Annotated in this window: 49 protein-coding genes and 1 pseudogene; 13 read left to right on the forward strand and 37 right to left on the reverse strand. The window is 74.5% G+C overall.

Annotated elements, in window-relative coordinates; all coding sequences use genetic code 11:
* Positions 1 to 167: 167 nt before the first annotated feature.
* Together EBM89_RS03070 and sigE are read right to left on the reverse strand one after the other, a co-directional pair.
* Positions 168 to 1,292: a zf-HC2 domain-containing protein gene (locus tag EBM89_RS03070; protein ID WP_122147996.1), complete on the reverse strand. Its 1,125-nt coding sequence runs from the start codon at positions 1,290 to 1,292 to the stop codon at positions 168 to 170.
* Positions 1,289 to 1,879 carry an RNA polymerase sigma factor SigE gene (gene sigE / locus EBM89_RS03075; RefSeq protein WP_122147997.1) on the reverse strand — a complete coding sequence of 197 codons (591 nt, stop codon included), beginning with the start codon at positions 1,877 to 1,879 and terminating at the stop codon, positions 1,289 to 1,291. Before sigE ends, EBM89_RS03070 begins: the two co-directional genes overlap by 4 nt.
* Before the next feature lie 255 nt (positions 1,880 to 2,134).
* Between sigE and EBM89_RS03080 the strand changes: the two genes are divergently transcribed.
* Positions 2,135 to 2,767, forward strand: coding sequence for an O-methyltransferase (locus EBM89_RS03080; RefSeq protein WP_122148036.1), 633 nt, complete (start codon positions 2,135 to 2,137; stop codon positions 2,765 to 2,767).
* A gap of 384 nt (positions 2,768 to 3,151) precedes the next feature.
* Here the strand turns inward: EBM89_RS03080 and EBM89_RS03085 are convergent, their stop codons facing one another.
* From EBM89_RS03085 to dapE, 6 genes are all read right to left on the reverse strand, one after another.
* Complete coding sequence (locus EBM89_RS03085; protein WP_122147998.1) at positions 3,152 to 4,789, reverse strand: leucyl aminopeptidase family protein; 1,638 nt, start codon at positions 4,787 to 4,789, stop codon at positions 3,152 to 3,154.
* A gap of 31 nt (positions 4,790 to 4,820) precedes the next feature.
* Positions 4,821 to 4,988 (reverse strand): DUF3117 domain-containing protein, encoded by a 168-nt coding sequence (locus tag EBM89_RS03090; protein ID WP_082812748.1) that lies wholly within the window; start codon positions 4,986 to 4,988, stop codon positions 4,821 to 4,823.
* A gap of 171 nt (positions 4,989 to 5,159) precedes the next feature.
* Positions 5,160 to 6,368 carry a hypothetical protein gene (locus EBM89_RS03095; RefSeq protein WP_122147999.1) on the reverse strand — a complete coding sequence of 403 codons (1,209 nt, stop codon included), beginning with the start codon at positions 6,366 to 6,368 and terminating at the stop codon, positions 5,160 to 5,162.
* A complete protein-coding gene (gene folP, locus EBM89_RS03100) occupies positions 6,365 to 7,318 on the reverse strand; it encodes a dihydropteroate synthase (RefSeq protein ID WP_122148000.1) in 954 nt (317 codons plus the stop codon). Before folP ends, EBM89_RS03095 begins: the two co-directional genes overlap by 4 nt.
* On the reverse strand, positions 7,308 to 8,156 hold the full coding sequence (locus EBM89_RS03105; protein ID WP_122148001.1) for an LOG family protein: 849 nt from the start codon (positions 8,154 to 8,156) through the stop codon (positions 7,308 to 7,310). The genes folP and EBM89_RS03105 overlap by 11 nt, the downstream gene beginning before the upstream one ends.
* A 67-nt stretch (positions 8,157 to 8,223) precedes the next feature.
* Entirely contained in the window at positions 8,224 to 9,327 is a 1,104-nt protein-coding gene (gene dapE, locus EBM89_RS03110) for a succinyl-diaminopimelate desuccinylase (protein ID WP_233571503.1), read from the reverse strand.
* A 58-nt stretch (positions 9,328 to 9,385) separates the two neighbouring features.
* Between dapE and dapD the strand changes: the two genes are divergently transcribed.
* Both dapD and EBM89_RS03120 read left to right on the forward strand, forming a co-directional pair.
* Entirely contained in the window at positions 9,386 to 10,357 is a 972-nt protein-coding gene (dapD, locus tag EBM89_RS03115) for a 2,3,4,5-tetrahydropyridine-2,6-dicarboxylate N-succinyltransferase (protein ID WP_122148002.1), read from the forward strand.
* A 7-nt stretch (positions 10,358 to 10,364) separates the two neighbouring features.
* The gene (locus EBM89_RS03120) at positions 10,365 to 11,255 is read left to right on the forward strand and encodes a hypothetical protein (protein ID WP_233571504.1); all 891 of its coding nucleotides are present in this window, start codon (positions 10,365 to 10,367) and stop codon (positions 11,253 to 11,255) included.
* Between the two features lie 91 nt (positions 11,256 to 11,346).
* Here EBM89_RS03120 and EBM89_RS03125 read toward each other — a convergent pair whose 3' ends face one another.
* The 5 genes from EBM89_RS03125 to fdxA all read right to left on the reverse strand — a co-directional run bounded on the left by EBM89_RS03125 (position 11,347) and on the right by fdxA (position 15,948).
* Positions 11,347 to 12,273 carry a methyl-accepting chemotaxis protein gene (locus tag EBM89_RS03125; protein WP_122148003.1) on the reverse strand — a complete coding sequence of 309 codons (927 nt, stop codon included), beginning with the start codon at positions 12,271 to 12,273 and terminating at the stop codon, positions 11,347 to 11,349.
* Complete coding sequence (locus EBM89_RS03130) at positions 12,270 to 12,908, reverse strand: PAS domain-containing protein (RefSeq protein ID WP_199731956.1); 639 nt, start codon at positions 12,906 to 12,908, stop codon at positions 12,270 to 12,272. Before EBM89_RS03130 ends, EBM89_RS03125 begins: the two co-directional genes overlap by 4 nt.
* Positions 12,909 to 12,986: 78 nt before the next feature.
* Positions 12,987 to 14,285, reverse strand: coding sequence for a citrate synthase (locus EBM89_RS03135; protein WP_122148004.1), 1,299 nt, complete (start codon positions 14,283 to 14,285; stop codon positions 12,987 to 12,989).
* 182 nt (positions 14,286 to 14,467) lie between these two features.
* A complete protein-coding gene (gene dapC / locus EBM89_RS03140; protein ID WP_122148005.1) occupies positions 14,468 to 15,616 on the reverse strand; it encodes a succinyldiaminopimelate transaminase in 1,149 nt (382 codons plus the stop codon).
* A gap of 5 nt (positions 15,617 to 15,621) precedes the next feature.
* Positions 15,622 to 15,948: a ferredoxin gene (fdxA, locus tag EBM89_RS03145; RefSeq protein ID WP_122148006.1), complete on the reverse strand. Its 327-nt coding sequence runs from the start codon at positions 15,946 to 15,948 to the stop codon at positions 15,622 to 15,624.
* Positions 15,949 to 16,091: 143 nt separating this feature from the next.
* On the opposite strand from fdxA, the gene EBM89_RS03150 reads away from it, so the two are divergent.
* Positions 16,092 to 16,370, forward strand: a complete 279-nt coding sequence (locus EBM89_RS03150) for a putative acetyltransferase (protein ID WP_233571505.1) — start codon at positions 16,092 to 16,094, stop codon at positions 16,368 to 16,370.
* A gap of 21 nt (positions 16,371 to 16,391) precedes the next feature.
* Here the strand turns inward: EBM89_RS03150 and EBM89_RS03155 are convergent, their stop codons facing one another.
* The 6 genes from EBM89_RS03155 to EBM89_RS03180 form a co-directional block, all read right to left on the reverse strand.
* A complete protein-coding gene (locus EBM89_RS03155) occupies positions 16,392 to 18,185 on the reverse strand; it encodes a VanW family protein (RefSeq protein WP_122148007.1) in 1,794 nt (597 codons plus the stop codon).
* Between the two features lie 188 nt (positions 18,186 to 18,373).
* On the reverse strand, positions 18,374 to 18,907 hold the full coding sequence (locus EBM89_RS03160; protein ID WP_233571506.1) for a flavin reductase family protein: 534 nt from the start codon (positions 18,905 to 18,907) through the stop codon (positions 18,374 to 18,376).
* Entirely contained in the window at positions 18,904 to 19,317 is a 414-nt protein-coding gene (locus tag EBM89_RS03165; RefSeq protein ID WP_122148008.1) for a hypothetical protein, read from the reverse strand. The genes EBM89_RS03160 and EBM89_RS03165 overlap by 4 nt, the downstream gene beginning before the upstream one ends.
* Positions 19,318 to 19,375: 58 nt before the next feature.
* Positions 19,376 to 20,422 (reverse strand): PIG-L family deacetylase, encoded by a 1,047-nt coding sequence (locus tag EBM89_RS03170; RefSeq protein ID WP_122148009.1) that lies wholly within the window; start codon positions 20,420 to 20,422, stop codon positions 19,376 to 19,378.
* Positions 20,423 to 20,429: 7 nt separating this feature from the next.
* Positions 20,430 to 22,361, reverse strand: coding sequence for a translational GTPase TypA (gene typA, locus EBM89_RS03175; protein WP_122148010.1), 1,932 nt, complete (start codon positions 22,359 to 22,361; stop codon positions 20,430 to 20,432).
* Between the two features lie 132 nt (positions 22,362 to 22,493).
* Entirely contained in the window at positions 22,494 to 24,422 is a 1,929-nt protein-coding gene (locus EBM89_RS03180; RefSeq protein ID WP_233571507.1) for an ABC transporter ATP-binding protein, read from the reverse strand.
* A gap of 16 nt (positions 24,423 to 24,438) precedes the next feature.
* Between EBM89_RS03180 and EBM89_RS03185 the strand changes: the two genes are divergently transcribed.
* Complete coding sequence (locus tag EBM89_RS03185; RefSeq protein WP_233571508.1) at positions 24,439 to 25,131, forward strand: PH domain-containing protein; 693 nt, start codon at positions 24,439 to 24,441, stop codon at positions 25,129 to 25,131.
* A 4-nt stretch (positions 25,132 to 25,135) separates the two neighbouring features.
* Here EBM89_RS03185 and EBM89_RS03190 read toward each other — a convergent pair whose 3' ends face one another.
* From EBM89_RS03190 to EBM89_RS03200, 3 genes are all read right to left on the reverse strand, one after another.
* A complete protein-coding gene (locus EBM89_RS03190) occupies positions 25,136 to 26,194 on the reverse strand; it encodes an ABC transporter permease (protein ID WP_122148013.1) in 1,059 nt (352 codons plus the stop codon).
* Complete coding sequence (locus EBM89_RS03195; RefSeq protein ID WP_122148014.1) at positions 26,191 to 27,807, reverse strand: ABC transporter permease; 1,617 nt, start codon at positions 27,805 to 27,807, stop codon at positions 26,191 to 26,193. The genes EBM89_RS03190 and EBM89_RS03195 overlap by 4 nt, the downstream gene beginning before the upstream one ends.
* A gap of 195 nt (positions 27,808 to 28,002) precedes the next feature.
* Positions 28,003 to 29,817 (reverse strand): ABC transporter family substrate-binding protein, encoded by a 1,815-nt coding sequence (locus EBM89_RS03200; protein WP_233571509.1) that lies wholly within the window; start codon positions 29,815 to 29,817, stop codon positions 28,003 to 28,005.
* Positions 29,818 to 30,333: 516 nt separating this feature from the next.
* Between EBM89_RS03200 and EBM89_RS03205 the strand changes: the two genes are divergently transcribed.
* Positions 30,334 to 30,798 (forward strand): iron chaperone, encoded by a 465-nt coding sequence (locus EBM89_RS03205; protein WP_122148016.1) that lies wholly within the window; start codon positions 30,334 to 30,336, stop codon positions 30,796 to 30,798.
* Here EBM89_RS03205 and EBM89_RS03210 read toward each other — a convergent pair.
* The 7 genes from EBM89_RS03210 to EBM89_RS03240 all read right to left on the reverse strand — a co-directional run bounded on the left by EBM89_RS03210 (position 30,795) and on the right by EBM89_RS03240 (position 36,757).
* A complete protein-coding gene (locus tag EBM89_RS03210) occupies positions 30,795 to 31,247 on the reverse strand; it encodes a DUF2510 domain-containing protein (protein ID WP_122148017.1) in 453 nt (150 codons plus the stop codon). The genes EBM89_RS03205 and EBM89_RS03210 overlap by 4 nt on opposite strands.
* A complete protein-coding gene (locus EBM89_RS03215; protein WP_122148018.1) occupies positions 31,244 to 31,774 on the reverse strand; it encodes a hypothetical protein in 531 nt (176 codons plus the stop codon). The genes EBM89_RS03210 and EBM89_RS03215 overlap by 4 nt, the downstream gene beginning before the upstream one ends.
* Entirely contained in the window at positions 31,774 to 32,109 is a 336-nt protein-coding gene (locus EBM89_RS03220) for a hypothetical protein (protein ID WP_147463432.1), read from the reverse strand. Before EBM89_RS03220 ends, EBM89_RS03215 begins: the two co-directional genes overlap by 1 nt.
* A 62-nt stretch (positions 32,110 to 32,171) precedes the next feature.
* Positions 32,172 to 33,299 (reverse strand): class I SAM-dependent methyltransferase, encoded by a 1,128-nt coding sequence (locus tag EBM89_RS03225; RefSeq protein ID WP_122148020.1) that lies wholly within the window; start codon positions 33,297 to 33,299, stop codon positions 32,172 to 32,174.
* A gap of 12 nt (positions 33,300 to 33,311) precedes the next feature.
* Positions 33,312 to 34,397: a redox-regulated ATPase YchF gene (ychF, locus tag EBM89_RS03230; RefSeq protein ID WP_122148021.1), complete on the reverse strand. Its 1,086-nt coding sequence runs from the start codon at positions 34,395 to 34,397 to the stop codon at positions 33,312 to 33,314.
* A gap of 48 nt (positions 34,398 to 34,445) precedes the next feature.
* A complete protein-coding gene (locus tag EBM89_RS03235; RefSeq protein ID WP_122148022.1) occupies positions 34,446 to 36,005 on the reverse strand; it encodes a hypothetical protein in 1,560 nt (519 codons plus the stop codon).
* The gene (locus tag EBM89_RS03240; protein ID WP_122148023.1) at positions 35,981 to 36,757 is read right to left on the reverse strand and encodes an ABC transporter ATP-binding protein; all 777 of its coding nucleotides are present in this window, start codon (positions 36,755 to 36,757) and stop codon (positions 35,981 to 35,983) included. The genes EBM89_RS03235 and EBM89_RS03240 overlap by 25 nt, the downstream gene beginning before the upstream one ends.
* Positions 36,758 to 36,808: 51 nt before the next feature.
* On the opposite strand from EBM89_RS03240, the gene EBM89_RS03245 reads away from it, so the two are divergent.
* On the forward strand, positions 36,809 to 38,191 hold the full coding sequence (locus EBM89_RS03245; RefSeq protein ID WP_122148024.1) for a DNA recombination protein RmuC: 1,383 nt from the start codon (positions 36,809 to 36,811) through the stop codon (positions 38,189 to 38,191).
* A gap of 48 nt (positions 38,192 to 38,239) precedes the next feature.
* Here the strand turns inward: EBM89_RS03245 and EBM89_RS03250 are convergent, their stop codons facing one another.
* Positions 38,240 to 39,298: a 4-hydroxy-3-methylbut-2-enyl diphosphate reductase gene (locus EBM89_RS03250; protein ID WP_233571510.1), complete on the reverse strand. Its 1,059-nt coding sequence runs from the start codon at positions 39,296 to 39,298 to the stop codon at positions 38,240 to 38,242.
* 9 nt (positions 39,299 to 39,307) lie between these two features.
* Positions 39,308 to 41,011 (reverse strand): MFS transporter, encoded by a 1,704-nt coding sequence (locus tag EBM89_RS03255; RefSeq protein WP_122148025.1) that lies wholly within the window; start codon positions 41,009 to 41,011, stop codon positions 39,308 to 39,310.
* A gap of 106 nt (positions 41,012 to 41,117) precedes the next feature.
* Between EBM89_RS03255 and xseA the strand changes: the two genes are divergently transcribed.
* From xseA to EBM89_RS03270, 3 genes are all read left to right on the forward strand, one after another.
* Positions 41,118 to 42,422, forward strand: coding sequence for an exodeoxyribonuclease VII large subunit (xseA, locus tag EBM89_RS03260; RefSeq protein ID WP_233571511.1), 1,305 nt, complete (start codon positions 41,118 to 41,120; stop codon positions 42,420 to 42,422).
* Positions 42,423 to 42,459: 37 nt separating this feature from the next.
* Positions 42,460 to 42,735, forward strand: a complete 276-nt coding sequence (locus tag EBM89_RS03265) for an exodeoxyribonuclease VII small subunit (protein WP_122148026.1) — start codon at positions 42,460 to 42,462, stop codon at positions 42,733 to 42,735.
* A gap of 114 nt (positions 42,736 to 42,849) precedes the next feature.
* A complete protein-coding gene (locus EBM89_RS03270; protein WP_122148027.1) occupies positions 42,850 to 43,809 on the forward strand; it encodes a carbohydrate kinase family protein in 960 nt (319 codons plus the stop codon).
* Between the two features lie 88 nt (positions 43,810 to 43,897).
* Here EBM89_RS03270 and EBM89_RS03275 read toward each other — a convergent pair whose 3' ends face one another.
* The 4 genes from EBM89_RS03275 to EBM89_RS03290 are packed head-to-tail and all read right to left on the reverse strand — an operon-like array spanning position 43,898 to position 48,321.
* Entirely contained in the window at positions 43,898 to 45,181 is a 1,284-nt protein-coding gene (locus EBM89_RS03275; protein WP_122148028.1) for an ABC transporter ATP-binding protein, read from the reverse strand.
* 34 nt (positions 45,182 to 45,215) lie between these two features.
* A complete protein-coding gene (locus EBM89_RS03280) occupies positions 45,216 to 46,073 on the reverse strand; it encodes a carbohydrate ABC transporter permease (RefSeq protein WP_122148029.1) in 858 nt (285 codons plus the stop codon).
* Complete coding sequence (locus tag EBM89_RS03285; protein WP_122148030.1) at positions 46,073 to 47,032, reverse strand: carbohydrate ABC transporter permease; 960 nt, start codon at positions 47,030 to 47,032, stop codon at positions 46,073 to 46,075. Before EBM89_RS03285 ends, EBM89_RS03280 begins: the two co-directional genes overlap by 1 nt.
* Entirely contained in the window at positions 47,029 to 48,321 is a 1,293-nt protein-coding gene (locus EBM89_RS03290; RefSeq protein ID WP_233571513.1) for a sugar ABC transporter substrate-binding protein, read from the reverse strand. Before EBM89_RS03290 ends, EBM89_RS03285 begins: the two co-directional genes overlap by 4 nt.
* 295 nt (positions 48,322 to 48,616) lie before the next feature.
* On the opposite strand from EBM89_RS03290, the gene EBM89_RS03295 reads away from it, so the two are divergent.
* On the forward strand, positions 48,617 to 49,282 hold the full coding sequence (locus tag EBM89_RS03295) for a carbonic anhydrase (RefSeq protein ID WP_122148032.1): 666 nt from the start codon (positions 48,617 to 48,619) through the stop codon (positions 49,280 to 49,282).
* Positions 49,283 to 49,408: 126 nt separating this feature from the next.
* Positions 49,409 to 50,821 (forward strand): class II fumarate hydratase, encoded by a 1,413-nt coding sequence (locus EBM89_RS03300; protein ID WP_122148033.1) that lies wholly within the window; start codon positions 49,409 to 49,411, stop codon positions 50,819 to 50,821.
* 96 nt (positions 50,822 to 50,917) lie between these two features.
* Here EBM89_RS03300 and EBM89_RS03305 read toward each other — a convergent pair whose 3' ends face one another.
* Entirely contained in the window at positions 50,918 to 53,023 is a 2,106-nt protein-coding gene (locus EBM89_RS03305; RefSeq protein ID WP_122148034.1) for a methyl-accepting chemotaxis protein, read from the reverse strand.
* A 173-nt stretch (positions 53,024 to 53,196) separates the two neighbouring features.
* A complete protein-coding gene (locus EBM89_RS03310; protein ID WP_199731957.1) occupies positions 53,197 to 53,685 on the reverse strand; it encodes a MarR family winged helix-turn-helix transcriptional regulator in 489 nt (162 codons plus the stop codon).
* A gap of 70 nt (positions 53,686 to 53,755) precedes the next feature.
* Between EBM89_RS03310 and EBM89_RS21015 the strand changes: the two are divergent.
* Positions 53,756 to 54,146, forward strand: a pseudogene (locus tag EBM89_RS21015) (hypothetical protein); the annotation flags it as partial.

The raw sequence follows: 54,146 nt of genomic DNA on the forward strand, positions 1-54,146 counted from the left end.
CGCGAACGGGTCCGCGCGGCGCGCCGACGGGTCGGCACCGTGCTCGGGCACGGCGGCGTGCTGCTCGGGCGCGGCCCGGTGCTCCGACGCGGCGTCCGGCGTCGGCTGGTCGCCCCGGGGCTCCTGCGACGCGGGGCCGGGCTCGCGGCCCGGCTGCTCGGGCGTCGTCACGGCAGGTGCATCGCGGTGGTGAAGGTGTCCCAGCCGCGCGTGAGCCGGGCCGGGATCCCGGCGTCGAACCCGCTGTCCGGGAACTGCGCGACGACGCCCGCGGTCTCGCGCGCGCTCGCGCCGGACACGACCTCCACGACCGTGTCCCCCGCCTGCCAGGCGGCGTGCCACGGCTCGGTGGACAGCAGGTACACGGTGCGGCCGTCGAGGTCGAGCCGGTCGGCCGCGGTGAGCGCGGACGCGTCGAGGCGTCCCTGCTGCTCGGTGACGACGACCGCGCCGCCCGTCGGCCCGGTGAGGTCGAGCTCCAGCGTCGCGCCGTCGTCCCGCAGGCGCACCGCGGTGACGGCCCAGCCCTCGGGGACCTCGGCGGGGCAGGTCCAGCCCTCGGCGCGCATCCAGTCCAGGTACTCCTGGGTGGACGCGCCCGCACCGGGTCCGGCGGGCGTCGCCGCGGCCGTCCCGGTGGTCGACGGGTCCGCGGTGACGGGGACCGCGGCGACGGCCGCCCCGCCCAGCACGGACAGCGCGTCGGTGGAGGCGGTGGTCGCCGGGGTCACGGCGGGTCGGTCGCCGAGCACGAACAGGCCGACGGCGACGACGCCCAGCCCGGTGAGCGAGCCGACGGTCGCCCGCAGCCCGCGCCGGCCCAGGACGCCGCCCGAGCCGAGCACGGGGCGGGAGCCGAGCACGCCGCGCGCACCCAGCACGGGGCGCGAGCCGAGGACGTCCGGGCCCTGGCCCAGCAGCGCCCGGCCGCCGTCGAGCAGCCCGTCGAGCGGTCCCGGGGCGGGACGCGGCGCCGCGGGGCGTCCCGCGGGCGGCACGAACGGGTCGAACGACGCGGATTCCGACGTCCGGTGGGCGCGCGTGGCACCGCCGGGCGTGCCGGCCTCCGCCGTCGGGGCGCAGCCGCCGAGGGCGAGCAGCCGCGCCGTGAGATCACCCGCAGGCCGGACGTCGTCCACGTCGCACAGCACCCGGCGGGCGGCGCGGGCCGCCGCGAGGTCCGAGGCGCAGCGCGCGCAGCCGGTGACGTGCGCGAGCGCCCGCTCGGTCGCGGCGGGGCTGAGCTGCCCGTCGACGAGCGCGCTCACGCGGTCGCCGAGGTGGGCGCTCATCGCGCACCCGCCGGGGCCGTCACCCCGAGGTCGCGCTCGGGGGTGGCGCGGACGGTCGCCGGGGCGCGGTGCTCGAGCGAGACCCGGAGCCGGGCGCGGGCCCGGTGGATCCGCGAGCGCACGGTGCCCAGCTTGATGCCGAGCGTGACGGCGATCTCCTCGTACGACAGGCCCTCGATGTCGCACAGCACGACCGCGGCGCGGTACTCCGGCGGCAGCTCGTCGAGCGCGCGCTGGATGTCGACGTCGAGGTTGTCGTGCTCGAAGGCGCGCTCGGGGCCGGCCTGCGTCGCCGGGTACCGGTCGCCGTCCTCGCCCATCGCGTCCATGCGGATGCGCTGGCGGCGGCGGGCCGTGTCCAGGAACAGGTTGGTCGTGATGCGGTGCAGCCAGCCCTCGAACGTGCCGGGCGTGTACGTCGACAGGGACCGGAACACCCGCACGAAGACCTCCTGCGTGAGGTCCTCGGCGTCGTAGCGGTTGCCGGTCAGCCGGTAGGCCAGGCGGTAGACGCGCGCGGAGTGCTCCCGGACGATCGCCTCCCAGGTGGGCGGCTGCCAGTCCGGGTCGGGCAACGAGGTCGCCAATCCACGTCCTTCTGTCGGGGGCCACGGCTGCGGCCGGTCGGACCAGTGTCCCAGGCGGGACGCCCGGAGGCGAACCGGCCTTTCCCGCAGCAACGCCGCCGCCGCCCCGGAAGTTCCCACCGCCCGCACCGGGACCGGATCTCACCCGACCGGGCGCGTCGCGCGCCACCGCCGGGAACCGGGCCCCGCGCGCACTAGGCTGGCGTGCGCCCGCACCCGCACCGCTCACGCCCGATCCCGTCCCGGGAGGACACCATCGCCACCGACAAGGCCGCCAGCTGGGTCTACGCGGAGGGCTTCGCCCCCGAGGACGAGACGCTGCTGCGTGCGCGCGACCGGGCCGGCGAGCTCGGCTGCACCCCGGTGCAGCCCGGCACCGGCGCCGCGCTGTCGGTCCTGGCGGCGACCGCCCGGGCGCGCGCCGTCGTGGAGGTCGGCACCGGCACCGGGGTCAGCGGCCTGTACCTGCTGCGCGGGATGCCGTCGGACGGTGTGCTGACGACCATCGACGTCGAGGTCGAGCACCAGCGGGCCGCGAAGACGGCCTTCGCCGAGGAGGGCGTGCGCCCCGCCCGCACCCGGACGATCTCAGGTCGCGCGCTCGACGTGCTGCCCCGGCTGACGGACGGCGCCTACGACCTCGTGCTGGTCGACGCCGACGTCGAGAACTACCCGGCCTACGTCGAGCAGGCGGTCCGGCTGCTCCGCCCGGGCGGGGTGCTGGCCGTGGACGACGCCCTGTGGCACGACCGGGTCGCCGACCCCGCCCGCCGCGACGAGGCCACGACCCTGGTCCGCGAGACCGGCCGCCGGGTCCGCGACGACGAGCGGCTGCTCCCCGCGATGCTCCCCGTCGGCGACGGCCTCCTGGTCGCCGCCCGCCGCTGACCCCAGCCCCGGGCCGCGAGGTCGTCACACGTCGTCGAGGTCGTCACTCCTGACGGACGACCTCGTCCACGAGTGACGACCTCGGCGCCACGCCTCGGGCACGGCCACCCACGACGTGACGGCCCCGCCAGGCCCGCCCCGCGCCGCGCCGCGGCACCCCACCGCGAGGTCGGGGGATCGCCACGAGGTCGGTACTCCCGATGTCCCGACCTCGTCCGGATGTGCCGACCTCGGCGCCACGCCCGGGCACGCGGGCCCTCCGGCGCGGCACGCGCCCGGGTCCTCACCTCCACCTCGAGGTCGTCACACATCGGGCGGCCCCGGACGCGGCGACGCCCGCGGCCCCAGGAGGGGACGCGGGCGTCGGCGTGGGTGGTGCAGCGGTCAGCGCAGCGCCGCCAGGTAGCGGAGCAGCAGGCGCGCGCCGTAGCCGGTCGCGCCCTCGGTGACCTCGTGCTTGTCGGCGGTCGCGCGGGCGGGTCCGGCGATGTCGAGGTGCGCCCACGTGCGGGTGCCCACGAACTCGCGCAGGAACAGCGCCGCGGTGATCGAGCCGCCGCCGTACTTGCCGTCCTGGGGCACGTGCCGCAGGTCGGCGACGTCGGACCGCACGGCGTCGGTGTAGTCCTCGACCAGCGGCATGGGCCAGACGGCCTCGCCGGACTCGGCGCCCGCGACCTCGAGCGCGCCGGACAGCCGGGCGTCGGTGGCGTAGAGCGCGGCGTGCTGCTTGCCGAGGCCGAGGCTCGCGGCCCCGGTCAGGGTGGCGACGTCGAGCAGCACGTCGGGGTCGAGTGTCGCGTCGGCCCAGGCCAGGGCGTCACCGAGGACGATGCGGCCCTCGGCGTCGGTGTTCGCGATCTCGACGGTGCGCCCGCCCCACATCCGCAGGACGTCGCCCGGGCGGTAGGAGGACGCGCCGAAGTGGTTCTCCGCGAGCGGCAGGACGGCGGTGACCCGGTGCGGGACCCGTGCCGCGGCGGCGCCGAGGACCGTGGCGAGCGCGACGGCGGCACCGGCCATGTCGGTCTTCATGGGCACCATCGCCTCGCGGGGCTTGATGGAGATGCCGCCCGTGTCGTAGGTGATGCCCTTGCCGACGACGACGACGTGCTTCGCGCGGCGGGACGTCGGGGCCGCCGTGGCGTCCTCGTCGTCGGCCGGAGGCAGCGCGGCGGGGTCGTAGGTCACGGTGACGAGCCGGGGCGGGGACGCCGACCCGGCGCCGACGGCGAGGATGCCGCCGAAGCCCTGGGCGGCGAGCTCGCGCGGGCCGAGCACCTCGGTGGTGAGACCGGCGGCGCGGGCGAGCTCGACCGCGCGGTCCGCCATCCACTCCGGGTCCTTGGTGCTGGACGGGGTGTTCGCAAGGTCCCGGACGAGCCAGGTCGCGGTCGCGCCGCGCACCGCCTCGTCGAGGGCGGCCTGGGCGCGGACGCCGTCGCGGCCGACGACGACGAGCTCGGTGGCCGGGGCGTCGGACGCCGGGGCGGGCGCGCCGAGGCGCTGCACCCGGTAGGCCGCGAGCAGGTAGCCCTCCGCGAGCGCCCGCACGCTGCGGGGGCCGTCGGCGCCGGGCTCGGTGCCGACGGTGGTGAGCACCCGGCGCAGCCCCCGGGTGGCGCGGGCCAGGGCGGCACCGGCTCGGCGCAGGTCCTGGGGCGTGCCCTCGCCGACGCCGACGAGCACGAGGCGGCGCGGCAGCCCCGCCCAGGGCAGGGCGGCGCCGGCGCTGCCGACGGGACGCGGCAGCAGCAGCGTCCACGCCTCGCCGGCGGCACCGGTCAGCCGGGCGCGCTCGGCGAGCTCGGCCAGGTCGATGCCGTACCGGGCGGCCGCGTCGGCGGTCCCCCGGCGAGGCTGGAGGTCGGTGTCCTCGGGCTCGTCCGGCGTCGACGGGGCGACCGGGACGGCCACCGCGTCGACGTCGGGCGCGAGCAGGAGGTCGGACGACGCGAGCGTGCCGGCCGCCAGCACGACGGCCGGGACCGCACGGCCGACGCGCACCTCGGAGGGGTTCACGGGACGAGCCACAGGAGCACGGACCCCCGGGTCAGGAGACGACGGAGGTCAGGGCCTCGCCCAGCTCCTGGGCCTCGGTCGCGTTGAGCTCGACGACGAGTCGGCCACCGCCCTCGAGCGGGACCCGCATGACGATGCCGCGGCCCTCCTTGGTCACCTCGAGCGGACCGTCACCAGTCCTCGGCTTCATCGCGGCCATGCGGGGCTCTCCTTCGCGTCGTGGCTGGGTGACCGGGCCTCGTGCGTCCGTGTCCGCGGGGCGCGGCACGGGCGTGGACGGGGCTCCGGCACCCGGATGTCCGTCGGTCAGTCTAGTTCACCGAGGCGACCAGGAGGGCGCTGTGCTGCGGATCCACCCCGTGGAGATCCGTCAGGGCGGCCACCCGGAGGGCGGCACGATCCGCCAGATCTGCCACACCCAGACCACCTGGAGCACGAGCATGAGCACCACGACGGACCCGGTCCACGCCCACCGGGCCCACCGGGGGCGGGTCACCAGCCCGGCGGTCGCGGCGGCGAGCGGGAACGCCAGGACGAGGAACCGCGCGAGGCTGCTGCCGGGCTCGACGGCGGCGGCGAGGTACAGCAGGTACGCCGCGGACCAGGCGTGCAGCTCCCGCCCCAGCCGCCACGCCGACGGCGTGACCAGGCACGCGACCACGACCACGGCGGCGCCGAGGACGACGAACGGGGCGGCGTCGCCGAACCAGAACGCGGGCACGTACGTCCACCCCGCGAACGGCGCCGTGGTGGCGGCCCCGCGCCAGGCCTCCTGGGTCTGCAGGTAGGCGTCGGGGATCCCGGTGGCCCACCCGACGACGGCGATCCACGCGAACCCGGAGACCACGGCGGTGACCGCGAGCGCCCCGATGCCGACGAGGTCGCGCGTGGGCGGGCGCCGGCCGGAGTCGCGCCACTCGCGCAGCCGGACGAGGGCGTGCACGGCGACGACCACGGCCATCGGCAGCGCGACGGCCCGGGTGAACCCGAGCGCGAGCACGGCGACGCACGCCCAGCCGTACCGCCGGGAGACGATCGCCAGCAGCGACACGGCGACGAGCAGCAGCGCCAGGGACTCGGTGTAGCCGACCTGGAGCACCACGGACGTCGGGAAGACGCTGACCAGCAGCACGGTCGCGAGCGGCAGCCCGGGCCGGGCGGCGACGGCCCGCGGGGCGCCCACGACGACGGTCCGGTGCACGAGCAGCACCGCCCCCGCGCCGAGCAGCAGCGACACCGTCGGCGCGGCCAGCGCCCACGACCCGCCGGTGACGGTCATGACGACGCTGACCAGCAGCGGGTACAGCGGGAAGAACGCCCAGGCGTTCTGCTGGACGACCCCGTCGGCGCCGACCGGCAGGGCATCGGGGTAGCCGGTCTCGGCGATCTGCCGGTACCAGGTCGCGTCCCACATCAGGCCCGTGTAGTCGACGTACCCGGGGGACGCGCCGGTCCAGCCGTTGGCGGCCTGGTGCCCGGCGACGACGACGAGCACGACCGCCGAGAACGCCCGGGCCACGCCGTAGACCGCGAGGACCTGCACCCACCACGGCCAGGTGCGCGGGTCCGCCCGCCTCACGCGAGGCCCCGCACGGCCGACGCCGGCGGGAGGTCGCCGCGCAGGGCCGCGACCATGTCGACGGTCCGCCGGGTCGCGCGGACGTCGTGCGCGCGGAACACCCGGGCGCCGTGCCACGCCGCGAGGGTGGTCGCGGCGAGGGTGCCCTCCAGGCGCTCCTCGGGCGGCAGCCCGAGGGTCTCCCCCACGAAGTCCTTGCGGGACAGGGCCACCAGCACCGGGTGGCCGAGGGCGGTGAGCGCGGCGGTGCGGCGCACGAGGTGCAGCGAGTGCCAGGTGCTCTTGCCGAAGTCGTGGGTCGGGTCGACCAGCACGCTCGCGGGGTGCACGCCGAGGTCGACGGCCCGGGCGGCGGCGGTGCGCAGGGTGCGCAGGACGTCGTGCAGCACCCCGTCCCGGGGGTCCACGCCGGGGTCGCAGGGGTCGACGTCGTCGGGCAGCGGGTAGGACACCCGCAGCGGGTCGGTGCGGGGAGCCAGCCCGCCGGTGTGCGAGCACACGACGCCGAGCCCGCGCTCCGCGGCGACCTCGACCAGCGCGGGGTCGTGGCCCGCCCAGGTGTCGTTGAGCAGGTCGGCGCCCGCGTCGGCGGCGGCGCGCGCGACCTCCGCCCGCCAGGTGTCGACGCTCACCAGCAGGTCGGGGTGGCGGCGGCGCACCCGCTCGACCAGCGGGACGACGCGGGCGATCTCCTCCGCCACGTCCACGACGGGCCCCCGGCCGGCGCGCACGCCACCGAGGTCCACGAGGTCCGCGCCCTCCTCCTCGGCGCGCGCGACCGCGGCGTCCGCCCCGGCGTCGTCGTACCGCGCGGCGGCGTAGAACGAGTCCGGGGTGCGGTTGACGACCGCCATGACGACCGGGTGGTCGGGGCCGAACCAGCGCCCGCGCAGCAGCAGGGGCGCCCCGGCGGCGGGGACGCCCGGCGCGGCGGGGTCGCTACTCGCCACCCGCCGCCTCGGCCTCCTCGTCGGCCTCGGCCTCGGCCTCCTCCTGCGCGCGCTCGGCACCGGCCGCGGCGGCGCGCTCGGCGGCCCGCAGCTCCGCGCCGCGGTCCCGGACGATCCGCACGGCCTCGTCGGGGTCGTCCACGAGCTGCAGCAGCGCGAGGTCGGCCTCGCGGATCATGCCGCGCTCCAGCACCGGGCCGCGCAGCCAGTCGAGCATCCCCTGCCAGTAGTCCGTGCCGACCAGGACGATCGGGAACTCGGTGACCTTGTGCGTCTGCACCAGGGTCAGCGCCTCGAACAGCTCGTCGAACGTGCCGAACCCGCCGGGCAGGACGACGAAGCCCTCGGCGTACTTCACGAACATCGTCTTGCGGGCGAAGAAGTACCGGAAGTTGACCCCGAGGTCGACCCACGGGTTCATGCCCTGCTCGAACGGCAGCTCGATGCCGAGGCCGACCGACAGGCCACCCGCCTCGGTCGCGCCCTTGTTGGCCGCGGACATGATGCCGGGGCCACCACCGGTGATGACGGCGTAGCCCGCCTCGGCGAGCCGGCGGCCGACCTGCTCCCCCAGCGCGTAGTCCGGGTGGTCGGGCAGGGTGCGGGCGGAGCCGAAGACGCTGACGGCCGGGCCGAGCTCGGCGAGCGCGCCGAAGCCCTCCACGAACTCGCTCTGGATCCGCATGACGCGCCACGGGTCGCCGTGCAGCCAGTCCGCGCCCTCGTCGCGGGTCAGCAGCCGCTGGTCGCTGGTGGTGGCCGGGATCTGCCCGCGCCGCAGCAGCACGGGACCCTTGCGGTAGCCGGAGCCGGGTGCGGGAACGCCGTCGTCGCTCATGGCGCCGACTCTACGGTCCGCGCCCGGGCACGCAGGTCCGGACGGGGTGACACCCAGGTGAACTCCGTCAGGCGGTGAGCCAGGCCCGCAGCGCGTCCCGGCACAGGTCGAGCTGCGCGACCGGCAGCCGCTCGTCGTCCTTGTGCGCCAGCAGCGGGTCCCCGGGGCCGAAGTTCACGGCGGGCACGCCGAGCGCGGAGAACCGGGCGACGTCGGTCCAGCCGTACTTCGGGGCGGGGGCGCCGCCGGTGACGCCGAGCACCGCGGCGGCGAACTCGGCGGCCGCCGGGTCGTCCAGCCCGGGGCGCGCGCCCGCGGCGGCGTCGGTGACGACGACCTCGTACCCGGCCATCAGGTCGCGGACGTGCGCCGTGGCCTCCTCGACGGAGCGGGACGGGGCGAACCGGTAGTTCACGGTGACGACGCAGGAGTCGGGGACGACGTTGGTCGCGATGCCGCCGGTGATCGTCACCGCGTTCAGGCCCTCCCGGTACACCAGGCCGTCGACCTCGACCGAGGCGGGCTCGTACGCGGCGAGGCGGGCCAGCACGGGCGCGGCGGAGTGGATGGCGTTGGACCCGGTCCAGGCGCGGGCGGAGTGCGCCGCGACGCCCGCGACGCGGACCTCGGCGCGCAGCGTGCCGTTGCAGCCGCCCTCCAGCCCGGCGTCCGTCGGCTCGCACAGCACGGCGAAGTCCGCGGCCAGCCACTCGGGGTGCTCGCGGGCGATCCGGCCGAGGCCGTTCAGCGACGCGTCGACCTCCTCGTGGTCGTAGAACACCCAGGTGACGTCGCGGGTCGGCTCGGTGAGCGCGGCGGCCAGCGCGAGCTGCACGGCGACGCCGCCCTTCATGTCGACGGTCCCGCGCCCCCAGAGCACCGCGTCCGCGCCCTCGCCCTCCAGGCGGGTCGGCAGGTTCACGGGGTCCGTCGTCAGCGGCACCGTGTCGATGTGCCCGGCGATCACGACGCGCGAGTCCCGGCCCAGGTGGGTGCGGGCGACCACCGCGTCCCCGTCGCGCAGCACCTCCAGGTGCGGGTAGGCGCCCAGCGCGGCCTCGACCGCGTCCGCGAGCGCCGCCTCGTCGCCGCTGACCGAGGCGATGTCGCACACCGCGGCGGTGAGCGTGGTGAGGTCGGCCGTCAGGTCCAGGGAGGTGGTCGTCGTCACGCCCGCGACCCTACCCGGGGAGCCCGGCGGCCCCCGCCACCCCCGTAGGCTGGCGGTCATGAGCGACCGCACCGCCTGGGGCTGGGGCCTGGCCACCGTGACGTCCGACGAGTCCGCCGCCGGTTCTGGCGTCGTGCTCGACACCTGGTACCCGCAGCCCGCGCTCGGGGACGCCCCCGCGGGCGCCGAGTGCCCCGAGACCCTGGCGGCGCTGGTCGGCGAGGACGCGGCCCGCGGGGTCCGCACCGAGACCGTGCTGACCGTCGTCGACCTGGACGCCGCCCCGGTGGACACCGCCGACGCGTACCTGCGCCTGCACCTGCTGTCGCACCGCCTGGCCGCCCCGAACACGATCACGCTCGACGGGATCTTCGGCGCGCTGCCGAACGTCGTGTGGACCGACCACGGCCCGTGCGCCGTCGAGGGCTTCGAGACCACCCGCGCCCGGCTGCGCGCCGCGACCGGGCGCGTCGTCACGGTCTTCGGCGTCGACAAGTTCCCGCGGATGGTCGACTACGTGCTCCCCGACGGCGTGCGCGTCGCCGACGCCGACCGGGTGCGCCTCGGCGCGCACCTCGCGTCCGGGACGACGGTCATGCACGAGGGCTTCGTGAACTTCAACGCCGGGACGCTGGGCACCTCCATGGTGGAGGGCCGCATCTCGCAGGGCGTCGTCGTCGGCGAGGGCTCCGACATCGGCGGCGGCGCGTCGATCATGGGCACGCTGTCCGGCGGCGGCAAGGAGCGGGTGTCCATCGGCGCGCGCTCGCTGCTCGGCGCGAACGCGGGCCTCGGCATCTCGCTGGGCGACGACTGCGTGGTCGAGGCCGGCCTCTACGTCACCGCGGGCACCAAGGTCACGCTCGTCGGCCAGGCGGGCGAGGACGGCGCGCCGCGCGTCGTCAAGGCCCGCGACCTGTCCGGCGCCGACGGCCTCCTGCTGCGTCGCAACTCCCTGACCGGCGGGGTCGAGGCCGTCGCGCGCACCGGCACGGGCATCACGCTCAACGCCGCCCTGCACGAGAACTGAGACCCCCGTGGCGAGCCGGCTGTCGCGGCTGGGCTGCGCGGCGCTCGCCGCGGTGGTCCTGCTGGCCGCGGCGGTCGGCGGGGTCGTCTGGTTCCTGGACGACGCCCACCCGCGGGCCGCGTCGCGCACCTGCACGGCGACGCTCGACGGCACCCCGTGGTCGCTGTCGGCCGACCAGGCGGACAACGCCGCGCTGATCGCGGTCACCGCCACGCAGCGCGGGCTGCCCGCGCGCGCCGCGACGATCGGCCTCGCGACCGCGCTGCAGGAGTCGCGGCTCATCAACATCGACTACGGCGACCGGGACTCGATCGGCCTGTTCCAGCAGCGGCCGTCGCAGGGCTGGGGCACGGTCGAGCAGATCATGGACCCGGTGTACTCGACCGGGAAGTTCTACGACGGCCTGGTCCGCGTGCCCGGGTACACCGAGCTGCCGGTGACCGAGGCCGCGCAGGCGGTGCAGCGCTCCGGGTTCCCCGACGCGTACGCGCAGCACGAGGGGCGGTCCCGGGCGTGGGCGTCCGCGCTGACGGGGTACTCCCCCGCCGTGCTGCACTGCGACCTGGGCCCGGCCGCGGGTCCGGGAGACCCGGACGCGGTCGCGGCGCGGGTGCAGCGCGACTTCGGCGGGACGGTGACCCCCGCGGTCGACGCGGCCGCCGGGGACGGCGTGGTGGTCGTGCTGGACGCCGCCGGTCTGGCCGGGGTGTCCGGAGGTGACGCCGCGCGCTCGGCCTGGGCGGTGGCGCAGTGGGCGGTGGCGACGGCCGAGGCCCTGGGGGTCGAGCGGGTGGACGTCGCGGGCGGCCGCTGGGACCGCACCGCCGACGCCTGGACCCCCGACCCGGAGGGCGACCGCCCCGCCGCGGGCACGGTCGCGCTCACCCTCGCCCCGTAGCGCGTCTCGGCGAGATCGAGGGTTCCAGGCGACACGCCGCCCCGACACGCCGGGCCGGCCGGGGAAACCCTCGACCTCGTGGGAGGACCGCTCAGCGGAGCGCGGCGAAGGCCGTGATCTCGCGGCGGAGCTCCGCCGCGAGGTCCGCCAGGCCCTCGCCGGGGGCGTGGCCCGCGGCGGTCGCGACCTGGTCGACCTGCGCCGCCATGCCCGCGATGATCTCGTCGATCCGGCCGATGGCCACGCCCGCGTCGTCCGCCGCGGCCTGCGCCGCCACGACCTGCCGGGCGATGTCCTCCGAGCGCCCCGCCGAGTCGTCCGCGAGCGCGCGCACCTCGGAGGCCACGACCGCGAACCCGCGCCCCGCCTCCCCCGCGCGCGCCGCCTCGATGGTCGCGTTGAGCGCGAGCAGCCGGGTGCGGCTCGCGATGGCCTTGACCAGGCCCGCCGCCTCCTCGATCTGCGCGGACGTGTCCGCCAGGTCCCGCACGGTCGCGCGCGAGTCCCGCGCGGCCGTCGTCGCGGAGTCGGCGGCGCCGGTGAGCGCCGCCGCCGACGACGCGAGGCCCTGGGCCGAGTCCGAGACCCGCGCGGCGACGTCCACCAGCCGCTCGGCCAGCGCCTCCCGCTCCTCCTGGTCCCGGGCCGTGCGGCGGGCCGCCGCCTCCAGACCTCCGCGCGCGGCGTCGATGCGCACCGCGCCCGACCGGAACGCCCCGGGCATCCCCCGGCGCAGGAACCGCCGGTGGAACCGGCCCTCCTCCGCCGCGGCGAGCGACGCCTGCGACTCGCGCACGTAGGCGTCCACCAGGTCCGCGACCCGGTTCAGGGCCGCGCGCGCCCGCTGCACGGACGGGTCGCCGCCGAGCGTCGGCAGGCGGCCCTCGAGGTCACCGGCCGCGAGGCGGTCGCAGAACTCGGCGAGCAGGTCGAGCGACGCCCGGGTCGCCGGGTCGAGCGCGGGCTCGACCACGGCGACGGTGCCGGGGCGGCGCGCCGTGAGCAGACCCCGGCTCACCGCGCACCCCCCACGCCCGCGAGCGGCGCGTCGACCGCGTCGTCCCGCCCGGCCAGCGACCAGACGAGCTCGTCGTAGGTCGTGCCCGCCTCGGCGAGCGCGGCGGTCAGCTCGGCCGTCCCCGCCGCGATGGCGTCCTTCGTGCGCTCCTCGCGCTGCTCCGCCCCCAGCACCCGCGCGTACAGGTCCGCGACGGTGCGCCGCGTCGCCGGCGGGACCCACCGGCGGTTCGAGTGGTACCCGACGACCGACCCGCCGGGACCGCGCGTGGCGGTGACGTGGGCGAGCACCCAGTAGTGCCCGCCGTCCGCCGCCAGGTTCAGCACGTACGCGAAGAGCTCCTGACCGGTGGGGATCACGTCCCACATGAGCTGGAACACCGCGCGCGGCATGTCCGGGTGCCGGATCAGGTTGTGCGGCTGCCCGAGGATCTCCTCCTCGGTGAACCCCGCGACCCGGGTGAACACGTCGTTGGCGTAGGTGATGACCCCGCGGGGATCCGTCTTCGAGACGATGATCTCCTCGGGCCCGAAGGTCCGTTCGACGCCGGTCGGCCGTGCTGCGCGTCGCCCCCGCGCAGGTCCTGACCGCCGGCTGGTGCCACGCATCTGCTGCGCGGCCTCAGTGGGCGACATGCCCCCCTGATCGGTCCGGACTGCGGGGTTCTGACCGGTTCGTCCTGATCAGTTCGGCGGGCGACCGGGTGAAAGACCTCAGCGCTCGGCGACGCCGCGGTAGTCGCGCTCCGCCGGGCCCGAGTAGACCTGCCGGGGACGGCTGATCTTGGTCTGCGGGTCGCGCATCATCTCGCGCCACTGCGCGATCCAGCCGGGCATCCGGCCGAGCGCGAACAGCGGGGTGAACATGCGGTCGTCGAAGCCCATGGCCTTGTAGATGAGGCCGGTGTAGAAGTCGACGTTCGGGTAGAGCTTGCGGGAGATGAAGTAGTCGTCCGAGAGCGCGATCTCCTCGAGCCGGCGGGCGATGTCCAGCAGCTCGTTGTTGCCGCCCAGGGCGGACAGCACGGCGTCGGCGCTCTGCTTCACGATGGCCGCGCGCGGGTCGTAGTTCTTGTAGACCCGGTGCCCGAAGCCCATGAGCCGGACGCCCTGCTCCTTGTTCTTCACCCGGCGCATGAACTCGCTGGCGTCGCCGCCGTTCGCCTGGATCTCCGCGAGCATCTTCAGCACGGCCTCGTTCGCACCGCCGTGCAGCGGGCCGGACAGGGCGTTGATGCCCGCCGCGACCGACGCGTACAGGTTGGCGTGGCTGGAGCCGACGACCCGGACGGTCGACGTCGAGCAGTTCTGCTCGTGGTCGGCGTGCAGGATGAGCAGCTTGTCGAGAGCCTGCACCACGGTCGGGTCGACCTCGTACTGCTGGTACGGCACCGCGAACGTCATGCGCAGGAAGTCCTCGACGTACCCGCGCGAGTAGTCGGGGTACAGCAGCGGCTCGCCGCGCGACGTCCGGTGCAGGTACGACGTGATCGTGCGGGTCTTCGCGAGGATGAGCACCGTCGCGAGCTCGACCGTCTCCGGGTCGAACGGGTCCAGCGACTCGGGGTAGAACGTGGCGAGCGCGTTGATCGCGGACGACATCACGGCCATCGGGTGCGCGCCGGACGGGAACGTCCCCATGAAGGTGCGGAAGTTCTCGTGCACGAAGGTGTGCCGGTTGATCCGCTCGACGAACGCCTCGAGCTGGTCGGCGGTCGGCAGCTCGCCGTTGATCAGCAGGTACGCGACCTCGAGGAACGAGGACTTCTCCGCCAGCTGGTCGATCGGGTACCCGCGGTAGCGCAGGATGCCCGCGTCGCCGTCGATGTAGGTGATCTGCGACTCGCAGGACGCGGTGTTCATGAAGCCGGGGTCGACGGTGACCAGGCCGGTCTCGCGCAGCAGCGAGGAGACGACGACGCCGTCGTTGCCCTCGGTGGCGTGCACGACGGGCAGGTCGTGGGGGGTGCCGTCGACGTCCAGGTGGACGGTCGGCGTGCCGACGTCGGGCATGGCGCTCCTCCTCGGGCGGGTGCGGGGGTCCGGACCTCGGTCCGGTCCGCGAGGTCGTGCTGGCCTGGGCGCCGCGGCGGTGCGGGCGGCACGCCACGGGGGTGACGTCGGCCTGCCCCGACGCTACTTCGGGTCCGGGAGGTGGACCACACCGAACCGGGCCCCCGGCTGTGTGACTCGGGTCACACGCCTCCGAGCCGGGCGACCGCGGCGGCCACCCGCTCGTCCGTCGCGGTCAGCGCGACCCGCACGTGCCGGGGCGAGCCGTAGAACGACCCCGGCGCGACGAGGATGCCGAGGTCCGCGAAGCGCGAGACCGTGGCCCAGCAGTCGTCGTCGCCGGACGCGGGCCGCGCCCACAGGTACAGGCCGGCCTCCGAGCGGTCCACGACCAGCCCCGCGCCCTCGACCGCCGCGAGCAGCGCCGTGCGCCGCGCCCGGTACCGCTCGCGCTGCTCCGCCACGTGCGCGTCGTCCCCGAGCGCGACCGTCATCGCGGCCTGCACCGGGGCGGGGACGATCATCCCCGCGTGCTTGCGGGTGCCGAGCAGGTCCGCGACCAGCGCCGGGTCCCCGGCGGTGAACGCCGCCCGGTAGCCCGCGAGGTTCGACTGCTTGGACAGCGAGTACAGCGCCAGCAGGCCGGTGAGGTCACCGCCGGTGACCCGCGGGTCCAGCAGCGACGGCACGCCGCGCGACGCCCACGGCTCGGCCCACGGCAGCTCGGCGTAGCACTCGTCGGACGCCACGACGACGCGCTGCCCCGTGCGCTCCTGCACGTCGCGGGCCGCCTCGACCACCGCGCGCAGCTCGGCGACACCCAGCACGCTCCCGTCCGGGTTGCCGGGCGAGTTCAGCCACACGAGCCGCACCCGGTCCCCCTCGGGGCCGCGCATCAGCCCGACCGGGTCGTCCGTCGCGACCGGCTCCGCACCGGCGAGCCGGGCACCCACGTCGTAGGTCGGGTACGCCGCCGCGGGGTGCGCGACGAGGTCGCCCGCCCCCAGACCGAGCAGCGCGGGCAGCAGCGCCACCTGTTCCTTGGAGCCGATGGTCGGCAGCACGCCCGCCGGGTCGAGGTCGGGCACGCCCCGGCGCCGGGCGAACCACGCCACGACGGCCTCGCGCAGGTCGGCGGTCCCCCACGTCTGCGGGTACCCGTGCGCGTCGGCCGCGTCGACCAGCGCCTGCCGCAGCACGGCGGGCGTCGGGTCGACGGGCGTGCCGACCGACAGGTCCACGATGCCGTCGGGGTGCGACCGGGCCCGGTCGCCGAACGGCACGAGGGAGTCCCAGGGGAAGTCCGGCAGCGCGCCGGTCGCCAGCCCCACGCGCGCTACTCCCCGTGCACCTGGAGCGGGAGCGTCGCGATGACCGGGTGGTCCTTCGCGATCTGCCCCATCTTGGCCGCGCCGCCGGGCGAGCCCAGGTCGTCGAAGAACTCGACGTTCGCCTTGTAGTACTCGCTCCACTGCTCGGGGACGTCGTCCTCGTAGTAGATCGCCTCGACCGGGCACACCGGCTCGCACGCCCCGCAGTCCACGCACTCGTCGGGGTGGATGTACAGCGACCGCTGGCCCTCGTAGATGCAGTCGACGGGGCACTCCTCGATGCACGCCTTGTCCTTGACGTCCACGCAGGGCTGGGCGATCACGTACGTCACGGTGCGTCCTCCACGCGCCGGGGGCGGCGCGCTGCTGGTCGGTGCGGGGGATGGGGCCCGGGGGCCCCGCTGCTCCTAGTATCGCTCACCTGCGCCACGACGGCCGCAGGGGACGACGGGTCGCGGCCCGGGGAGGAGCACCCGTGGACGAGGTGGACGACACCGTCGACACCGTCGACACCGGGCGGCACTGGCGCGCGTGGCGGGTCGGTGACCGCGTGGTCGTGCGCCGCCGCCTGCCGGAGGGCTCGCCGCAGCCGTACACCGACGTCCTCGGCGACCTGCTCGCCGTCGACGCCGACGGCGTCACCGTCCGGACCCGGCGCGCGGGCGACGTCCGGGTCCCGGGTGCCGAGATCGCGCTGGGCAAGGTCGTCCCGCCCGCGCCGGTGCGCCGCCCCCGGCGTCCCGCCGGGGGCTGACGGACGCGGGGCCGACCGGGATCAGGGCGTGGCCGGGGCCGCCGTCGCCGGGTTCGGGCCGCACACGACGCGGTTCTGCGCGCGGTAGGTCCACGAGAACGGCTCGGTGGCGACGACCTCGCCGTTGAGCTTGACCGTCCGCGTCACCGTGATCCGGAACCCGGGGTTGCCCGCCGACTGCGGGGAGCAGGTCGCGGACTGCGAGTAGACGGTGGTCGGCTGCACGACGTTGGTCTTCGGCCCGGACTCGGAGGTGACCTCCCAGTACGGCGTGCTCCACAGGCGCACGTACGTCTTGCCGTCGGCCACCCACGCCTGCACCAGCACGCCGTAGGGCGTGTTGTTCTTCCAGCGCATGTCGAGCGTGCCGGTGAACAGGGTCGCCTCGCGGCCCGCCGGGTACCGGGAGAACCACTCGGAGTGCGGCTTGTGCTCGACGTCCTCCATGCCCGCCTCGTAGGCGGCGTTGAACGTCGTGGTCGACAGCTGCGACAGGCCGCCGCCCCACGCGTCGGTGTGCTCGCCGTTGACGATCGCACCCGCCTGCACGAAGCCGTGCGCCGCGTCGATCGGGCCGAGCGCGTCGGTGAGGCTGAACGTCTCCCCCGGGCGGACGAGCGTGCCGTTGATCGCCGCCGCGCCCGCCGCGATGTTCTTGGTGCGCCGCGGCTCGCTGGTGAGCGGCGTGTCGAACTCGGCGACGGCGGTCGTGACGCCCAGCGCCTCCAGGGCCTCGGTGGTCTGCGCCGGGTCGGACTCCACCAGCGCCACCTCCGCGGTGCGGCCGGAGTCGACCACCGCGGCGGACACGGCCGTGGCGAGCGCCGCCGGGTCGAGGGTGGTGCCCGGGGTGCCGGGCACGATGACCGGGCCGGCGTCCTGGAACTCGAAGCGGGCGTCCGACGCCGTGGTGAGCAGGTCGGTGCTGCGCGCCAGGACGGCCTCGACCAGCGCGGCCCCGTCCATCTGCAGCGCGAGCTCGCCGTCCGCCGGGACGAACGACGACACCTGCAGCAGCACGTCCGCGGGCACCTCGACGGTCTGGCCCGCGACCTGCACCCGCACCGGGGCGGTGCCGATCTTCGAGGCGACGTCCTGCAGGGCGCGCTCGGTCTCCTCCTGGGTGACGTCGGGCTCGACCACCTCGGTGGTGAGCTCCAGCGGCCGGGCGGCGGTGAGCCACGTGCTGACCAGCGTCTCGCGGGCGGCGTCCTCGTCCAGCGCCCAGCCGTCGGCCGCGTCCACCGCGTGCGGGGCGCCGTCGGCGATGACGATCGACCCGTCCACCGGGGCCAGGGTCAGCGTCTGCGCGAGACCGGCGACGGCCTCGTCCAGCGCGGCCTCGTCCACGTCGGTCACCGGCTCGGCGGCACCGGCTCCCACGAGGTGCTGCCAGAGCCGCTGCGGGCGCAGGTCGACGCCCGTGAGCCGCTCGACCGTCGCGGGGACGTCGAGCGCGAGGCCCGCCGTGGCGGGGTCGACCGAGCCGGTGATGTCCTGCGCCGTCACGGGGACCGGCTCGTCGGACAGCGAGCCCAGGCCGTCGATGAGCGCCTGCTCGGCGCGCGCGGTGGACATGCCGCCGATCTCGATGCCCGCGACGGTCGTCCCGCGCGGCACCCGGTCGGCCAGGGCGTAGGACGTCCCGACGTACGCGCCCCCGAGCACCACGACCGCGCCGACCACGATCAGCGTGGTCCGCAGCCAGCGTCGCCGCGGTCGGTCGCCGTCGAACTCCGCGAGCGGCGACCAGGCCTCGTCCGGACCGTCCCCGTCCACGACGGGCTCGGTGTTCTCGGCACTGCCCTTGGCCATCCAGCTCCCCCTCGCGAGCGGCACGCCCGACGCGTCCGCGTGCGTGATTCTACGGTCGTCACCTGTCCGGGGTACGTGGCGAAAGGCACGATCCGGACGCCCGGGAGGTCACGACTTCGCAACGGTCGCCGACCGACCTTGTGCGGAGGTCGGCTCCGGGTCAGCGGCGCGTCAAACCCGGCCGCGCGTCACCGCAGCGGCCGCAGCCGGCGGCGCAGGTGCACGAGGCTCCCGGCGTCCGGCTCGCCCTCGTGGGCGGCCAGGACCCGTGCCAGGACGACGTCGTGGTCCCCCGCGGGGACGACCTGCGCGGTCCGGCACTCGAACCAGGCCGCCGCGCCCCGGACGCGCACCGCCCCGGACAGCGGGGCGCGCTCGTGCGGCACCCGGTCGAGCTGCCCGATCGCCGGGCGGCCCGGGGACGACAGCCAGTCCGCGACCGGGCCCTGGTCGTCCGCGAGCACGCTGACCGTCCAGGTGTCGACGTCGTCCAGCGCGTCGCGCAGCCGGGCGTCCGCGTGCACGCACACCAGCAGCATCGGCGGATCGAGCGACACCGACGTCACGGCGCTCGCCGTCATCGCCTGGTCCAGCCCGCGCCACCGCACCGCGACCACCACGACCCCGGCGGGCAGGCGGCTCATCGCCGACCGGAACGCGTCGGTCTCCGCCAGGCCGGTGGCGTCGCCGTCACCCAGCAGCGGGTCGACCTCGGACGTCACGGCGTCGGGCCGGGCACGACCACCGGGGCGCGGCGGCGCAGCGGCACCTCCGCGAACCACGCCCGGGGCGCGACCGCGACCGCCAGGGCCACCGCCATCGCGCCGATCGCCCACACCCAGCCGACGGTGCCGTCCGCCGCCGGCAGCAGCACGTCCCCGCCCGGCCCTGCACCGGACAGCACCTGCACGCTCGCGAACAGCCCGACCAGCAGCGCCACCGACGCGACCCACCCCGCGGCGGCGCGCGCGGTCACCGCCGCGGCCAGCACGAGCAGCAGGCACACGACGACGCCCCACGGGCGCACCGACCGGTGCATGACGGTACCGACGGCGCCCACGAGGACGCCGAGCAGCAGGAAGCCGACGGCGCGCAGCACCGCACCGGGGGTCAGCGAGAAGGTTCCGGGCACGGGCGCCAGGCTACGTCCCGCCGCTGTGCGCCGTCACCCGACCCGGTCCGGGTGGGGGTCAGGGCCGCGTCGGGGCGTGGCCTGGCGCCCAGCGGTAGGACTCCGTGCGCAGCAGCGGGGCCAGGACGAGGTTGGACAGCGCGGACGCCCCCGCGAGCAGCGGGTGCTCCAGGGCCGTGACCGCCTGGACCTGGGTGGCGTGCGCGCGCAGCGCCGCGAGCACGCGGTCGCGCACGGGCAGCACGTCGACGACGAGGTCCGGGGTCTCCGCGACGGCGACGGACGGCAGCGGGCCCGCCGGGTCGGGCAGGACGAGCGGCCCCTCGCGGTGCACGCGGCGGTCGGCACCCTCGGCGCCCTCGGCAAGCAGCGCGGCGACCTCGGGGACCTCGGCGAGCGCGGCGTACCCCGCCCGCAGCGCCGCCTCGGGCACGACCGCCCACGCGACCGGCGCCGCCCACGGCTCTCCCGGCAGCGTCACCGCGGGATCGGCGGCCAGGGCGACCGCGCGCATCGTGACCTCGTGCGCGCGCACGTGGTCCGGGTGGCCGTACCCGCCGCCCGGCTCGTACGTGACGACCAGGTCCGGTCGCCGCCGCCGGACCAGCGCCGCGAGCGGCCGCGCGGCCCGGTCGAGCGGCACGCGCACGAACGCCCGCTCCGGGATCGTGGTCGCCGCCCCCGCGGCCCCCGTCCCGAGCCAGGCCATCCCCGAGTCCTCGAACCGCGAGTGCTCGTCCTGCGCCGAGTGCGGAGAAACGGGCCCCGTTCGCGGCTTCTGCGCAGCAGGTTCTCCGCTCTCGACGGACGCGGCGGGCGCGAGCGTGTCCAGGAAGACCTGGTCCGCGCCCAGCGCGCGGGTCGCGGCCTCGAGCTCGCGGGTGCGGTGCGCGGCGAGAGCCGCGCCGTCGCCCTCCAGCGCCCGGTGCGCGGCGCCGATCACCTCGCCCCGCTCGCCGCGGGTGCAGGTGACGACCAGCGCGGGCCGCCCCTGCGCCGCCCACGTCGCGAGCAGCGCGCCCGTCGCGAGCGTCTCGTCGTCCGGGTGCGCGTGCACCGCGAGCACGCCACCCGTGACGGGCGACGTGCTCGCGGCGGGGGTCATGCGGGTGTCAGGCGCGCTTGTTCCGCGCGACGGCGCGCGCGCGCTCCGTCTGGTCCAGGATCACCTTGCGGATCCGCACCACCTCGGGGGTCACCTCGACGCACTCGTCCTCGCGGGCGAACTCCAGCGACTCCTCGAGGGTCAGGTGCCGCGGCGGCACCAGGTTCTCGAAGTTGTCGGCCGTGGAGGAGCGCATGTTGGTGAGCTTCTTCTCCTTGGTGATGTTGACGTCCATGTCCTCGGCGCGGGAGTTCTCGCCGACGATCATGCCCTCGTAGACCTCCTGCGTGGGGTCGACGAAGAAGGAGCCGCGCTCCTGCAGGTTGATCATCGCGAACGGCGTCACGGCACCCGCGCGGTCGGCGACGAGCGAGCCGGCGATGCGGGTCTCGATCGGGCCGGCCCACGGCTCGTAGCCCTCGGCGAGGGACGAGGCGATGCCGGTGCCGCGGGTGTCCGTGAGGAACCGGGTGCGGAAGCCGATGAGGCCGCGCGCCGGGACCAGGAACTCCATGCGGACCCAGCCGGTGCCGTGGTTCGACATGGTCTCCATGCGGCCCTTGCGCTGCGCGAGCAGCTGGGTGACCGCGCCGAGGTACTCCTCGGGGACGTCGATGGTCATGCGCTCGACGGGCTCGTGCACCTTGCCGTCGACCTTCTTGGTGACGACCTGGGGCTTGCCGACGGTGAGCTCGAAGCCCTCGCGGCGCATCTGCTCGACGAGGATCGCCAGCGCGAGCTCCCCACGGCCCTGGACCTCCCACGCGTCGGGGCGGTCGGTCGGGACGACGCGCAGCGACACGTTGCCGATGAGCTCGGAGTCGAGGCGGTCCTTGACCTGGCGGGCGGTGACCTTGTGGCCCTTGCCGCCCTTGCCCGCGAGCGGCGAGGTGTTGATGCCGATGGTCATCGAGATCGCCGGGTCGTCGACCGTGATCAGCGGCAGCGGCCGCGGGTCGTCGGGGTCGGTCAGCGTCTCGCCGATGGTGATGTCGGCGATGCCCGCCACCGCGACGATGTCGCCGGGGCCGGCCTTCTCGGTGGGGACGCGGTCGAGCGCCTTGGTCTCCAGCAGCTCGGTGATGCGGACGTTCTGCATCGTGCCGTCGTGGCGCGCCCACGCGACGGTCTGGCCCTTGGTCAGCTCGCCGTTGAAGATGCGCAGCAGCGCGAGGCGGCCGAGGAACGGCGACGCGTCGAGGTTGGTGACGTGCGCCTGCAGCGGCGCGCCCTCGGTGTAGGTCGGGGCGGGGATCTTGTCGAGGATGGTCGCGAACAGCGGCTCCAGGCTGTCCGAGTCCTCCGGGAGGCTGCCGTCGGCGGGCTGCGTCAGCGACGCGCGCCCGGCCTTCGCGGCGGCGTAGACCACGGGGACGTCGAGGATCGCGTCGAGGTCCAGGTCCTCGACCTCGTCGTGCAGGTCGGACGCCAGGCCGAGCAGCAGGTCGGTGGCCTCGGCGACGACCTCGGTGATCCGGGAGTCGGGGCGGTCGACCTTGTTGACGACGATGATGACGGGGAGCTTCGCGGCCAGGGCCTTGCGGAGCACGAACCGCGTCTGGGGCAGCGGGCCCTCGGACGCGTCGACGAGCAGCACGACGCCGTCGACCATCGACAGGCCGCGCTCGACCTCGCCGCCGAAGTCGGCGTGGCCCGGGGTGTCGATGACGTTGATGGTGATGCCACCGGGCTCGCCCGCCGCGGCCGCCGCGGGACCGGCGTACCGGACCGCGGTGTTCTTCGCGAGGATGGTGATGCCCTTCTCGCGCTCGAGGTCGCCCGAGTCCATCGCCCGCTCGTCGACGTGCGCGTGCGCGCCGAAGGCGCCGGACTGGTGGAGCATCGCGTCCACGAGGGTGGTCTTGCCGTGGTCGACGTGGGCGACGATCGCGACGTTGCGCAGATCGCCGCGCACCCGGGTGCCGGTGGGCACGGACATGTCAGGACTCATTCCGCGAGGAGTGGGGATCAGGGGGCGCGACGACGTCGAGCGCCGATCGATTGTACGCGCACGGACGCCCCGGTTCGAGGCTGGGCTCGGACCGGGGCGTCCGGGGAGGGTGACAGCAGGTCAGACCTGCGACGCACCGCCGCGCGGGCGGGTGTTGCCGTCGAAGTTGCCCTTGTTGGTCACCTCGGCGTCCTCGAAGGCCTGGACGCGTCGACCGTCGGCGACGGCGGACGCCCCCGCGGCGGCGCTCTCGGCGGCCGCGGCGGCCAGCAGGCGGTCGCGCTCCTCGCGGCGCAGCTTCTGCTCCGCGGGGTTCGGGACCGGGACGGCGGCGAGCAGGCGCTTGGTGTAGTCCTGCTGCGGCGCGCGCAGGATCTGCTCACGCGGGCCGACCTCGACCAGGTCGCCCTTGCTCATGACCGCGATCCGGTTCGACAGGATCTCGACCACGGCGAGGTCGTGGCTGATGAACAGGCACGCGAAGCCGTACTCGCGCTGCAGCTCCTGGAACAGCTCCAGCACGCGGGCCTGCACCGACACGTCGAGCGCCGACGTCGGCTCGTCCGCGATCAGCAGCTTGGGCGACAGGGCCAGGGCGCGGGCGATGCCGACGCGCTGGCGCTGGCCGCCGGACAGCTCGTGCGGGTAGCGGTTGCGCATCGCACGGGGCAGGTGCACCCGGTCGAGCAGCGACTCGACCCGGCGGTCCAGGTCCGCGCCCGAGGCGATCTTGTGCAGCTTCAGCGGCTCGCCGATGGACTCGCCGATCGGCAGGCGGGGGTTCAGCGAGGAGCCCGGGTCCTGGAACACGATCGACACGTCCTGGCGGACGGCCCGCAGGTCCTTCGGCTTGATGCCCGCGAGCTCGACGCCGTTGACCGTCATCGAGCCCTCGGCGACGGGCAGCAGGCCCACCGCGGCGCGGCCTACGGTCGTCTTGCCGGAGCCGGACTCGCCGACCAGGCCGACGACCTCGCCCTTGCCGATGGTCAGGTCGATGCCGTTGATCGCCCGGAACGCCGGGACGCGACCGCGACCCGGGTACTCGATGACCAGTCCCTTCGCCTCGAGCGCGAACTCGGTCGGCGCGGCCACGACGGGCTTGCCGAACGGGTCCACGCCGCGGTCCTGGGTGCGGGTCGCGGACGTGCCCGCCGTGCCCTCGGCCTCGGCGACCGGGTGCTCGCCGTGCAGGCCCGCCGCCGCCAGGGTCTCGGAGCCGAGGTGCGGCACCGCGTCCAGCAGCTGGCGGGTGTACTCGTGCTGCGGGCGGTTGAACACCTCGTCCGCGGAGCCGGACTCCACGACGCGGCCGTTCTTCATCACCATGACGCGGTCCGACAGGTCCGCGACCACGCCCATGTCGTGGGTGATGAGGATGATGCCCGCGTCGACCCGGTGCCGCAGGTCGCGCATGAGCTTGAGGATCTCGGCCTGCACCGTGACGTCGAGGGCCGTCGTCGGCTCGTCGGCGATCAGCAGCTTCGGCTCGCACGCCAGCGCCTGGGCGATCATCGCGCGCTGGCGCTGGCCGCCGGACAGCTGGTGCGGGTACTTGTCGACCGACTTCTCCGGGTCGGGCAGGTCGACCATGCGCAGCAGCTCGACCGCGCGCTCGCGCGCCTGCTTCGGCGTCATGTCGAAGTGGACGCGCAGCGTCTCCACGATCTGGAAGCCGACCGTGTAGACCGGGTTCAGCGCCGTCATCGGCTCCTGGAAGATGACCGCGACGTCCTTGCCGCGCACCTTGCTCAGCTGCTTGTGGTTCAGGCCCAGCAGCTCCTTGCCCGAGAGCTTCGCGGAGCCGTGGGAGCGGCCGTTCGGGGGCAGCAGACCGATCAGCGACATCGACGACTGCGTCTTGCCGGAGCCGGACTCGCCGACGATCGCCAGCACCTCGCCGGGGCGGACGTCGTAGCTGACCTCCTGGGCGGCCGGGAACCACTCGCCGTCCACGAAGAACTCGACCGACAGGTCGCGGACCTCGAGGATCGGCGCCTTGGCGTCGGCTCCGGGCGTCCCCGGGACAGGGGCGTAGTCAGTGGTCACGGTGCGGGATCCTTCCGTGGGGCGTGCCCTGGTGTGCGGGCCGCGCGACGTCGAGCAGGACGGTCGTCGTCCGCTGGTCTGGGACGATGTCGCCATGGTCTCGGCGGATGTGGTGGAGTACAGGCCGGCCTTCGGCCGGGTTCTTGCGGTGGTCGTGGCGGTGCTCGGCGTCGCCGGCATCATCAGCGGCCTGGTGGCGGACGCCGGCGCGACGTGGCCGTACGTGGCCCCCGTGGCGCTCGGCGTCACGCTGGTCTGGGCCGCCTACTGGCGCCCCGCCGTGGTGATCAGCCCCGCGGGCGTCGAGCTGCGCAACGTCACCCGGACGATCGAGCTGCCCTGGCCGACGATCGAGCGCGTCGACACCAAGTACGCCCTCACGCTGCACACCGCCTACGGCGACTACGCGGCGTGGGCCGCACCCGCCCCGAGCCGCAGCCGCGTCCAGGCGTCCGGCCGCGACGACGTCGCGCACCTGCCCTCCTCGACGTACGGCCCCGGCGGGTCGGTGCGCCCCGGCGACCTCGCGTCCAGCGGCTCCGGCCAGGCGGCGATGCTGGTGCGCGCCCGCTGGGAGGAGCTGCGCGACGCCGGCGTCCTGGACGACCCGCGCGTCGAGCGCGCGACCCCCCGGGTCCGCTGGCACGTCGGCACGCTGACCGCGACCGTGGTGCTGGTCGCGGCCAGCGTGCTGACCGTCGCGCTCTGACAACTCAGGCGCTCGCGGTCCGGGCCGCGGCGCGCGCCTTGCGGGCGTCCGCCTTGGCCAGCGCGCGGTTGGTCGGGATCCGGCGCTGACGCGGGTCGAACGCGTCGCGCAGGCCGTCACCGATGAAGTTCACGCACAGCGCGATCGTCACGATGAACAGACCCGGCCACCAGAACAGCCACGGCCGCGTGGCGAACGCCGTCTGGTACTCGTTGATCAGCTGCCCGAGGGAGACCTCGGGGCTGTTGATGCCGAAGCCCAGGTAGGACAGCGCGGTCTCGAGCAAGATCGCCGAGGCCATGAGCAGCGTCGCGTTGACGATGATCACGCCGACGGCGTTCGGCAGGATGTGCTTGAACATGATCCGGCCGTTCGAGGCCCCGGCCACGCGGGCCGCGTCCACGAACTCCCGCTCGCGCAGGGTGAGGAACTGCCCGCGCACCAGACGCGCCATGTTGGTCCACGAGACCAGCGACAGCGCCACGGCCAGCGACCACGGGCTCGCGCCGCCGACCAGCACACCGAGGATCGCGCCGATCATGATCACCGGGATGGTGATGATCATGTCGGTGAACCGCATGAGCAGGTCGTCCAGGCGGCCGCGGAAGAACCCGGCCAGCGCGCCGACGACGACGCCGATCGTGGTGGACAGCAGGCCGACTACGAGCATGACGGTCAGCGACTGCTGCGTGCCCCGCATGACGAGCGCGAAGCCGTCGTGCCCGACGTTGTCCTGCCCGAAGGGGTGCGAGCCGAACGTGAAGCCGCCGTCCTGGAACCCCATGGTCGGGGCGCCACCGGCGTTGACGATCGGGTTCAGGTCCTTGTAGCTGTACTGCCACCAGCCGGGGATGAAGCCCCAGCCGATCGAGGTGGTCACGAGGAGCACCACGGCCAGCAGGACGAAGGCCGAGATCATCGCGCCGCGGTGCCGCAGGAACCGCCGCAGGACGATGCGCCCCTGGGAGAGGCCCTCGACCTCCTTCATCTCGATGGCGTTCTCGACGTTCTCCGCCGGGTCGACGATGCCCTCGTTCGGCTCGAGGGGAGGTGTGAGGCTCATGAGTTCACCCGGATCCGGGGGTCGAGCGCCGCGTAGACGAAGTCGACCACGATGTTGGCGAGGACGAGGAGCGTGCCGGTGACGAGGAAGTACCCCATGACCGGGTCGGCGTCCCTGGCCTGCAGCGACCTGAGGAAGAGCTGGCCCATGCCGCTCCACGCGAAGATGCGCTCGGTGATGATCGCGCCGCTGAACAGCGCCGCGATGTCGAGCGGGACGACCGTCGCGAGCGGGATGAGCGCGTTGCGGAAGGCGTGCCGCGTCGTGACGACCCGCTCCGAGAGGCCCTTGGCCCGCGCGGTGCGGATGTAGTCCTGGTTCATCACCTCGAGCAGGCTCGCCCGGGAGTACCGGGTGTAGCTCGCGAACGAGATGAGGATCAGCGCGATGGTCGGCAGGACGAGGTGCGTGAACTTGTCCAGCGACTCGACCCAGTAGTCACCGCTCAGACCCGGCGTCTGGGAGCCGATGGTGGCGATGGGGCGGCCGTTGATCTGGGACGCGTTGCTGTACGCCTGCCAGACCGCCATCACGCGGTCGACGTAGATCAGCAGGCCGACGCCGAGGGCGGTGATCGCCGCGCCGCGCATGGAGATCGCGCGGTCGTAGCCGCCGAACGCCCAGCCGACGACGAGGCCGACCCCGATGGCGACGACGCCCAGGCCCACGATCAGCCAGGTGCTCGCGTTGACGAACGCGTACTGCAGCGGCACGTACAGCGCGACGCCGATGGCGACGGTCGTCAGCGCCGAGTACAGCGCGCGGCGGTTGCCCAGCCCGGCCGTCAGGGCCGTGATGCCGAACGCGATGCCGACGCCGATCGCGGCGATGCCGAGCATGCCGAGGCTCGGGTCGAGCAGCCAACCGGTGCCGGAGATGAAGGTCAGCAGGCCGGCGGTCGCGACGACGCTCGCGGCGAACGAGATCCACCGGGTGCGGGTGCTGCCGCCGATCACGGACGACCAGATCACGCCGGAGGCCAGCGAGATGATCGCGAGCCACATCGGCGGGATGTGCGGGTCCGCGAGGAAGTCGTTGAACCCGATGGCGCCCCAGAGCTTCAGCAGCACCGCCACCCAGAACGCGGGCAGCGAGTAGAGCACGAAGGACAGGAACGTCACGGAGTAGTCGAACCGCGTGTACTGGCGCAGGGCCGACACGATGCCGACCAGCACGCCGAGGCCGATCGCGATCAGCGTCGAGGCGGCGACGAGCTGCACGGTGCTGGGGATCGCGCTGCCGAGCAGGGCGGTGACCTGCTGGCCGCTCACCCAGCTCGAGCCGAGGTCACCCGTGAACAGGGCGCCGAGCCACTTGAAGTAGCGGATCACCGGCGGCGTGTCGAGGTCGAGCAGACGCACACGGGCGTCGATCAGCGCCTCCTTGTTGGGCGCCGTGCTGGTGCGCAGGTCCTCGAGGGGGTCGAGGGCGAACGACAGGAGCATGTAGACGATGAACGTCGCTCCGAGCAGCACGATCGCCGACGAGAGGAGTCGTCGACCGAGGAAGGTCAGGGTCGGCGCCGCGCTCCGGAACCAGGAGCGTCGTGCCGTGACCGGTGCGTCGGGCGCGGAGCGCGCGCCGGAGGCACGGGTCGTCACAGTGGTGGCCATGGGGTCCTTGCCTCACGGGAAGGGGTACTCGCAAAGCGCAAGTGTAGGCACTCCCGGTGGGGAGGAATTGCGCTTCATCCGTGGTATAGGGCAGCGAGTGCCGTGCTGGCGGGGTCGTGCGGGGGCACGGCAACGGGGGTACCGCGGGCGGAGCCGCGGTACCCCCGTGCCGGCGTGCTCGAGACGAGCGTCAGATCACTCCGACTCGGACGCGCTCGGCGCGTCCAGCGAGTCGGAGGCGCTGATCTCCCAGTCCCAGTAGTTCCAGAAGATGGTCGGCGAGAGCGCGATGGTCGAGACGCCCTGCAGGACGTCGCGGTGCGCGACCACACCCGGGAACTGGAAGATGTTGACGCCGAAGGCGTCGGCGTTGAGCTTCTGCTCGATCTGCGTGGCCAGCTCGACCTCGCGGGCGGAGTCGGTGTTGGTGCCGACCTCGGCCCACAGCGCGTCGACCTCGGGGTTCGAGTAGCCGCCGTAGTTGTTCTGGCCGCCGGTGATGTAGTTCGCCTCGGCGTTCAGGATGAACGTGTTGGTGGACTGCCAGCCGAACAGCGCGGCGTCGTACGTGCCGTTGCCCAGGATCGAGCCCCAGGTGTCGTCACCGTTGTCGATGACGTTGAAGCCGGCCTGCGCGGCGGAGGCCGCGATCAGCTGGTACTCGTTGGCACGACGGACGTTGGACTTGCCGTAGAGGAAGCGCACGTCCACCGGGGTGGCGACGCCGGCCTGGGCCAGCAGCGCCTGGGCGCCCGCGATGTCGACCTCGGCCCACGCGTCGGCGCCGCTGCCCGCGGCGACCTCGTCGTAGCCCGGGGAGCCCGGCACGAACAGGAAGGAGTCACGCGTCTTGGCGTCCTCCTGCAGCGGCTGGATGAGCTTCTCGATGATCTCCTGGCGCGGGATCGTCTTGAGGAACGCCTCGCGGACCAGGCGCGCCTTCTCGGCGTCGCCGCCGTACGTGGCCGGGTCGAACGGGCCGCCGTTGTCGAAGGTCAGGTCGACGTGCTCGTAGGTGCCCTCGGGCGCCGTGGTGTAGGAGACGCCGTCGATGCCGTCGAGCGTCGCGAGGACGTCCACGGAGGACTGCGGCGCGATGAGGTCGACCTCACCGTTCTGCAGCGCGGTCACCGAGGCCAGCGGGTCCTCGGTGTAGCGGATGGTGATCGAGTCGACCTTCGGCTCCGGGCCCCAGTTGAAGGACTCGTTGCGGGTCAGCGTCAGGTACTGGTTCTCGACGTAGTCCGAGATGACGTACGGGCCGTACGAGAGGTACAGGTCCGGGTCGTCCGGCAGCGAGGTGAAGTTGAACGCGTTCGTCCAGGTGTCCGCGATCTTCGCGAGCGCCTCGGCGTCGTTGTTCTCGAAGGCGTCCTCGACGGCCGCCTTGGCCTCGGTCGGGTCCTCCACGCCGAGCGCGATCTTGCCGACGACGTGCGCGGCGACCGGGCTGGGCTGGTTCATCGACACCTCCCAGTCGGACCGGGGGCTGTCGTAGACGTAGGTCACGGAGCGGCCGTCGTCGCCGATCTCCGGGAACGTCGTGATCTGGTTCATCGCGGGCGACGAGGAGTCGAAGTAGACCTCGCCGGCCGGGACCTCGGCGTTGCCGTCGGCGTCCGTCGGGACGTCGCCGCCGGCCACGGTGTCGAACATGTCGTTCTGGGCACCCCAGAACAGGATCATGTCGGCCGCGTCGACGGGCGTGCCGTCGGACCAGGTGACGCCCTCGTTGACCGTGTACTTGACGGTGAACGGGTCCTCGGAGACGACCTCGTACGAGCCGAACTCCTCGTTCTTCGCGAGGTTCAGGTCGCCGTCGTAGTAGTTGAAGAACGACGTCGTCAGGTAAACGATGTTGGCGTTCGCCGTGGCGTTGCCGTTGGCCGTCAGGTTGTTCGTGGAGCGGAACGGCTCGTTCCACCCGACGTTGACGGACGTGGTCCCCTCGATCTCGCTCTCCTGAGCGGGACCCGAGCACGCGGTGAGCACGAGGGCTCCCGCGGACACCGCAGCCACTGCGGCGCTGATTCGCCTGATCTTCAATGTTCCTCCTGTGAAGGTGGCGCCCCGGCATCCGTCTGCCGCGCGGGCCGACCTCACGGTCGTCCCGGCACGGCGGACGCACGGTCCCGCCATGGATGTGGACACGCTAGTGGCCTCAGTTGGGACAAATCGGACAGAGCCCCCGGTCAGGGGCCATCGTTACCGGATCGATACTGAGCAGTAGTGTCCAGCATTCAAGACGCTACATGCCTGTAACACGGCGGAAACACGCGGTCGCCAGGCGGTCGCGGGCGCCTCGGGGCACTGCGTAGGGCTTCCCGCCCAGCGCGGGAACGAGCACCTGTGCTAAGGCGCACCCACCCGCGTGACCGGCGTCACCTCGGGCTCCGTGCCGTACCCCGCCCGCAGGACGTCAGGAACGAAGAAGCGCTCCCCCACCGCCCGTCCCTAGCATCGGCCGGGACGGAGCTGCGGCACCCCGCCGCGCCACGCCGTCCACCACCCGGACCGGAGGAACCCATGAGCCCGCGGAAGACCACCACCGACGACGTCGACGGCACCTTCACCGCCGAGGAGCGCGCCGCCATGAAGGAGCGCGCCGCCGAGCTGCGCGCCGCCAAGAAGCGCGGCAAGTCGATCGAGGACGCCGACGCCGAGGTCCTCGCCAAGATCGCCGAGCTGCCCGCCGAGGACCGCGCGGTCGCCGAGCGCGTGCACGCCATCGTCCGCGCCGCCGCCCCCGACCTCACGCCCCGCACCTGGTACGGGATGCCCGCCTACGGACGCGACGGCAAGGCCACCGTCTTCTTCCAGCCCGCCGCGAAGTTCAAGGCCCGGTACTCCACCCTCGGCTTCAACGACGACGCCCTGCTGGACGACGGCGCCATGTGGCCCGCCTCCTACGCGATCACCACCATCGGCGACGCCGAGGAGGCCACGATCACCGCGCTCGTGCGCCGCGCCGTCGGCGACGCCGGCGCCTAGAACAGGAAGAACTTGCTCGACGCCGAGAACAGGAACGCCAGGACCGACAGCGCCAGGCCCCAGCCCGCCTTCGCCCGGCCCACCGCCGCGTAGCCGTGCGCCGCGAGCTGGTTCGCGCGGCGCAGGCCCGCCGACGACAGCACGATGCCGACGATCGACGGGATCGTGAGGACGTTGACCACCATCGCGACGATGCCGAGCACCAGCCCCGCGGTGGCGGGGTGGTTGGTCAGCACCGGCCGGGCGGGGGCGTACGGCTGCTGCGGGTACGGCTGCTGACCGTGCGGCTGCGAGGCGTACGGCGCGGTGGAGGCCGCGCCGTCGGCGGCGGGCTGGCGGCGCTCGGTCCACGCCTGGCCGTCCCACCAGCGCTGCGAGCCGGTGCCCGCGTCGTAGTACCAGCCGGGCGCGACCGCGTCCCGCTCCCCCGTGCCGTCGTACCCGCTCATCGTGACTTCGCGACCTTCACGCCGCCGACCGCGAGCCCGAGGAAGCGCAGATAGCTCGCGTCCTTCGCGCTCCAGAGGGCGTCGGCATCGGTGACGGCGCTACGCGCGGCATCGGCGTACGAGAGTGCTGCCGCCTTCGACACGTCGAAGAAGTCGTCGTAGTCGGCACGGTGCCGGACGACCTGGAGGTCGACGAAGTTCTGCGCCACATCCGCGAGACGGGCATCCACCGGCGCCAGGGTGCCGATCAGCGCCTTGTTGCCCCGGCTGTTCGCCGCGTCGGCCAGCGCGGCGAGATCCGTGTGCGTGATCCAGCGCGCGACGGCCGAGTGCTGCGTGGTCCACCCGGTCTCACCCAGGAGCCGCCAGGCGGTGTGCTGGGTCAGCTTGTGGAACACCGCGTAGTACGCGGTGCTGATCGACCGGCGGAGGTTGATCGTCCGTGGCTTCCCCGGCCCGTCGCCACGCCCTCCCAGACGGTCAGCGAGGTCCAGCAGGTCCTCCGACTCGATGAAGCGCACCGCCATCAGCGGGTCTCCTCGGGATCGTGCTTGGCACCAGGTTCGGCAGGAGCGTCATCTGAGGTCGTCTGATCGGCGGACTCGTAGGCGAGGGTGACGTCCTGCCCGGGCAGCGCCTCCACGGCCGCGGTCCGCGCTTCGCGCCGGATCGCGAGGAAGTCCTCCGCGTCCCACTCAGCCCCCGGGGCCGCGGACGCGAGCCGCACGGTGACCTGCACCGACGGACCGTCCGGAGTGTCGACGTCCTCGGCATCCACGGCGACGACCGCGAGCGACGACCGGGAGAGCTCGAGCAGCCGCTGGCGTACCGATTCGAGCTGCGCGTGCGTGAACGGAGCCATGGACTCAGCCTGCCAGACCGGAGCGTCGGCGCGCTCCACGCACGCCGGGAAGCGATGCGGCCTCAGCGACGGGTCGACGCGGTGACGGTGAACTTCGGCCCGCGCGCCACCTGCCGGGTCGGCCCGACCAGCGCCTGCAGGCACGGCCGGTAGCCGAGCCCGGAGTTCCACACGCACCACAGCTCGCCGCCGGGCCGCAGCACCCGCGCGGCCTCGGCGAACAGCCCCGGCGCGACGGTGTCGAGCACCGCCGCCCCGACGTGGAACGGCGGGTTGAGCACGACCAGGTCGACGCTCGCGTCGTCGAGGCCCGCGGTGCCGCGGGCGCGCCGCACCTCGACCCTGTCGGCCACCCCGTTCGCCGCGACCGTCTCGCGCGCCGACGCGACCGCGGCCGCGGACTCGTCGGTGGCGACGACGGACAACCCGGGGCGCGTGCGGGCGAGGACGGTGGCGAGCACCCCGGTGCCGCACCCCAGGTCGACGGCGCGCCCCGCGTCCGGGACGGCGCCGTCCAGGTGCTCCAGCAGGAACCGGGTGCCGATGTCGACGCGGGTCCCCGCGAAGGCGGCACCGTGGGCGTGCACGGTCAGGCCGAGGTCCTCGTGCTGCGTCGCGGCGGGCCAGATGGAGGTGGCGCCGGGACGCGGGCCCGACGCGTGCAGCACACGCGCCTTCTGGCGTCCCCGGCTGGCGTGCACCTCGGTGAAGTGGCGCCCCAGGACCACGTTCATGGACCGGGACATGTGCTTCTCGCGCCCACCCGCGACGACCACCACGTCCGGCGCCGCGTGCGCCGCCACCAGGCCCGCGACCTCGTCCAGTGCGTCCAGCGCGCGCGGCAGCGCGAGCAGCACGACGCGGGCGCCCGCGACGAGGTCGGGATCCAGCGCGGCGTGCTGGCGGACGGCGTCCGCGAGGCCCAGCCGCCCGGCGTTCGCGGCCAGCGCCTGCTCACCGGTCAGCCGGTCGGTGTGCGCGCGGACGGCGCGCAGGCCGAACCGGTCGGTGGCGCCCAGGGTGAGCGCCCCGTACCGGTCGCCGACGACGACCACCTCGCCCGGACCCGCCGCCGCGAGGGCCGGGGCCGCCTCGTCCAGGACCAGGCGGTCCGCGGCGTCCACCGCGACCAGGTCCGGGGCCGGGGTCTCGGGGTCGCAGCGCAGCGCGGCGAGCAGGTCCTGCGTCATGGGTGCTCCGGCTCAGACGTTGAAGCGGAACTCCACCACGTCGCCGTCGACCATCACGTAGTCCTTGCCCTCGATGCGGGCCTTGCCCGCCGAGCGGGCGGCGGCGACCGAGCCGGCTTCGACGAGGTCGTCGAAGCTGATGACCTCCGCCTTGATGAAGCCCTTCTGGAAGTCCGTGTGGATGACGCCGGCGGCCTGCGGGGCCGTCCAGCCCTGGTGGATCGTCCAGGCGCGCGACTCCTTGGGGCCCGCGGTCAGGTAGGTCTGCAGACCGAGGGTGTGGAACCCGACGCGGGCGAGCTGGTCGAGGCCCGCCTCGTCCTGGCCGTTGTCCGCCAGCATCTCCTTGGCCTCGTCGGGCTCGAGCTCGACCAGGTCGGACTCGAACTTGGCGTCGAGGAAGATCGCGTCCGCCGGGGCGACGAAGGCCCGCAGGTCGTCCTGCATGGCGGTGTCGGCGAGGCCCGCGTCGTCGGTGTTGAAGACGTAGATGAACGGCTTCGCGGTCATGAGCTGCAGCGACGCGAGGTCGGCCAGGTCGAGGCCCGCGGCCTTCGCGCCCTGGAACAGCGTCTGCCCGGACTCCAGCACGGCCTGGGCGGCCTGCGCGGCGGCGAGCTCGGCGGGGTCCGCCTTCTTGATGCGGACCTCCTTCTCCAGGCGCGGGACGATCTTCTCGAGCGTCTGGAGGTCCGCGAGGACGAGCTCGGTGTTGATGGTCTCGATGTCGTCCTTCGGCGAGACGCGGCCGTCGACGTGCACCACGTCGGGGTCGGCGAACGCGCGGGTCACCTGGCAGATCGCCTCGGCCTCGCGGATGTTCGCGAGGAACTTGTTGCCCAGGCCCTCGCCCTCGCTGGCGCCCTTGACGATGCCCGCGATGTCGACGAACGACACCGTCGCGGGGAGGATCTTCTCGCTGCCGAAGATCTCCGCGAGCTTCTCGAGCCGCGGGTCGGGCAGCGGCACGACGCCGACGTTGGGCTCGATCGTCGCGAACGGGTAGTTCGCCGCGAGGACCTGCGCGCGGGTGAGGGCGTTGAAGAGCGTGGACTTGCCGACGTTGGGCAGGCCGACGATGCCGATGGTGAGTGCCACGGGCCACCATCCTAGAGGTCGTCCCGCTCCCGCGGGCACCGGGGTGGGTCAGGCGAACGAGCGGATGGACTGCAGCAGCTCCGGCGCGCGGCGGTCGTAGACCCGGGCGCCGGTCCGGATCCCCACGACCACGGCGGCGACGCCGGTCCCGACGCCCACCGCCAGCGTGAGCACGTCGAGCAGGACCACGTCCGTGAGCAGGGCCGCGATCCCGAGCCCCACGGTCGGGGCGCACACGACGAGCAGCAGCAGCATCCCGAGGCTCTGCGTGAGCATCACCGCGAACGAGTTCCCCTGCGGGGTCGAGAACGGGTTGTCGCCCGGCTTCGGCACCGGGTAGACGACGCGCGCCGAGTACACCGAGGACAGCCCGACCCCGGCCGCGAGCACGCCGAGCGACATGCCGAGCAGCGGCGCCGTCGCGTCCCACCGGCCGCTGACGCCCAGCACCACGAGGTCCGTCGCGAGCACGGCGACGCCACCCACGAGCAGCCCGGCGACGGCGCGCCCGGTGCGGTCCACGCGACCGTCCACCGGCGCCGCCAGGTGCGTCCAGAAGGCGGTGTGGTCGTAGGAGATGTCGGCCGACAGCGACCAGCCCATGACGAACGCCACCAGCACGCCCGCCCCCAGCACGCCGGAGCCGCCGCGGCCGAGGAACCACAGCAGCAGCACCATCACCGGCACCACCGCGACCGACGCCGCGTACCGGGGGTCGCGCAGCCAGTAGGTGAGGCACCGCGCGACGACCGCACCGGTGGGGGTCGCGGGCACCCGGTCGAAGAACCCGAGCCCGGAGTGGCTGGCGCTGGTCCCGCCCTCGGAGCGGACGAACGACGCGGCGAGCGCCCGGTCCCACACCGCGACCAGCACCACGAGGGTCGCCAGGCTGATGCCGACCTTGCCCGCGGCGGCGCCCCACGCTCCGGCCCCGACGTCGGCGGCGAGCGCCCACGGCGCGCCGACCGGGGTCCAGCCCACGACGACGGCGATGTCGGGCAGCACGTCGGCGACGGTCGCGAGGCCCGCCGTCACCCCGAGCAGGATCGGGCCGAGCAGGATCAGCGGGACGATCGCGAGCACGGCCGCGACCTCCCGGAACCGCCGCCCGCTGATGAACGGCGCCAGCAGCGTCGTGACCGCCCGCGAGCCCACGACGCAGAGCAGCACGCCCAGCGCGCCGCCGACGACCCCGGCGACCAGCGCGACCGGCTCCCGCCACCAGGCCAGGGCGGACGCGCCACCGAGCAGCACCGTCGCGACGCCGGGCACACCGACGAGGCCCGCCAGCGACAACCCCGTCAGCAGGTGCCGCCGCCGCAGCGCGAACAGCCGGAACCGCTCCGGGTCGAGCGTGCTGTCGACGCCGAACGCGACCAGGGGCAGCAGCCACCAGCCGACCACCAGCAGCGACCCCGCGAGCACGACCACCGTCCGGCGCAGCTCGACGTCGTCCTGGGTGCCCAGGACGACCAGGCCCGCGACGCACATCGCCACGAGGAACAGCGCGTACAGGCCGGTCAGGACGAGGCCGACGACCTTCCAGACGCTGCTGCGCAGCCCGTTGCGCAGCAGCGTGAGCTTCAGTCGGACGAGGTGCGCAACCACGACAGCGCCCCCTCCGTGCGACGGCCGCCGACGAGCTCGACGAACCGGTCCTCCAGCGTCGCCGAGCCCCGGACCTCGTCGGTGGTGCCCTGGGCCAGCACGTGCCCCTGCGCGATGACGGCGACGTGGTCGCACATCCGCTGCACCAGGTCCATGACGTGCGACGACACGACGACGGTGCCGCCGCCCGCGACGTAGGACGACAGGATGTCCCGGATGTTCGCCGCGGACACGGGGTCGACGGCCTCGAACGGCTCGTCCAGCAGCAGCACCCGCGGGGCGTGCACGAGGGCGCAGGCCAGCGCGACCTTCTTCGTCATGCCCGCCGAGTAGTCCACGACGAGCGTGTCCGCGTCGTCGGCGAGGTCGAAGGTGCGCAGCAGGTCGGCGGTGCGGTCCCGCACGGTGTCCCGGTCCAGCCCGCGCAGCAGACCGGAGTACGTCACGAGCTGCGCGCCGGTCAGGCGGTCGAACAGCCGCACGCCGTCGGGCAGCACCCCCAGGGTCGCCTTCACGCGCAGCGGGTCGGCCCACAGGTCCTGCCCGCGCACCAGCACCTGGCCGAAGTCCGGACGCAGCAGGCCGGTCGCCATCGACAGCGTCGTGGTCTTGCCCGCGCCGTTCGGCCCGACCAGCCCGTAGAACGACCCGGTCGGGACGGTCAGGTCCACGCCCGCGACGGCGATCTTCTCGCCGAACCGCTTCCACAGGCCGGTGATCTGCAGGGCGGGCGGGTCCGGTGCGGCCGACATGTCCCGAGCATAGGGGCGGTCGTGTCGGTGGCGCCTGGCAATCTGCGGGTCATGGAGATCGGACAGGTGTTGGCACTGGGCGCGGCCCTCCTCGTCGGCGTCGTCGTCGGGTGGCTGGGCGCGTCCGCGCGGGTCGCGACGCGGCTGCGCGCCGCGGAGGTCGAGGCCGCGCGGTGGCGCACCGCCGCCGAGCTCGGCGGCGCCCCCGACGAGGAGCGGCAGGCCGACCGGTTCCGGGCGCTGGCCGCCGACGCCCTCGCGCAGAGCGGCGAGCAGTTCCTCGCCCTCGCGCACCAGAGCCTCGCCGCGCGGCACCAGGAGCAGCACGGGGACCTCGCGCAGCGCGAGCAGGCCGTCCGGGCGATGGTCGACCCGCTCGCCCGCACCCTCGACCAGGTCCGCGCCGAGCTGCGCACCGCCGAGCAGGCCCGCGCCGAGGGCGGCGCCGCGCTCGGCGAGCAGGTCCGGCAGATGCGCGAGGAGGCCGGGCGGCTGCGCGAGCAGACCGACCGCCTCGTGACGTCGCTGCGGTCCTCGCAGGTGCGCGGCCGGTGGGGCGAGGTGCAGCTGCGGCGCGTCGTCGAGGCCGCGGGGATGGTCCCGCACGTCGACTTCGTCGAGCAGGAGCAGGTCCGCACCGACGACGGGCTGCTCCGCCCCGACATGGTGGTCCGCCTCGCCGGGGGCAAGCGGGTCGTCGTGGACGCCAAGGTGCCGTTCCTCGGCTTCCTGGAGGCGACCGAGGCCACCGACCCCGCCGAGCGCGACCGGCGTCTGGCCGCGCACGCCCGGCACGTGCGCGCGCACGTCGACCAGCTCGCCGCCAAGCGGTACTGGGAGCAGGTCGGTCCCGCCCCCGAGTTCGTCGTCATGTTCGTGCCCGCGGAGGCGTTCCTGCACGCCGCCCTCGACGTCGACCCGGGGCTGGTGGAGCGCGCGTTCGAGAAGGACGTCGTCATCGCCACGCCCATGACGCTGCTCGCGCTGCTGCGCACGGTCGCCTACGCCTGGCGGCAGGACGCCCTCGCCAGCAACGCGCAGGCCGTGCTGGACCTCGGGCGGGAGCTGCACGGGCGGATCGCGACGCTCGGCGGGCACCTGTCCAAGGTCGGCCGGGCGATCGACTCCGCCGCGACGGCGTACAACCAGTCCGTGGCGTCCCTGGAGTCCCGGGTGCTGGTCAGCGCCCGCCGGTTCGCGGACCTGCGGGTCGTGGACGGGGACCTCGAGACGCCCCCGACGGTCGACCGGCGGCTGTCCGTCGTCACCGCGCCCGAGCTCGTCGCCTGGGAGACGCAGCAGGTCGTCGGGCTCGACCCCGACGGCCCGGCCGCGCCCGGGAGCGGAACCGGTCGGCGGCGAGCGGCGGACACGCTCGGCGCGCTGGACGACGCGGTCCACGGCACCCCGCGCACGGGGCCTGACCCGACCTGACCCGGCACGACCCGGCACGGGACCGGACGGGCGGGCCCCGGCCCCGGCTCAGGCCGGCGCGACCGGGATCTCGCGACGACCCTCCGGGCGCGGACGTGGGTCGTCCCCGCCCGCCGCGCGGAGGTCGGCGCGCAGCTCGCGCGGCAGCGAGAACATCAGGTCCTCGGTCGCGGTCCGCACCTCCTCGACGTCGCCGAAGCCGTGCGCCGCGAGCAGCGCCAGCACCTCGTCGACCAGCACCTCCGGCACCGACGCGCCCGAGGTCACGCCCACGGTGCGGGCGCCGACCAGCCACGCCGGGTCGACCTGCGACGCGGCGTCCACCCGGTACGACGCGCGGGCCCCCGCCTCCAGCGCGACCTCGACCAGGCGCACCGAGTTGGACGAGTTCGCCGACCCGACGGTGATGACGACGTCGCAGTCCGGGGCGAGCTTCTTCACCGCGACCTGGCGGTTCTGGGTGGCGTAGCAGATGTCGTCGCTGGGCGGGTCCTGCAGCAGCGGGAACCGCTCACGCAGCCGCCGCACCGTCTCCATGGTCTCGTCCACGGACAGGGTGGTCTGCGAGATCCACACCACCTTCGACTCGTCGCGCACCACGACGTCCGCGACCGCGTCCGGGGAGGCCACGACCTGCACGTGGTCGGGCGCCTCGCCCTGCGTGCCCTCGACCTCCTCGTGCCCCGGGTGGCCGATCAGCAGCACGTCCAGGTCGGCGCGGGCGAACCGCACCGCCTCCTTGTGCACCTTCGTGACCAGGGGGCAGGTCGCGTCGATGGTGCGCAGGTCCCGGGCCTGCGCGGCGGCGCGCACCGCCGGGGACACCCCGTGCGCCGAGAACACGACCCGCGCGCCCTCGGGCACCTCGTCGGTCTCCTCGACGAAGACGGCTCCGCGCGCGGCGAGGGTGTCGACGACGTGCCGGTTGTGCACGATCTCCTTGCGGACGTACACGGGGGCGCCGTAGTGCTCGAGCGCCTGCTCCACCGCGACGACCGCGCGGTCGACGCCCGCGCAGTACCCGCGGGGCGCGGCGAGGAGCACGCGCCGCCCGCGGCTCGGCGCGGAGGCCGGAGCAGCGCCTGCGTCGGTCCCGGTCGCGGTCACCCGCCCAGTCTAGGTCGCGGGGTCCGGCCCGCCCGCCGGGTCGGGGATCTCGCCCGGGCGGTAGCGCGGGAGGCGGCTCGCGGGGAGCACCGCGGACGCGCTCACCCCGGCGAGCACGAGCAGCCCGAGCCGCAGGGCGTCGAGGCGGGCCGCCTCGTTGAGCGCGACGGCCGCGTCCACCTGCTCCGGGGTGGCCGTCGTCCGCTCCAGCACGGTCCGCAGGTCGGCGTTGCTGACGAAGTCGACCTCGTCCAGGTCCACCTGCGCGACCAGCGCCGGGGGCAGGGCCGGCTCGGCCGCGACGGCCCGGGCGACCGTCGCGCCGAGCACGGTGACCAGCAGCGCCCCCGCGAGCGCCGTGCCGACCGCGGAGGCGAGGTTCTGGGTGGTGCCCCGGATGGCGCCGACGTCCCCGGCCTGCCGCTTCGGCGCCGACGTGACCAGGACGTTGAACACCAGGGTGACGAGCGCGCCCTGGCCCACGCCGAACACCACGAGGCCGAGGACGGTGGGCAGCGTCTCCCAGTTGTTGGTCACCACGAGCGACAGCCACAGCAGCGCGACGGTGGTGAGCCCGAACGCGACCACGCCGATGCTCCGGGGCGCGAACCGCGGGTACAGGCGCACCACCAGCGTCGCGGTGACCAGCACGGTGAGGTTGAACGGCATCATCGCGAGCGCGGTGTCGAACGGGCTGCGGCCCTGCACGATCTGCACGTACAGCGGCACGGTGAAGTTGAGCGCGGCCTCCAGCGCCACGACGACGAACATCGCGTAGACGGCGGCCCGCTCCCGGGGCGAGCCCAGCACGGACAGCGCGACCAGCGGGGTCCGGCCGGTCGCCGCCCGGCGGCGCGTCCAGGCGACGAACGCCTGCCCGAGCACGAGCCCGGTGAGCACCAGCACGGGGGCGGGCGACACGCCCAGGACGTCGAACGGGGCGTGCCGGGAGGCCAGCAGCAGTCCCCAGGTCCGCAGGTTCTGCACGCCGAGCGTCACCAGCACCACGGCGGCCGCCACCAGCACGGCGCCGACGACGTCGACGCGGACGCCCGGGTCCCCGCGGTCGGGGCGCAGCCGGCCGCTGAGCACGAGGACCGCGACGGCGACGGCCAGCACGACGCCGAACACCGGCCGCCAGCCCACCAGGGACCCGAGCGCCCCGCCGAGCAGGAACGCGGAGACCCCCGCCAGCGCCCGGGCCGAGCCGAGCGAGCCGACGGCGGTCGCCTGCTGGGCGCCCCGGTAGTGCTCGGCGATCAGCGCGACGAGCGACGGGACGATCACGGCCGCGGCGGCGCCCGCGAGCACCTGGGCGCCCACCGCCCAGCCGACGGCGGGGGCGAGCACCATGACCACCGCGGAGGCGCCGAACGCCGCGACCGCGACGCGGAACACCCGGGTCCACCCGAGACGCGCCCCGACCTTCGCCCCGGTCATCACCAGCGCGGCGACCACCAGCCCGTAGGCGACGATCGTCCCGCTCACCGCGGTGGGCGGGGCGCCGAAGTCCGCGACCATGCCGCCGAGCGAGACCGGCAGCGCGGCGAGGTTGAAGGCCATCAGCACCTGCGCGAGGAACAGGCAGACGAGCGGCGTCCAGGACCGGCGCTCCCCGCCCGGCGGCGATGTCGCGTCCCCGGCGTGCTCGGCGCCGACGGCCCCCGTCGAGGCCGGGGTCCCTCCCGTGCGCGCAGTCCCCTCCGAGCCCATGGTCCCCTCCGACCCGGGCCGCCCCCGGCCCCCGTCGCGATGCTCCCACCGGCGGCGCGGCGCGGCCAGGTCAGGGCGCGTCGCAGGGGCGTGGCAGGGTGGGGGCGTGTCGTCGCCCTCCTCCACCCCGCCGGCCGAGCTGCCCGCCCGCGCGGCCGAGACCACCGCCGAGCGCCCCTGGCCGGTGCGGCTGCTGTCCGCGAAGATCGCGGACTACGTCGCGAAGATGTCGGCGCTGTGGGTCGAGGGGCAGGTCGTGCAGCTCAACCGCCGTCCCGGGGCCGGGATCGCGTTCCTCACGCTGCGCGACACGGACACGGACATGTCGCTGCCGGTGTCGCTGCCCGCACAGGTGCTCGCGGCGGCCGAGACGCCGCTGGCGGAGGGTGCGCACGTGGTGGTGCACGCGCGCCCGACGTTCTGGACGAAGCGCGGCACCCTGCAGCTGTCCGCCGACGAGGTGCGGGCCGTCGGCGTCGGGGAGCTGCTGGCCCGGATCGAGCACCTCAAGCGCGTGCTCGCCGCCGAGGGCCTGTTCGACGCGGACCGCCGGGTGCCGCTGCCCTTCCTGCCCCGCGTCGTCGGGCTGGTGTGCGGCCGGGAGTCGAAGGCCGAGCACGACGTCGTCGTGAACGCCCGCGCGCGGTGGCCGCAGGTCGAGTTCGTGATCCGCGAGGTCGCGGTGCAGGGCGTCGGCGCGGTGCCGCAGGTCAGCAAGGCGATCGCGGAGCTCGACGCGGACCCGGCGGTCGAGGTGATCGTCGTGGCGCGCGGCGGCGGGTCCGTGGAGGACCTGCTGCCGTTCAGCAACGAGGCGCTGGTGCGCGCGGCCGCCGCGTGCCGCACGCCGCTGGTGTCCGCGATCGGCCACGAGACCGACACCCCCCTGCTCGACCTCGTCGCCGACTACCGGGCGTCGACCCCCACCGACGCGGCCAAGCGCATCGTCCCGGACGTCGGCGAGGAGCGTGCCCGCGTCGCGCAGGCCCGCACCCGGATCCGCAGCGCCGTCGAGCACCGGGTCGCCCGCGAGGCCGCCGGGCTGGAGCAGGTCCGTAGCCGCCCGGTGCTGGCGCGCCCGCACACGATGGTCGACACCCGCGAGGCCGACGTGCACCGGATGCGCGACCACGCCCGGCGCAGCCTCGACCACGCTCTGTCGGGCGCCGTGACGTCGACCCGCGCGCTCGCCGCGCAGGTCCGCGCGCTGTCCCCCGCCGCGACGCTGGAGCGGGGATACGCCGTCGTGCAGACCTCCGACGGCGCGGTCGTGCGGGAGGCCACGGAGGTCGCCGCGAAGGACTCGCTGCGGGTCCGGCTCGCGCACGGCGAGCTCATGGCGACCGTCCTGGCGGTCGCTCCCGGCCGCCGCAGGCCCGCGGCGGCGGACGACACGGAGGCCGCCGGGTGAGGCGCCGGGTGGACACGCCGTCGGGCGCGTTGGTGAGATGGTGGTCGTGAGCGCACCCTCCCCCGCCGCGGACGCGGCCGACGTCGCCGGTCTGACCTACGAGCAGGCCCGGGACGAGCTCGTCGCCGTGGTCTCCCGCCTGGAGGCCGGTGGCGCGACCCTCGAGGAGTCGCTCGCCCTCTGGGAGCGCGGCGAGGCCCTGGCCGCGCGCTGCCAGCAGTGGCTCGACGGCGCCCGCGCCCGTCTCGACGCGGCGCGCGAGGCCGACGGCGACGGGCCGTCACGCGGCGCCGGGGACGACTCCGGCTCCTGACCGCCCGGGGGCGCACGCCCGCCCCCGGTCCCCGGTCACCCCCCGCGGTCGCGACGACGCGCCGCCTCGGACCAGCCCAGACCCCGGCACCGGTGCCGGAGGAGAAGGAGACCCATGACCGAGCACGCAGCACCCCACGGACCCCACGAGACCCACGGACCCCGTGCCCTCGTCGTCGGCGAGGCCCTGGTGGACGTCGTCCTGCGCCCCGGGGACGAGCCCGTCGAGCACCCCGGGGGCAGCCCCGCGAACGTCGCGATCGGCCTGGGTCGGCTCGACCGCCGCGTGGACCTGCTGACCTGGCTCGGCGACGACGCGCGCGGCGACCTGGTCCGCGAGCACCTACGCGCCTCGGGCGTGCACGTCCTGACGGGCGACCGCGCCCCGGCGCGCACGCCGGTGGCCCGCGCGCACGTGGACGCCGCGGGGGTCGCGACGTACGAGTTCGACCTCGAGTGGGACCTGCCGACCACGTGGGACGAGGGCGACGACGACCCGGTGGTCGTGCACACGGGGTCCATCGCCACGGTGATCGCCCCGGGCGGCGAGGCCGTGGCCCGCCTGCTGGCCGACCGGCGCGCGACGTCGACGGTGACCTACGACCCGAACCTGCGGCCCGCCCTCATGGGCAGCCCGGAGGCGACGCTGCCCGTGGTCGAGCGCCTGGTCGCGCTGGCGGACGTCGTCAAGGTGTCGGACGAGGACCTGGCGTGGCTGCACCCGGGCGTCGCGCCGGTCGAGATCGCGCGCGACTGGCTGTCCCGGGGTCCGGCGCTGGTGGTCGTGACGCTCGGCGGCGAGGGGGCGCTCGCGCTCACCGCGGCGGGCGACGAGATCAGCATCACCGCGCCGGAGGTCGACGTCGCCGACACGGTCGGCGCGGGCGACTCGTTCATGGGCGGGCTGGTGGACGGCCTGTGGAGCGCCGACCTGCTCGGCGCGGACCGCCGCGAGGCCCTGCGCGCGGTCACCCGCGCGACGGTGGAGCAGGTGCTGCTGCGCTGCGCCCGCATCGCCGCGATCACGGTCAGCCGCCCCGGCGCGAACCCGCCCACGACGGCCGACCTCACCTAGCCTCACGCAGCGACGAGGTCGAGGGTTTCCCCCGCCAGGCGGCGGTGAAACCCTCGACCTCGCGCGGAACCCTCGACCTCGGCGGGCGTCAGCCCGCCTGGCGGTGGCGGGGGGCCGTCTCCGACTGCTTCTGGTCGCGCTGGGCGCGCTCGACGGCGGCGCGGCGGTCCTCCTCCGTCTCCGCGTCCACGCGCGCGGCGGCCTCCTCGTCGTAGGTGAGGTTCTCGCCGGACTCGGGGTCGAACACCAGCAGCCGCGCGGGGTCGAACCACAGCTCGGCGTGGCTGCCGTCCCGGACGCGGCTCTCGGAGCCGAGCGCCACGACGACCTGGGTCCGCATCCCCTCGCCGTCGAGGTCGCGGTCCAGCTCCTCGAGCTTCTGGGCGACGTCGGCGTGCGTGTCGAACGGGATGTAGGCGTAGAGCTCGGAACCGAGCCACTCGACCACGTCGACGTCGGCCTCGAACGTCACGCCGCTCGCGACCTTGGACTCGTCCAGGCTCCGGACGTCCTCGACGTGCTCGGGCCGCAGCCCGACGATGACGAGGCCCCGCCCGTTGACCCGCTCCCGGAGCGCGTCGGACATCGGCACGTCCGCGAACGGCAGCCGCAGCGTGTCGCCGTGCACCTCGCCCGGGACGAAGTTCATCGGCGGCGAGCCGATGAACCCCGCGACGAACAGGTTCACGGGCTGCTCGTACAGCGCCCGGGGGCTGGCGACCTGCTGCAGCTCGCCCTTGCGGAGCACCGCGACCCGGTCGCCGAGGGTCATCGCCTCGGTCTGGTCGTGGGTGACGTAGACGGTCGTGGTGCCGAGGCGGCGCTGCATGCGGGCGATCTCGGTACGCATCTGCCCGCGGAGCTTGGCGTCGAGGTTGGACAGCGGCTCGTCGAACAGGAACGCCTGGGCGTCGCGGACGATGGCCCGTCCCATGGCGACGCGCTGCCGCTGCCCGCCGGAGAGGTTCGCGGGCTTGCGGTCCAGGTGCTCGCGCAGCTCGAGGGTGTCCGCGGCGAACTCGACGTTGTCCTTGATCTGCTCCTCGGTGTACTTCCCCTTCTGCAGCCGCAGCGGGAAGGCGATGTTCTCGAACACCGTGAGGTGCGGGTACAGCGCGTAGTTCTGGAACACCATCGCGAGGTGCCGGTCGCGCGGGGCCTTGTCGTTGACGACGGCGTCGCCGATCCTCAGCTCGCCGGAGGTGATGTCCTCCAGGCCGACGATCATGCGCAGCAGCGTGGACTTCCCGCAGCCGGACGGCCCGACGAGGATGACGAACTCGCCGTCCTTGATGTCGAGGCTGACGCCGTTGACGGCCGGGTACCCGTCGCCGTACTTCTTGACGACGTCGGTGAGGGTGATGGATGCCATGGGTGGTTGCCTCCTGAGGGTCCGGGCGATGGCGTCAGCCCTTGACGGCGCCCTGGGTCAGCCCGGACACGATCTGGCGCTGGAACAGCAGCACCAGGACGACGACGGGGATGGTCACGACGACGGCGGCGGCGGAGATCGCGCCGGTGGGGTCCTCGAACTGGGAGGCCCCCGAGAAGAACGCGAGCGCGGCGGGCACGGGCCGGGCGGCCTCGGTGGACGTCAGGGAGATGCCGTACACGAAGTCGTTCCAGGCGATGAAGAACGCGATCAGCGCGGTGGTGAACACCCCGGGCGCGGCCAGCGGGATGATCGCCTTGCGGAACGCCTGCCAGGTGGTGGCCCCGTCGACCTGCGCGGCCTGCTCGAGCTCCCACGGGATCTGCCGGAAGAACGCGGTGAGCGTCCAGATGGAGATCGGCAGCGTGAGCGACAGGTACGGGATGACCAGCCCGGCCCAGGTGTCGTACAGGCCGATGCTGCGCCACAGGTTGAACAGCGGCGTGACGATGGAGATGACCGGGAAGATCGACACCCCGAGCGCGGTGGTGAGGATGAGCTTGCGCCCCGGGAACTCCAGCCGTGCGATGGCGTACGCCGCGAGCGTGGCGAGCACCGACGACACCGCGGTGGCGATCAGCGAGATGCCGATGGAGTTGCGCAGGGACGACAGGAACAGCTCCTGCGCGGACCCGTCGGGCCCGAGGATCTGCTCGTAGTTGCTCCAGGTCCACGTCGTCGGCAGGAAGCTGCCCGAGTTCAGGTCGCTGGGGAGCTTGAACGACGTCGCCATGATGGAGATCACCGGGAACAGCGCCCACACGAGCACCGCGACCGTGATCGCCGCCCACGCGACCTTCTGCTTGCCCGTCAGGGCCGTGGCCGCGCCCATCACTTCTCCCCTCGTGCACCGGCGAGGTCGACCTTGAAGATCTTGATCGCGATGAAGCAGATGATCAGGACGCACACGAACAGCAGCACGGAGATCGCGGAGCCGAGGCCGATCTCCAGGCGTCCGATGGACGTCCGGTAGGCCAGCAGCGACAGCACCGTGGTCCCGTTCGCTCCGTTGGTCATGATGAAGACGTTGTCGAAGACGCGGAACGCGTCGAGGGCCCGGAACAGGACGGCGACCATGATGGCGGCCTTCATGTTCGGCAGGACCACGCGCTTCATCCGCTGCCACCAGGTGGCGCCGTCGACCTGCGCGGCCTCCTCGAGGTCGCCCGGCACCTGGGCGAGGCCCGCGAGCAGCAGCAGGGAGATGAACGGCGTCGTCTTCCACACCTCGGAGGCGATGATGACGAACAGGCTGGTGCCGGTCCCGGCGAACCAGTTGAGGTCGCTGCTGATGCCGGGCACCCAGTCGAACCAGCTGTTCACGTAGCCGGAGTCGATGTTGAAGGCGTAGAACCAGGCGAACGCCGAGACGACCGTGATGATGCCGTAGGGCACGAGGATCGCGGTGCGCAGCAGGCCGCGCAGCCGGAGGACGGCGCGGTGCATGACCAGGGCGAGCGCGAACCCGAGCACGAGCTCGATGGCGACGGTGATGACCATGATCACCGTGGTGACCAGCAGGGACCACCAGAACACCGGGTCCGTCAGGATGACCCCGTAGTTGCCGAGACCGACGAACGCGCGGTCGTCGGGGGCGGTGAGCCGGAACCGGAACAGCGACTCGTAGACGGCCTGCGCGATCGGGTAGGCGGTGACGGCGAGCATGACCACGAACGCCGGGCCGGCGAGCAGCCACCCGAGCCGCGCCTCGGCGCGCGCCCGGTCGCTCTTGCGCGCCTTGCCCGGTGCCGGCGCCGCGGTGCGCGGGCGGGACCTCACGTCGGTACTCACAGCAGCCGCTCCCCTCGCAGCACGGCGGTGATGAAGTCGGTGGACTCCTGCGGTGTGGAGTCCGGGTCGACCGAGACCGGCGGGTGCCAGGTCTCCTGCAGGCCCTGGGAGACCTCGTTGTAGTACGGGGTCTGCGGGCGCGGGGCGGCCTGCTCGAGCGACTGGCGGATGACGTCCGCCATCGGGAACGTGTCCTGCACCTCGGGGTCGTCGTACGCGACGGTGGAGGCGGGCGGGTTGCCGTCGGACACGAAGTACGCGGCCTGGTTCTCGGGCGCCACGATGCACGCGGCGGCCTGGTACGCCTCGTCCACGTGCTCGCTGTACGCGCCGACGCCGAGGTTGATGCCGCCGTACGGCGGGGCGGCGTCGGTGCCCTCGACGACCTGCGGGTAGACGGCCCAGCCGACGTCGTCCAGGAAGGCCTGGTCGAGCGTGCCGTCCTCGACGGCGGCCTGCATCGCGGGCCACACGAACGGCCAGTTGACCATGAACGACCCGGAGTCCCCCTGGAACTGGGAGAGGGACGCGTTCTCGTCCTGGGTCGGCAGCCCGGCGCCGCCGAGGCGGTCCTGCCCGATCTCGGAGATGATCCGCGCGGCCTCGCGCCCGGCGTCGGACTCCAGCCCGAGCTCGACCTCGTCGGCCGGGGCCTCGGGCGTCTCGACGACGTGGCCGCCGGCGGACTCGATCAGCGCGTTGATCCACACGGTGTACGCCTCGGCCTTGATGCCCTGCACGCCGAGCGTGAGGTCCTGGTCGCGGGCGGCGTCCATCACCTGGTCCCAGGTCACCGGGGTGGTGGCGGGGTCCAGCCCCGCGGTCTCGGCGACCGACTTCTTGTACCAGAGCAGCTGCGTGTTGGCCCAGAACGGGACGGTCACGAGCTCGTCGCCCCAGGACGCGCCCTGGAGCGCACCCGCGGCGACGCCCTCGCTGACCTGCTCCGCGACGTCGTCCGGGACCGGCGCCAGGAACCCTGCGTTGGCGAGCTCCGGGATGAACGGCGGGTCGAGGCTCATCAGGTCGATGGAGGAGTCCGCCGCGGCGAGCCGCCGGGCGAGCTGCTCGCGCTGGGCGCTGGCCTCGCGGGGCAGCACCGACACCTCGATCCGGTAGGCGCCGCCCGCCGCGTCCGTGCACTGCTGCGCCAGCGCCGCCTGCCCGCCCGCGTCGGGGTTCGTGTACCAGGTCAGCACCGGGGTGTCGTCGGCCGGGGCGCAGGCCCCGAGGCCCACCCCCAGCGCGAGCACCGCGGTCCCGGCGATCGCCCTCGACCGTCTCCGCAAGTCGGTTCTCCCGTCGTCGGCGCCGCGTCCGCCCCACCTCGGGCGTGCGGCGTTTCGCACCATTTCTGCACATAAGGGCTACACCGCTCCGCGCGGCCCTGCCACCGGAACGCCTGGCCGCGGACCCGGTCCCCGGGCGACGCCGCCCGGCACCCCGTCCGCGATCGGGGACGCCCACCCAGCCGCAGCGGGCGGGGCGTGCCGTGCGCCCGCCGATCACCTACCCAGGTGCCGGAGGCGCGCGGCCGGTGGACGCCGGGCGCCGCCCCGCCCGGCGCGGGTGCACCATGGGGGCATGGCACACCCCACCACCCCCGCCGAGGCCTGGAGCGCCCTGCGCGCCGGCAACGACCGGTTCGTGCACGGCGCGATGGAGCACCCCTCGCAGGGCATCGAGCGTCGCGCCGAGGTCTCGTCCGCGCAGCACCCGTTCGCTGTCGTGTTCGGCTGCTCGGACAGCCGCGTCGCGGCCGAGATCATCTTCGACCAGGGCCTCGGCGACGTCTTCGTGGTCCGCACCGCCGGGCACGTGCTCGACACCACGGTCATCGGCTCGATCGAGTACGGCGTCGAGGTGCTGGGCGCCTCGCTCGTCGTCGTCCTCGGCCACGACTCGTGCGGTGCCGTCGCGGCCGCCACGGCCGCGCTGACCACCGGCGAGCTGCCCCGCGGGTTCGTCCGCGCCGTGGTGGACCGCGTGATCCCGAGCATCGTGTCGCTCGCGCACGGCCCCGACGCCGCCGGGCGCCCGCGCGACCTCGCCACCGTGGACCCCGCGGAGCTGGGCCACGAGCACGTCCGGCACACGGTGGACATGCTGCGCTCGTACTCGGTCACCCTGGCCGAGGCCATCGACGAGGGCCGCTGCGCCGTCGTCGGCGTGGAGTACACGCTGGAGGACGGCCTGGCGCGGCTCACCAGCGCGGTCGGCGACGTCGGCGAGGCCCCGGTCCGCCCCTGACCCACCCGCCCGCGCCGGGCGTGGCGCAGGACCCGGGCCCGAGGTCCGTGTGACCTGCGCCACGCCCCGCCCGGCGGACGCTCCCCCACCCTGACGGGCGCGCCGCGCGATGGCAGGATCGGCGCCATGAACCTGCACGCCGACGACGCCGTCCAGTACCGCACCGAGCACGACACGATGGGCGAGGTCCGGGTCCCGGTCGACGCCCTGTACCGCGCCCAGACCCAGCGCGCGGTCGAGAACTTCCCGATCAGCGGCACGACCCTGGAGCGCGGCCACGTCGCCGCCCTCGCGCGGGTCAAGAAGGCCGCCGCCCTCGCCAACGCCGAGCTCGGCATCCTCGACCGGGCCGTGGCGGACGCCATCGCCGCCGCCGCGGACGAGGTCGCCGAGGGCCGCCACGACGCGCACTTCCCGGTCGACGTCTACCAGACCGGCTCGGGCACCTCCTCGAACATGAACATGAACGAGGTGCTGGCCACGCTCGCCACCCGGGCGCTCGGGGCGGACGTGCACCCGAACGACCACGTGAACGCCTCGCAGTCCTCCAACGACGTCTTCCCGACCTCCGTGCACGTCGCCGCGACCGACGGCGCCGTCAACGACCTGGTCCCGGCGCTGGAGCACCTGGCGGCGTCCCTGGAGCGCCTGGCCGCCCGGCACGCCGACGACGTCAAGGCCGGCCGCACCCACCTCATGGACGCGACGCCCGTGACGTTCGGGCAGGAGTTCGGCGGGTACGCCGCGGCCGTGCGCCGGGGCGTCGAGCGCGTGCGGGCGGCTCTCCCCCGCGTCGCCGAGGTCCCGCTCGGCGGCACCGCCGTGGGCACCGGGATCAACACCCCGGCGGGCTTCCCGCAGCGGGTCATCGCGCTGCTCGCGCAGGAGACCGGCCTGCCGCTCACCGAGGCCCGCGACCACTTCGAGGCGCAGGGCGCGCGGGACGGGCTGGTCGAGCTCTCGGGCGCGCTGAAGACCATCGCGGTCAGCCTCACCAAGATCTGCAACGACCTGCGCTGGATGGGGTCGGGCCCGAACACCGGCCTGGGCGAGATCCGCATCCCCGACCTGCAGCCGGGGTCCTCGATCATGCCCGGCAAGGTGAACCCGGTGATCCCGGAGGCCGTGCTCATGGTCGGCGCGCGCGTCGTCGGCAACGACGCCACCGTGGCGTGGGCGGGCGCCAGCGGCTCCTTCGAGCTCAACGTGCAGATCCCCGTCATGGGCCAGGCCGTGCTGGAGTCCGAGCGGCTGCTGGCCGCCGCGTGCCGGGTGCTCGCCGACCGTACGGTGGACGGCATCGAGGTGGTCGTCGAGCGCGGGGCCGCCTACGCGGGCTCCTCGCCCTCGATCGTCACCCCGCTGAACCGCGTCATCGGCTACGAGGCGGCCGCGAAGATCGCCAAGCACGCCGTGGCCCGCGGCATCACCGTGCGCGAGGCCGTGGTGGACCTCGGCTACGTCGAGCGCGGCGAGGTCACCGAGGCGCAGCTGGACGAGGCGCTGGACCTGCTGCGGATAACCCGCCCCGCCTCCTGAGCCGTACGCGCCACGACGCCGGGCGCATCCCCCTGGATGCGCCCGGCGTCGCGCCGTACGGCCCGCGCGGACCCATGGCGGCCGCGCGGGCCCGTCTCAGCGGGCGAGCGTGAACTCGTCCGCGCCGCGGGCGAGCTCGGCGGCCACGTCCCCGAGGGTGACGACGGCCTGCCGCACCTCGGCCGCGCCGTCGAACGCCTGCCCGGCGGCCTGCGCCACGTCGGCGGCGCTGCCCGCGATGTCGGTGGTGCTCTCGGCGGCGACCACGAGGTTCCGCTCGATCTCCGAGGTCGTGGCGCTCTGCTCCTCGACCACCGCGGACACCGCGCCCTGCAGCTCGTCCACCGTGGTGACGGCCTGCGAGATGCGGGACACGGACGCCTGCACGTCGGCGGCGTCCCGGGTCACGGCCTCGAGCACCGGCGCGATGGTGCCGATGGCGCTCGACGTCTGCTGCGCCAGGTCCTTGACCTCCCCGGCGACGACCGCGAACCCGGCGCCCGCGGAGCCCGCCCGGGCGGCCTCGATGCTGGCGTTCAGCGCGAGCAGGTGGGTCTGGCTGGCGATGGTGGTGACCGTGTCGAGCACGGCCGCGATCTGCGAGGTCGACGCGGCGAGCCGGTCGGCCGCCTGCCCGGCCTCGGCGGTGATGCCGACGGCCTGCGCCGCCTCGCCCGACGCCGACGTGACGTCGTGCGCCACGGACTCGATCGACGCGCGCATCTCCGTCATCGCGGCGGTGACGGTCTGCACCTCGGTGCTCACGACCGACGCCGACCCGGCGGCCCCCTGGGCCCGGGACACGGTGCGGCCCGCGGCCTCCTCCAGCGTGCCCGACGACCCGTCCAGGCGGCCCGCGGTGCTGCGCACCGCCTCGGCACCCTGCTGCATGCGGGTCAGCGCGGCGCGCATCGCCGCGATGGCCTCGCCGAGCGCGGCGCCCATGACGCCGATCTCGTCGGTGCCCTCGCCGCGGACGTCCACCGACAGGTCGCGCTCGGCGACCCGGCGCAGGGCCCCGGTCAGGCGGCCCACGCGGCCGACGACGCGGCCGGAGATCCAGACGACCAGCGCCACGGCGAGCAGGGCGACCACGAGGCCGACGACCAGCAGCGTCACCACGAGGGTGCTCGCCCCGGACTCGAGCTCCGAGGACACCGCCTTCAGGTCGGCGTCGAAGCCCCAGGCCGCGACGGTCCAGCCCCAGGGGGCGTACCGGGCGACCTCGACGGTCGCGGTGCCGGCGTCGCCGAGGTCGACGCGCTCCTCGGCGACCTCGCCCTCGGCGAGCTCGGCGCCCGCCTCGACCAGGCGGGTCGCGTACGGCTCGCCGTCGGCGTCCACCTGCGCGGCGGAGTCGCCGACCTGCGCGCCGGGCGGCGGCACGACCCACGCGCCGGACGCGTCCGCGACGGTCAGGTAGCCCTGGGTCCCGACGGTCACCTCGGCGAGCGCCTCGCGCAGCGGGGCGTCCACGTCGGTCTGCGGCACGCCGACGAACAGCGCGCCGACGACCTCGCCGTCGACGGTCAGCGGCGCGTACGCGGTGACGTACGGCTGCCCGACGACGACCGCGGTGCCGTAGTAGGGGTTGCCGGCCAGCAGCGACTGGACGACGGCGTTCGGGGTGCCGTCCGCGCCGGTCGCCGCGATGGCGGTGCCGATGGCGCGGTTGCCCTCGGCGTTGGTCACCGAGGTCGCGACGCGCAGCATGTCGCCGTCGGCGTCGACCCGCTGGAAGACGGTGACCGCCGCACCGAGCAGGCCGCTGATCTCGTCCACCACGGGCACGGGCGTCGCGGGGTCGGTCGTCCGGCCGAGCCACTGCCCGCCGACGAGCAGCTGCGGCAGCGTGACGTCCTGCGTCGCGCCGGAGGTCTGGTCGGTGACGGTCCACGCCTCGGGCGAGCCGAAGCCGACCGCGCCGGCGCGGTCGAAGGTCTGCTGGGCGACCCGCAGGTCGGACGCCATCCGGTCGGTCACGGTGGCGACCTGGGTGGTGACGAGGGTGACCGCCTGGTGGGTGGTCTGCACCATCGCGTCACGGGTGAGCCGGTCGACGTCGTCACCGGCGTCGCGGGCGAGCCCGGACACCTGGACACCGCCGACGACGGTGAGCAGGGCCGCGGTCACGGCGACGGCACCGGCGCCGGTGGCGACGAGCTGGGCGCGCAGGCTGCTGCGCAGTCGGGGCAGGGGCACGGGTTGTCTCCTGGGCCGAGAAGGGGGGGTGGTCGAGGACGCGCCGGGCCCCCTCCGGCGCTCTCCCTATCGGAGGACGAAGGTCCTAGATGAGACATGACTGGTCCGAAACGGACGCTTCCGCACGCTTTCACCCGTATCCGCACACGCCGCCCGCGCGGAGACGCGCGGCGTCAGGAGGTGGGGTCCTCGATCTGGGTGAGGACGCGGGAGAGCAGGGCGGCCAGGGTGTCGCGCTCGGGCTCGCTCAGGGTCGTCAGGGCCTGGGCCTCGCGGGCCAGGTGCTGCGGCATCAGGCGGTCCACCGCCGAGCGACCCGCGTCCGTGAGCGTCAGCAGGACGCCGCGCCGGTCGCCGTGCGGGATGCCGCGCTGCACCAGCCCCGCCTCGACCAGCGCGTCCGCACGCTTCGTGATCGCCGCGCCGGACGCCGCCGTGATGGTCGAGACCTCGCCCGGGCGCAGCGGGCCGTCCGCGCGGCGCAGCGCGCACAGCACGTCGAACTCGCCGCGGTTCAGCCCCTCGGCCGCGAGCGCGTGCTCGGCCCGCGCCGCGAGCAGCGCCGCGACCCGGGTGATGCGGCCGGCCACCGCGATGGGCTCGACGTCCAGGTCCGGCACCTGCCGGTGCCACTCCGCGCGCAGGCGGTCCACGCTGTCCACGCCCGCCAGCCTACCGCGGCGTTCACCGGTGAATCATTCACTGGTGAACGATCTGGCGTACGATCGCGCGGTGCACCGCCTGACCCTCCTCGCCGCCCTCCTGCACCCCGACCAGCTCCGGCACGCCCTGCGCCCGCCCCGCACCGGCGGGCCGACGACCCGCCAGCTCGTCGACGGCGCCTGGCGGTGCGGGCTCAGCGTCGCCCTCGCGCTCGCGCTCAGCGCGCTCACCGGGCACGAGGACCTCGCCGGGTACGCCGCGCTCGGCGCCCTCGCCTCCCTCTACGGGCGCACCGAGGCCGCACCGTGGCGGATGCGGGTCCAGGCGCTCGCGGGCGCCGCGCTCACCGCGACGATCGTGCTCACCTCGGCGCTCGGCGCGGCGGGCGCCCCCGCGCCGGTCACGCTGGCGGCCCTCACCCTGCTCGCCGCCGGGGCGACCGCCGGGGCCACCGCCCTGC

It is taken from the genome of Cellulomonas triticagri, assembly GCF_003696205.1.
GTDB lineage: Bacteria > Actinomycetota > Actinomycetes > Actinomycetales > Cellulomonadaceae > Cellulomonas > Cellulomonas triticagri.

Coding starts and splice junctions, on each gene's coding strand:
- EBM89_RS03070 (WP_122147996.1), bottom strand. CDS start 1,292: ATGAGCGCCCACCTCGGCGACCGCGTGAGCGCGCTCGTCGACGGGCAG.
- EBM89_RS03090 (WP_082812748.1), bottom strand. CDS start 4,988: ATGGCCGCGATGAAGCCGAGGACTGGTGACGGTCCGCTCGAGGTGACC.
- EBM89_RS03105 (WP_122148001.1), bottom strand. CDS start 8,156: ATGAGCGACGACGGCGTTCCCGCACCCGGCTCCGGCTACCGCAAGGGT.
- dapD (WP_122148002.1), top strand. CDS start 9,386: ATGAGCGACCGCACCGCCTGGGGCTGGGGCCTGGCCACCGTGACGTCC.
- EBM89_RS03130 (WP_199731956.1), bottom strand. CDS start 12,908: ATGTCGCCCACTGAGGCCGCGCAGCAGATGCGTGGCACCAGCCGGCGG.
- EBM89_RS03135 (WP_122148004.1), bottom strand. CDS start 14,285: ATGCCCGACGTCGGCACGCCGACCGTCCACCTGGACGTCGACGGCACC.
- EBM89_RS03155 (WP_122148007.1), bottom strand. CDS start 18,185: ATGGCCAAGGGCAGTGCCGAGAACACCGAGCCCGTCGTGGACGGGGAC.
- EBM89_RS03170 (WP_122148009.1), bottom strand. CDS start 20,422: ATGACCCCCGCCGCGAGCACGTCGCCCGTCACGGGTGGCGTGCTCGCG.
- typA (WP_122148010.1), bottom strand. CDS start 22,361: ATGTCCGTGCCCACCGGCACCCGGGTGCGCGGCGATCTGCGCAACGTC.
- EBM89_RS03190 (WP_122148013.1), bottom strand. CDS start 26,194: ATGAGCCTCACACCTCCCCTCGAGCCGAACGAGGGCATCGTCGACCCG.
- EBM89_RS03195 (WP_122148014.1), bottom strand. CDS start 27,807: ATGGCCACCACTGTGACGACCCGTGCCTCCGGCGCGCGCTCCGCGCCC.
- EBM89_RS03205 (WP_122148016.1), top strand. CDS start 30,334: ATGAGCCCGCGGAAGACCACCACCGACGACGTCGACGGCACCTTCACC.
- EBM89_RS03210 (WP_122148017.1), bottom strand. CDS start 31,247: ATGAGCGGGTACGACGGCACGGGGGAGCGGGACGCGGTCGCGCCCGGC.
- EBM89_RS03215 (WP_122148018.1), bottom strand. CDS start 31,774: ATGGCGGTGCGCTTCATCGAGTCGGAGGACCTGCTGGACCTCGCTGAC.
- EBM89_RS03220 (WP_147463432.1), bottom strand. CDS start 32,109: ATGGCTCCGTTCACGCACGCGCAGCTCGAATCGGTACGCCAGCGGCTG.
- EBM89_RS03225 (WP_122148020.1), bottom strand. CDS start 33,299: ATGACGCAGGACCTGCTCGCCGCGCTGCGCTGCGACCCCGAGACCCCG.
- EBM89_RS03240 (WP_122148023.1), bottom strand. CDS start 36,757: ATGTCGGCCGCACCGGACCCGCCCGCCCTGCAGATCACCGGCCTGTGG.
- EBM89_RS03245 (WP_122148024.1), top strand. CDS start 36,809: ATGGAGATCGGACAGGTGTTGGCACTGGGCGCGGCCCTCCTCGTCGGC.
- EBM89_RS03255 (WP_122148025.1), bottom strand. CDS start 41,011: ATGGGCTCGGAGGGGACTGCGCGCACGGGAGGGACCCCGGCCTCGACG.
- EBM89_RS03265 (WP_122148026.1), top strand. CDS start 42,460: ATGGTGGTCGTGAGCGCACCCTCCCCCGCCGCGGACGCGGCCGACGTC.
- EBM89_RS03270 (WP_122148027.1), top strand. CDS start 42,850: ATGACCGAGCACGCAGCACCCCACGGACCCCACGAGACCCACGGACCC.
- EBM89_RS03275 (WP_122148028.1), bottom strand. CDS start 45,181: ATGGCATCCATCACCCTCACCGACGTCGTCAAGAAGTACGGCGACGGG.
- EBM89_RS03280 (WP_122148029.1), bottom strand. CDS start 46,073: ATGGGCGCGGCCACGGCCCTGACGGGCAAGCAGAAGGTCGCGTGGGCG.
- EBM89_RS03295 (WP_122148032.1), top strand. CDS start 48,617: ATGGCACACCCCACCACCCCCGCCGAGGCCTGGAGCGCCCTGCGCGCC.
- EBM89_RS03300 (WP_122148033.1), top strand. CDS start 49,409: ATGAACCTGCACGCCGACGACGCCGTCCAGTACCGCACCGAGCACGAC.